The organism is Streptomyces sp. OR43, from assembly GCF_008042275.1.
Classification (GTDB): domain Bacteria; phylum Actinomycetota; class Actinomycetes; order Streptomycetales; family Streptomycetaceae; genus Streptomyces.
Genome location: NZ_RDBK01000043.1, coordinates 2,495,432 through 2,553,102 on the forward strand (window position 1 = coordinate 2,495,432; position 57,671 = coordinate 2,553,102).

Consider the following 57,671-nt stretch of genomic DNA (forward strand, 5'->3'; position numbering starts at 1 on the left):
GCCCAGCAGCGGGATGTCCTCGGTGACGCACTCCGCGACCCGCTGGTCGAGGCCGTGCACCGCCTCGTCCACGGCGTCCTTCGCCATCACCCGGTACGTCGTGTACTTGCCTCCCGCGACGACGACGAGGCCCGGCAGCGGGTGCCCGCGGCGGGATGTGGTTCGCTGGGCGGAGCAGAGGCGGAGCAGAGGCGGAGCAGGGCAGGGGTGGGCGGTCGTGGCGGGGCAGCGCCGCGCGTACGGGCCGCGGCCGGAGATCCCTTCCGTCGGCCACTTACGACGGTCCCCGGACCCGGCACCAGGACCGGTCCCGGGGTGAGGGACAATGAACGCTCTGCCAGGGCGGGTTGATCGCAGAGGGGACGCATGTCGGAGGCGGAGCAGGCACGGGAGCCCCAACGGGACAAGGACGGACGTCTTCTCGCGGGGCGGTACCGGCTCGGAGAGGTGCTCGGCCGGGGTGGAATGGGTACGGTCTGGCGCGCCGTCGACGAGACGCTGGGCCGCACGGTCGCGGTCAAGGAACTGCGGTTCCCGTCGGCCATCGACGACGACGAGAAGCGCCGGCTCATCACGCGCACCCTGCGCGAGGCGAAGGCGATCGCCCGGATCCGCAACAACGGCGCGGTCACCGTCTACGACGTGGTCGACGAGGACGACCGGCCGTGGATCGTCATGGAACTCATCGAGGGCAAGTCGCTGGCCGAGGCGGTCCGCGAGGACGGCGTCCTGACGCCGAGGCGCGCGGCCGAGGTCGGCCTCGCCATCCTCGACGTGTTGCGCTCGGCGCACCGCGAGGGCATTCTGCACCGTGACGTGAAGCCGTCCAACGTGCTGATCGCCGAGGACGGCCGGGTCGTGCTGACCGACTTCGGTATCGCCCAGGTCGAGGGCGACCCGTCGGTCACCTCCACGGGCATGCTCGTCGGCGCCCCCTCGTACATCTCGCCGGAGCGGGCCCGCGGCCACAAGCCCGGCCCGCCCGCCGACCTCTGGTCGCTCGGCGGACTGCTGTACGCGAGCGTCGAGGGCTGCCCGCCGTACGACAAGGGGTCCGCGATCGCGACCTTGACCGCCGTGATGACCGAGCCGCTCGACCCGCCGAAGAACGCGGGCCCGCTGGAGGAGGTCATCTACGGGCTGCTCGCCCGGGACCCGGAGCAGCGGCTCGACGACGCCGGCGCGCGCGCCCTGCTCAACGACGTGATCGACGCCCCGGAGCAGCCGGACGTTCCGGTTCCGCCGCCGGCCGACGCCACCCAGGTGATGGCGCTCCCCAAGAACGTGGCCGACGCCCCGCACAGGCCGGCGCAGAAGCCCGGCGAACCGGCTGAGGGTGCCAGGGACCGGCTGCGCGGCGCGCTGCGCTCCGCGCGGAACGCGAAGGCGGCGCCCGCCGCGGGCGCCGGTGCCGTGGCCGCCGTTCCGGCCCGTCCGGCCAAGGCCCCCACGACAGCCACGGCCTCGCCTTCGGGAGCTGTACCGCCGCCGCGTCCGGCCACCTCGCCGGTCAGCCCGCCCCGCGCGTCCCTGACGGACGTGGTGCCGCGCCGCACGCTGGCGATCATCGCGGCCGTCATCGTGCTCGCCGTGCTCGGCACGGTCCTCGCGCTCACGCTCGGCGGGGGCGACGAGGACCCCGGCAACGCGGGCAAGGCCAAGGACGGCACGTCCGCCTCGGCCGGATCCTCCGCGGGCAGCGGATCCAGCGGCTCCGGTTCCTCCGCCGACACCGAGCAGGGCGGCGGCAAGGAGCAGGGCAAGGACGAGCAGGGTACGGACGGCGGCCAGGGCGGGAGCGACGACTCTGGCAAGGGATCGGACGACTCGCAGGGCGACCAGCAGGACGACGCCGTGCCCACCGGCTACAAGGCGGTGGAGAACAAGAAGTTCCACTTCTCCATGGTGATGCCCGAGGACTTCCGTTTCGACAAGACGGCGGGTGCCAACTCCGGCGCCATATACAACGTCAGCGGCGGCTTTCCCCGTATCCAGGTCGACTACACCGACTCGCCCGGCGGCGACGCCGCCGCGGCCTGGCGGGCGGCCAGGGCCGCCGTCGCGGCCACCAGCAACGGCTACCACCACCTCGGTATAAACGAGGTCCAGTACAAGGGCTACCCGACCGTCGCCGACTGGCAGTTCGAGCGTACGCAGCAGGGCCAGCGGGTCCGGGTGATCAACCGGGGCTTCAAGGTCGACGGCGGCCACGGGTACGCGATCATGATCAGCTGCAAGGCCGACGAGTGGGACGGCGCGGAGTGCCGGACGCTGCGCAAGACGGCGTTCGACACCTTCGCGCCGCGCGACTGACGGAAGCCGTCCGGCCGGGTTGGGCCGACCCTGCCGCGCGGCGGCCTCCTGCCACGTATTGTGAGAGCTCGAAGACCGTACGCAGCCGAAACCACAAGTCAATTGCACAGCAAGTGACCGCAATTGACGGTTTCGTGCGGTCTACGTGACCGGGGGGCAGCGCGCTCTGGGGAGGCGTCGTGGACGACTATGCGGGTCGGGTGCTTGCCGACCGCTACCGCCTTCCGCTGCCTCCGTCCGACGCGTACGAACTGGTCGAGACCCGGGCGTTCGACACCTACAGCGGCCAGGAGGTACTGGTCCGTCAGGTGCCGCTGCCGGAGGTCGTGGACGCCGAGGTGCTCGACGCGGACGGGCAGCCCACGGCGGCGCGACGGGCCGGCGGGCGCACCGTGCGGCGGTCCACCGACCCCGCGGTCCGGCGCGCCATCGAGGCCGCCCAGGCGGCGGCCCAGGTGCCCGACCACCCGCGCCTGGACCAGGTCTTCGACGTGTTCGCCGAGGCGGGTTCGCTCTGGATCGTGAGCGAACTGGTCGCGGCCAGGCCGCTGGCGGCGCTGCTCGCGGAGCGCCCGCTCAATCCGTACCGGGCCGCCGAGATCGGCTCCGACGTCCTGACCGCGCTGCGCGTCCTGCACGCGCACGGCTGGACCCACCGCAACATCACCGTGCGCACGGTGCTCATCTGCGACGACGGCCGCGTCGTGCTGACCGGCCTGGCGGCCGGGGCGGCCGAGGAGGCGCTCTGCGGCTACGTCCCGGTCCCGCGCGCCGACGACGACGGCGACGGCGAGGACGGCTACGGCGGTCCCGCGGTCGAGTCGGGCCCCACGGGCCCGTACGCACCGCCCGCGGTCGAGCCGGGGCACGTCGATCCGTACGCACCGCCCGCGGTCGAGCCGGCGGACATCGGTCGGTACGCCCTGCCGGGGTCCGGGCCGGGCAGCCACGACCCGTACCGCCCGCCCGCCGTCGAGCCCGAGCACGCCGATCCGTACAACCACCCCGACGTGCCCGCCTCCCGTGGCCCGGAGGCCATCGAAGCGGGGGCCGGGGGCGGTCCCGCGCAGCCCTACGGAGCGGGCGAGCTGGAGTCCGCGCGCCGGCCGTCGCCGCCCGTTCCGCCCGCCACCGTGCCCGTTCCCGCCGCCGAGGCCGGCAGCGCGCAGGCGCGGGCCGCGCGGGCGGGGGCCATCGCCGCGTACCGCGCGGGCGCCCGCGCCGCCGCCCGCATCGGTGAGGAGGAGCGCCGGGCCGGCCGGGAGGACGCCCAGGACACCGGCACCCTTCCGGTCCAGCGGCCCGGGGCGCTCTCCGGGGCCGTCTCCCGGGTGGTGGCCGGCAGCTGCGGGCGGACGGCCGGGGTGGCCCCCTGACGCCGGGAGTCGGCGCGCAGGGCGTCCTCGCTAGAGCCTCCGGCGGGCACCGGGCGGCCGCGGCCGGGACCGTCGTCCCAGGAACCGCGGCGCGGGCGCCCGCGCCGCCGCCCGCATCGGTGAGGAGGAGCGCCGGGCCGGCCGGGAGGACGCCCAGGACACCGGCACCCTTCCGGTCCAGCGGCCCGCCCACCCGCTGCAGCCCCTCGGCCGGCCCGCCGCCCCGGACGCGTACGACGAGGACCTGTACGACGACGAGGATCCGTACGACGACGAGGGCGACGACGGCCCGCCGCCGCGGCGGCTCCATCTGACGGGTTCCTGGGACGACGGTCCCGGCCGCGGCCGCCCGGTGCCCGCCGGAGGCTCTAGCGAGGACGCCCTGCGCGCCGACTCCCGGCGTCAGGGGGCCACCCCGGCCGTCCGCCCGCAGCTGCCGGCCACCACCCGGGAGACGGCCCCGGAGAGCGCCCCGGGCCGCTGGGACGAGATCGTCGCCGGCAGCCGTGACACCTCCGCGTACCGCGGCCCCGCGACCACCCTCGCCGCCGAGCGCGCCCGGCAGGCCCGGATCGCCGTCGTCGGCGCGGTCACCGAGCGCTGGGCGCCCGAGCAGGCCGGACCGGTCCACGAGAACTGGCAGCTGGCACCGCCCATCGGCCCCTCCACCGACCTCTGGGCGCTGGGCGCGCTGCTCTACCGCGCCGTGCAGGGCCATGCCCCGTACCCGGAGGAGAACGCCGCCGAACTCGTCCAGATGGTCTGCGGCGAACCGCCCGCCTTCGCCGAGGAGTGCGGCCCGCTGCGGCCCGTCGTCGAGTCGCTGCTGCGCCAGGACCCCACCGAGCGCCCGGACTTCGAGGAGCTGCGCGGCTGGCTGCGCTCGCTCGTGCGGTCGGCGCCCGAGCCGGAGGCCGGTCTCGACGTCGTGACGCTGCCCTCCCCGGACGCCACCCGGCTGCCCGTCGTGCGCCGCCGCGGCGAACTCGTCCGCAAGCGCCGCGGCCGCCGGGGCGGGTCGGCGCACGGCCGGCACCGCCACACCGGGGAACGGCCGGAACCCGCGGAGCGGGCCCCGCTCCAGTCGCGCGAGCCCAGGGCCCCCAGGCCGCCCCGTGAGCCCAAGGGTCCCAAGGCGCTCCGCACCCCGCCCCGCCCGCAGCAGGGCGGCGCGCGCGCACCCCGCAGGCTCGGGCGGCTGCTGCTCGTCCTGATCCTGCTGCTCCTGGCCGCGGCGGTCGCGTACGCGGTGATGTTCATGCCCAAGTCCGGTTCGGATTCCGGAGCGGGCGCCGCTCCTTCCCGTACGGAGTCCGGAGCACCCGAGCCGGGCGGCCAGGACTCCGGCGACCCGTCCGCCCCGGCCTCCTCCGGCGCGCAGCAGCCGCAGACCAGCCGCTCCGCCGTGGCGCTCGCCCCCGGCTACACGCTGCGCAAGGACCCCGAGGGCTTCGAGGTCGGGGCGCCCAAGGGCTGGCAGCGCAGCCCCGCCAACGCGGACCGTCAGATCCGTTACGGGAGCGACGGATTCAGCCTCCTCGTCGTCCCGGGACGCGACACCGTGAAGTCGAACGGCGCGGACCCGCTCGACTACCAGCGGAACAGGGAGCCGGAGTTGCAGCAGTTCCGCGACTCCAGCTGGGCGTCGGCGAGCGGGCTGCGCCGGATCGACGTCGGACAGCAGGCCATGGCGGAGGGGCAGTTCACCTGGCAGGAGTCCGGCGGCCGCGAGGTGTACGTCCGCAACCTGGTGATCGTCGTCAAGGGCAAGTACCACATCCTCCAGGTCATGGGCCCGGAGAGCGAGCGCGACAAGGTGAGCGACATCTACCAACAGGCCAGTGCCTCCTACCGCGTGACACAGTGAACGCAAGCGGTTCGACGGGGCACGGGCCCGGGGGCGACATGCGTCACAGTGCGATCTCGTGAGCGGTGCGAGGTTCCGTGGCCGTACTTCCCCTCCGTAACCTGGCATCCGAAGGAACGGGGCGGGGACACGTGGAACGATCGCAGGGCACGGAAACGGGACTGCTGCTGGCCGGGAGGTACCGGCTCGGAGAGGTCCTCGGACGCGGCGGCATGGGCAAGGTCTGGCGCGCCCACGACGAGGTGCTGCACCGCACCGTCGCCGTCAAGGAGCTGACCGCCGGGCTGTACGTCGCCGAGGCGGACCGGGTCGTGCTGCACGCGCGGACCCAGAAGGAGGCCCGCGCCGCGGCCCGCATCACGCATCCCGGCGTGGTCACCGTCCACGACGTGATCGAGTACGACCACCGGCCGTGGATCGTCATGCAGTACGTCGACGGCCCGTCACTTGCCGACCAGGCCAAGGAATCCGGCGAGATCGAACCCCGCGAGGCGGCCAGGATCGGGCTCCATGTGCTGGGCGCCCTGCGCGCCGCGCACGACGCCGGGGTGCTGCACCGCGATGTGAAGCCGGGCAACGTGCTGCTCGCCCGCGACGGTCGGGTCCTGCTCACCGACTTCGGGATCGCGGCGATAGAGGGCGACTCGACCATCACCAGGACCGGTGAACTGGTCGGTTCCATCGACTACCTGGCACCCGAGCGGGTCCGCGGCGGCGATCCCGGCCCCGCGTCCGACCTGTGGTCGCTGGGCGCCACGCTGTACACCGCGGTCGAGGGACGCTCGCCGTTCCGCCGCACCTCTCCGATCTCCACGATGCAGGCCGTCGTCACCGAGGAACCGCCGGTGCCCGAACGGGCCGGGGCGCTGGGCCACGTCATCACCGCGCTGCTCCGCAAGGAACCCGAGGACCGGCCCTCGGCCGCCGAGGCCGAGCGGATGCTGCTGGAGGCCATGGAGGGACGCGAGCCCCGGGCGGCCCAGGCCTACGTCCCCACCCAGCGGGTCCCGGAGACGGTCCTCCACGCGATGGGCCCCGACGGGCCGTCGGGCGGCGGGATACCCGGCGGCGGCACCGCCCGGCTGCCCTATCCCGGGCCCGTCCCGGCCCCCGGCACCGCACCCGTGGCCCGGCGCAGCCGCTGGCGCACCACGGTTCTGGTCATCGCGCTGGCGGCCCTGGTGGGCGGCGGCGGGGTCCTCGCCGCGATGATGTACGCGAACCGCAGCGACGCGGAGACCGGGACCGGCGGCACGGCGTCGCACGGCACCCGGTCTCCGGGGCCGGTCACCCACAGCCCCAGTCCCCGCGCCACCCCGACGCCGAAGCCGGACCCGGCGAAGGAGGGCGTCCCGGACGGCTGGCGGCGCGTGGAGGACCCGGCCGGGTTCAGCATCCTCATGCCGGTGGGCTGGGAGCGCCAGGTGAACGGCACCAACATCGACTACACCCCGGACGACGGTGTGCACTACTTCCGCTTCAGCGTGGATCCGGCACCCGACTTCGAGGACTCGTACACGCACATGCAGGACCTGGAGACGCGTCTGCGCGAGCGGCTGCCGGACTACCGGAGCATGGAGATGAACTCCAACGTCTACCGGGACCAGCCCGGCTCCATCTGGGAGTTCACCTGGAACGAGAAGCCCGGCGAGCCCCGCCATGCCATCGACCAGATGTACTACGCGAAGGAGGGCGGCCCGGAGTACGCGCTGTACATGACGGGGCCGGAGGAGGACTGGGACATCACCCGGGACCGGTTCAACACGATGCTGCGCAGCTGGCGCGCGCCGGCCGATTCCAACTGACCTCGAAGGGCTCCTGCGGCGCCTCCCCCCTCGGCGACGCCGGGCAAGATACCCCCTGATCAGCGGTTATTCAGCCAGTGATCACTGGCTTGGTTGACGGGGGGCCGCGGAGGGCTGTTGTGGGGAGTGTGAAAAGCTGTTACCCACGGGTACCCAAAGGCTCCGGCTGGACGTACTCTCGCCCTCATGACGGACTCGCAGGCCTCCACGCCCACCACCGCCGCCGTTGTCGGCACCAACCCGGTGGCCGCCGCGCCCGCGGGCGCGCGCACGGCCGCCGATGTCGTGACGCCCGAGGTGGTCGCCCAGCTGACCCGCGGCGTCGCCGGTTCCGGCCGTACGGCCAACCACACGCCCTTCACCGGCGAGAAGCTGGCCGACCTGCCCGAGTCCACCCCCGAGGACGTGGCGGACGCCTTCGCGCGCGCCCGTGCCGCCCAGCCCGCCTGGGCCGCGCTGTCCGTCCGCGCCAGGGCCGCCGTGCTGCTGCGCTTCCACGACCTCGTGCTGGAGCGCCAGTCGGAGGTCCTCGACCTCATCCAGCTGGAGACCGGCAAGGCCCGGCTGCACGCCCACGAAGAGGTCCTCGCGGTCTCCGTCGCCGCCCGGCACTACGGCCGCAGGGCGAGCGCCTACCTGAAGCCGAAGCGGCACACCGGGGTCGTACCGACCCTCACCAAGGTCACCGAGCTGCGCCAGCCGCGCGGTGTCATCGGCCAGATCGCGCCGTGGAACTACCCGCTGGAACTGTCCGTCGGCGACGCGCTGCCCGCGTTCGTCTCCGGGAACGCCGTGGTGATGAAGCCCGACACGGAGACCGCGCTGACCGCGCTGTGGGCCCGTAACCTCCTCATCGAGGCCGGTCTGCCGGCCGAGGTGTTCCAGGTCGTCCTCGGTGACGGACCCGTCGTCGGGCCCGAGGTCGTCAAGCACGCCGACTACGTCTCGTTCACCGGCTCCACCCGTACCGGCCGCGAGGTCGCCCAGGGTGCCGCGGCCCGGCTCGTCGGTGTCTCGCTGGAGCTCGGCGGCAAGAACGCGATGCTGGTCCTGAAGGACGCCGACGTGGAGAAGGCCGCCGCCGGCGCCGTCCGCGCCTGCTTCTCCTCCGCCGGCCAGCTCTGCATCTCCATCGAACGGCTGTACGTCCACGAGTCCGTCGCCGACGACTTCGTGGCCCGGTTCGCCGCCCGTACGAAGGCGATGCGGCTCGGCACCTCCCTCGCGTACGGCGCCGACATGGGCTCGCTCGTCGGCGAGCGCCAGCTGGAGACCGTGAGCCGGCACGTCGCGGAGGCCGTCGAGAAGGGCGCCACGCTCGTCGCGGGCGGCGTCGCCCGCCCCGACATCGGCCCGCTGTTCTACGAGCCGACCATCCTCGACGGCGTCGAGGCCCCGATGGCCGTCTGCAACGAGGAGACCTTCGGCCCGGTCGTCTCCATCTACCGGTTCAGCGACGAGGACGAGGTCATCGCGCTGGCCAACGCCACCCCGTACGGCCTGAACTCCAGCGTCTGGACCAAGGACGGCAAGCGCGGCCACCGGGTCGCCGCCCGGCTGCGGACCGGCACGGTCAACATCAACGAGGGGTACGCCCCCGCGTACGGCAGCGTGCAGTCCCCGATGGGCGGCATGAAGGACTCCGGTCTCGGCCGCCGCCACGGCTCCGAGGGCATCCTCAAGTACACCGAGGCCCAGACCGTCGCCCAGCAGCGCCTGATCCCGCTCGCCCCGGCCTTCGGGATGGACGACGCGAAGTACGCGGCGTTCATGAGCCGCAGCCTCAAGGCCATGAAGGCGTTCCGCCTGCGCTGACCCCCGCACCACCGCAGCATTCCTGTCCTTTTCGTACCGAGGAGAGCCATGTCCCAGGACAGCCCTGCCCAGAATCAGGCCGGACCGGCCGGCTCGGCCGATGACGACCACGCGTACGACTACGACGTCCTGATCGTCGGTTCGGGCTTCGGCGGCGCGGTCTCGGCGCTGCGGCTGACCGAGAAGGGGTACCGGGTCGGTGTCCTGGAGGCGGGCCGCCGCTTCACCCCCGGCACGCTGCCCAAGAACTCCTGGGACCTGAAGAACTACCTCTGGGCCCCCGCGCTGGGCCTCTTCGGCATCCAGCGCGTGCATCTGCTCGGCAAGGTCATGGTGCTGGCCGGTGCGGGCGTCGGCGGCGGCTCGCTGAACTACGCCAACACCCTGTACGTGCCCCCGGCTCCGTTCTTCGAGGACCGGCAGTGGGCGCACATCACCGACTGGCAGGACGAGCTCGCGCCGTACTACGAGCAGGCCAAGCGGATGCTCGGGGTCAGGCTCAACCCGACGATGACGCCGTCCGACGTCCACCTGAAGGCGACCGCCGAGGTCATGGGCGTCGGCGACACCTTCCATCTCGCCCCGGTCGGCGTCTTCTTCGGCGACGGCAAGGACGCCGACGGCACGGCGAGGGCGAAGCCGGGCGGGACCGTCGCCGACCCGTACTTCGGCGGCGCGGGCCCGGCCCGCAAGGCCTGCACCGAATGCGGCGAATGCATGACCGGCTGCCGGCACGGCGCCAAGAACACCCTCAACGAGAACTATCTCCACCTCGCCGAGAAGGCCGGCGCGGTCATCCACCCGATGACGTCCGTCGTCGCGGTCACGGACGACCCGGCCGGCGGCTACCACGTCTCCACCGTGCCGACCGACCGCCGGAAGAAGGCGAAGCCCACGCTGCTGCGCGCCCGCAACGTGGTCGTGGCGGCGGGCACGTACGGCACACAGACCCTGCTGCACACCATGAAGGACCGGGGGCTGCTGCCCCGGCTCTCGGACCGGCTCGGCGAGCTGACCCGGACCAACTCCGAGGGCCTCGTCGGCGCGCAGACCTCCGACCGCCGCTACCGCAAGCGCCACGGTTCGAAGCCCGACTTCACCAAGGGCGTCGCCATCACGTCCTCGATCCACCCCGACGAGAACACCCACATCGAACCGGTCCGTTACGGCAAGGGATCCAACGCGATGGGCGGGCTGACCATCCTCCAGGTCCCCCACAGCGCCCACCGGGTGCTCGGCTGGATCGGCAACGTGGCCAAGCACCCGACCCTCGCCGTGCGCTCGCTCTCCAACCGGCGCTGGTCGGAGCGGACCATCATCGGGCTCGTCATGCAGTCGCTGGACAACTCCCTCACCGCGTACCGCAAGCCCCGCGGCATCGGAAAGGGCCTGCTCACCGCCCGCCAGGGCCACGGAGCGCCCAACCCGACACAGATCGCCGAGGCGACGCAGAGCGCGACCCTGCTCGCCGAGGAGATCAACGGCTTCCCGGGCTCCAACATCGGCGAGCTCATGGGCACCCCGCTCACCGCGCACTTCCTCGGCGGCTGCCCGATCGGCGCGAGTGCCGAGGAGGGGGTCATCGACCCGTACCACCGGCTGTTCGGCCACCCGGGCATCTCGGTCGTCGACGGTTCCGCGGTCTCCGCCAACCTCGGCGTCAACCCGTCCCTGACGATCACCGCGCAGGCGGAGCGTGCCATGTCCTTCTGGCCCAACAAGGGCGAGCAGGACCTCCGCCCGGCACAGGGCCAGGAGTACGAGCGGCTGGTGGCGGTCGAGCCGCAGGCACCCGCCGTCCCGAAGGAGGCGTTCGGCGCGCTGCGGCTGCCGTTCCTGGGAATGCCGGCGGTGCCGCCGAAGGCCACGAAGGCGGGGCCCGCGAAGGCCGAGTCCGCGAAGGCGGAGTCTGCGAAGGCGGACTAGGGCCGCGGACAGCAGAAGGGGCTGCACCCCCCTCCGAGTGCAGCCCCTCACGCTCTACCGGTGAAGCCGCGTGACGGATGTGACCGGTGGTTCCGCATGCATGACCTGCAAGGCGCCCCGATGGTTGTCCCCGGACTCACATAATCCTTATGTGACGCCGCTCACGTTCCGTTCCGGCGCTCGCGACGCGACGTGCTCAATCCGTGACCTGGACCCGCGCAACTCTTCGCACGGGCCCGGGGTCGAACTCGTATCGCTGCCCACGGCAGCCGCACGGTTCCCACCGACCCCCCCAGAAGGTCCCGCGATGAGAAGCACGACTCCGAGAGCCGCCCTGCGTCGCGTCGCGGGCGCTCTCGTCGCCGCCGGCCTGCTGGCCGCCGGGTCGCTCGCCCTGAGCGTCCCGGCCCGCGCCGCCGCTCCGGTCATGGGCTTCGGCGGCCCGGCCGAGACCGCGCTGCACCCGTACCCCGCGAGCGGCGGCCCGCAGCGGACCTCCGTCGCGCTCACGGTCGACAACCCGTCCCGGGACGAGGAGTACGGCCGCTTCGAGGGCGCGTACACCGTGACGTTCGACCTCAGCGGGATCGCGGGCGTCGCCGACGCCGTGTTCGGCACGCCGGGCAGTGCGGAGGGCGGCACGGCGGACGGCGCGGAGGACGACGGCACGCGCGGTGGCGCGTACTGCGAGATCACCGGCACGACCGGTGTCTGCCACGGTGCGGGTCTCGCGCCCGGGACGAACCCGCTGCCCGAACTCCGCGTCGGCGCCGCGGCGGGCAGCAGGGACGGGGACTCCGGCACGATCCGGGTGACCGGTACGGCGGACGACGCGGCCTTCACCCCGTTCACCACCCGGATCGTGATCGGCGGCCCCGACCTGGTGATGGAGCGGGCCCCGCTGGAACAGGAGCTCCGGCCCGGCCGGACCCAGCCCTTCCCGCTCGCCTTCGCCAACCACGGCACCCGCGCCGCCGACGGTGTCGTGCTGACGCTCATGTACACCCGCGGCATCGAGTTCACCGAGCGGTACGAGAACTGCGTGTACCGCGAGGACGACGCCGGGCAGGGCTTCACCGTACGGACGACCGCGCTCTGCTCGGTCGAGGGCAGTTACGAGGCGGGCGCCGTCTACGAACTGGCCGAGCCCTTGCTGCTCCGGGCCACGCAGCACGCCTACCGGGACACCCTGGTCTACCGGATCGACGAGGCCGGCCCCTCGGTGCGCGACGCCGGGCGGGCAGCCCCGGGCGCCAAGGGCAACGTCCTCGCGCTCCAGGAGGCCCCGGCCGTCCGCTCCAGCGACCTGGATCCCACCGACAACCAGCAGGAGGCCGACTTCAGCACCGCGAACACCGCCGACTTCGTCGCGTACGGGGACACGGCGTCCGGCCTGCCGGGCAGCACGGTCGGGGCCGACATCGGCTTCCGCAACGAGGGGCCGGCCTGGATCGGCGACCTCCGGTCCGGTGAGCCGGTCGCCACGGTCGACTTCACCGTCCCCGAGGGTGCCTCGGTCAGCGCGTGGCCCGGCACCTGCCGGGGCGTGACGGCCGACGGGCAGTACCGCGAGCAGCAGGCCGGCGCACCGCGCTATGTGTGCGACACGTTGACGGCCGTCCGGGAGGACGGCGGCTCCGCGCTGCACTTCGACCTGAAGGTCACCGAGGCCGTCACGGGGGCCTCCGGGACGGTCGAGGTCCGGGGCACGCGGGCGCGGGACCCGCTGCTGCCGTTCGACCCGGACCGGGGCAACAACACCGCCGCCCTCGTGCTGAACGCGGACGAGGCGGGGGAATCCGGCGCCACCGCAGGCGGGTCCGCCTCGGGCTCGTCGGGCAGCGGCGGCCCGACGGACGGCGCCTCGGCACCGGCGGTCTCCGCGTCGGCCGACGCCACGGGCACCAACGCCTCCGGGAGCGGTGCGGAAACCGGCGCCGGAGGTCGGCTCGCCGCCACGGGAACCGGCGCCGCGGCGGCCGCGGGCGCGGCGGCGACCGCGCTGCTGGCGGGCGGTGTGCTGTACCTGGCGGCCGGACGGCGGCGCGGGTACTGAGCGGGGACCCACAAGGCTCCGTGCACCGGAAGAGCCGACCGGGAACGGCCATGGGCCCGCGGACCGCACGAGCCGACCGGCAACCCCGCAAGTCTCCGTGGATCCGAAGAGCAGACCGGGAACGCACAAGGGCCCGTGGACCGGAAGACCGGTTCACGGACCCTTGGACACGGCAGGCTCCGAGCGTCCCCGAAGCCTGCCGTTCTGAGGTGACCGGGCTGCTGTCCCCTGCCGACCGGTCACGCACGCCGGTGCGCGGTCCCACGGCGTACCTGCGGTACGCCACACACCCCGGCGGAGCCACGCGTGGTTTCTTACCGAAGCCGCCCCTGGCTGGCACGGACACCGGGACCAACGAAGCCACGCGCCGACCGGTCACGCGCCGTACGGGTGAGAGTCCGCCCGAACTGGGATACGCCCGTACAGCCCTGTGGGCCCTTGGGGTACTTGGCCTGCGGCGGGTCACACGCGGCCGCGGCACAGCTCCAGCAGCGTCATCGCGAGCGACGTGCCCGGCTTGCCCAGCGCGTCCCGGTACTGGCCGAGGATCTCCATCTCGCGGGAGAGGTTGACCCGGCGGCCCCCGGACGTCATCCGGGCCTCCTGGATGACGGTGGAGACGGCCATCCGTTCCTGGATGAGGCCGATGATCCGGTCGTCGAGGGCGTCGATGCGCGTCCGGGCGTCCGCGATCAGGGACGCGGCCTCGTCGGTGTGCGCGCCGGTCACGTCGGCGGCGGTCCTGGTGCTCGTGGTGGCGGTGCTGCTGCTCATGGCTGGTCTCCCTGAGGGGTGCGTATGGGCTCCCCGGGGCCGACCGGGCCCGGAACGCCAGAACGCCCCGGGCCTGTCGGCCCGGGGCGCCTGGAACGTTGCTTGTCAGTTGCTCAAGCAGCACGACCATGGCAGCCGGCGGGCCGGATGCCATAGGTAAAGACGAAGGTCGTGTGCTGAAGCATGCGCACAGTATGGACCCATCGGCGGGCCCGGCCCAACGCCCGGCCCGGATGGTGAGACGGCCGGGGCTCTCCCCGCGCGACGGCAGGGCTCCGCCCGCGTGAGGCCGGGGCTCTGCCCGCGCGACGAGGTACGCCCCCGGCCGCCGGTAGAATCGGAAGAACCGACCCCCTCTCCACCGCCGGAAGGCCGCCCCGTGCCAGCAGCACCCCCCGCCGCCCCCGACACCACCACCGACGTGGTCCTCGTTGTCGACTTCGGCGCGCAGTACGCCCAGCTCATCGCCCGACGAGTCCGTGAGGCCCGGGTCTACAGCGAGATCGTGCCGTCCACGATGCCGGTGGCCGAGATGCTGGCCAAGAACCCCCGGGCGATCATCCTGTCCGGCGGACCGTCCTCCGTGTATGCCGAGGGCGCGCCCTCGCTCGACCGTGCGCTGTTCGAGGCCGGGGTCCCCGTCTTCGGCATGTGCTACGGCTTCCAGCTGATGGCCACCACGCTCGGCGGCACCGTCGACGACAACGGTGCCCGTGAGTACGGCCGTACCGCGCTCGCCGTCTCCAAGGCCGGCTCGACCCTCTTCGAGGGAACGCCGACCGAGCAGTCGGTGTGGATGTCGCACGGCGACGCCTGCTCCGCCGCGCCCGAGGGCTTCACCGTGACCGCGTCCACGGACGTCGTCCCGGTCGCCGCCTTCGAGAACGACGAGAAGAAGCTCTACGGCGTCCAGTACCACCCGGAGGTCCTGCACTCCACGCACGGGCAGCAGGTCCTGGAGCACTTCCTCTACCGCGGCGCAGGCATCGAGCCGAACTGGACGACGACCAACGTCGTCGAGGAGCAGATCGCGGCGATCCGCGCCCAGGTCGGCGACAAGCGCGCCATCTGCGGCCTCTCCGGCGGCGTGGACTCCGCCGTCGCCGCGGCCCTCGTGCAGAAGGCCATCGGCTCCCAGCTGACCTGCGTGTACGTCGACCACGGTCTGATGCGCAAGGGCGAGACCGAGCAGGTCGAGAAGGACTTCGTCGCCGCGACCGGGGCGAAGCTGAAGGTCGTCGACGCGGAGAAGCGCTTCCTCGACGCCCTGGCCGGCGTGTCCGACCCGGAGCAGAAGCGGAAGATCATCGGCCGCGAGTTCATCCGCGTGTTCGAGCAGGCCCAGCTGGAGATCCTCCAGGAGGACGGGCCCGAGGTCGCCTTCCTCGTCCAGGGCACGCTCTACCCGGACGTCGTCGAGTCCGGCGGCGGCACCGGCACCGCCAACATCAAGTCGCACCACAACGTGGGCGGCCTCCCCGACGACATCGAGTTCGAGCTCGTCGAGCCGCTGCGCCAGCTGTTCAAGGACGAGGTCCGGATGGTCGGCCAGGAACTCGGCCTGCCGGAGGAGATCGTCCAGCGCCAGCCCTTCCCCGGCCCCGGCCTCGGCATCCGGATCGTCGGCGAGGTCACCAAGGAGCGGCTCGACCTGCTCCGCGAGGCCGACGCCATCGCCCGCGAGGAGCTGACCAGGGCCGGTCTCGACCGCGACATCTGGCAGTGCCCGGTGGTCCTGCTCGCGGACGTCCGCAGCGTCGGCGTCCAGGGCGACGGCCGCACCTACGGTCACCCGATCGTGCTGCGCCCGGTCTCCTCCGAGGACGCCATGACGGCGGACTGGTCGCGCCTGCCGTACGAGACCCTCGCCAAGATCTCCACCCGCATCACCAACGAGGTCGCCGACGTGAACCGCGTCGTGCTCGACGTCACGAGCAAGCCCCCGGGCACCATCGAGTGGGAGTAGGACTGCCCGCCACAGGCCGGTACCGATGCCGTCGTCCGTTCCGGGCGACGGCATCGTCGTATCTCTGGTCACCTGCGGCGACCGGCGGTAACTTCCGATCCCGTACGCCTGATCCCGTACGCCCGGGAGCACCCGAGGAGTCGCCATGCCCGAGCCCACACCCGTACCCGTGGACCAGCTCCACTTCGCCATGCCGCCCGTCCACACCTCCGTGGAGGAGGAGCGAGCCCACCGCAAGGAACGCCTGGCGGGGGCGCTGCGCCTGTTCGGTGAGTACGGGTACGAGGACGGCGTCTCCGGACACATCACGGCCAGGGACCCGGAGTTCGGCGACTGCTACTGGGTCAACCCCTTCGGTGCCCCCTTCGACGGGCTGCGGCCCGACGAGCTGATCCTCGTCAACGGTGAGGGCCAGGTCGTCGAGGGGAGCCGGCATGTCAACCAGGCGGCGTTCGCCGTCCACGCGCAGGTGCACCGGGCCCGCCCGGACGTCGTCGCCGTCGCACACACCCACTCCGTGCACGGCCGGGCGCTGGCCGCGCTGGGGGAGCTCGTCGAGCCGATCACCCAGGAGTCCTGCGCCTTCTACGAGGACCACGCGCTCTACGACGCGTACACCGGGGTCGTCGTGGACGAGGACGAGGGCCGCCGGATCGCGGCCGCGCTCGGGCCCCGCAAGGCCATCGTGCTGCGCAACCACGGGCTGCTGACCGTGGGCGACTCGGTGGACGCGGCTGCTTGGTGGTTCCTCGCGCTGGAGCGGTCCTGCCAGGTCCAGCTGGCCGCGCGGGCGGCCGGGAAGCCCGTGCTGATCGAGCACCGGGACGCGGTCACCACCCGCGAACAGCTCGGCAGCGACCTGGTCGCCTGGATCAACTACCAGCCGCTGTGGAGCCGGATCTCTCGAACGTTCTGACGACCGGGCCCGTCCGGTGTGCCCCGATGCGGGAACCTCCCGCCTCGTACGGCACAATTCGCAGCAATCACAGCCGAGTTGGGTTGATCAACGGCTGTACCGGGGCGGGAAGGGGCGGAGTTCTCCGTGGCGTTGGACGAGGCGAGACAGGGCACGCACGGCGGTGGCTGCACGTGCGGCGACTGCCCGCACGGAGCACGCCAGGGGCACCGCCGCGCGGTGGCCGCCTTCCTGGCCAAGCGCGACGAACTCGCGGCGGGTCAGGGGCTGCCCACCGGGGTCGCCCAGTCGGCCTCCGCGACCCGGCAGTGGGTCTCGGACGAGCTGACCCAGTCCGCGCAGGCCGTCGCCGACCGCGGCCGGGAAGCCGGAGACGCCTGGCTGTACCGGGTGTGGCAGCGCACCCTGGTCATCGTCTGGGGCGCCGTCGCCGTACTGGCCGTCGCCGAGGCCGCCACCGCCATCGGGGCCGGCTGGACCCACGCCCGTACCGCCGGCCTGATCGCCGGACTCGTCACCGCCGGACTGCTCACCGCGGCCGCCCACGTCCACCGGGCACGCGGCGGCCTCCTCGCCCCCCTGATCGGCGAGGACAACCGGCTCTCCACCTCCCGCGCGGTCGCCGCGTCCTGGGTGCTCCTCGCCGTCTTCTCCGTCCTCGTCCTCGCCCTCCAGCTGGCGGGCGCCTCCGGCCACGCCGAGCGCGACGCGCTGATCGAGGGCCTGGACCTGGCGCGCGGCGCCGGTGTGGTGACCGTGCTGGCCCTGGTGTGCGCCATCGCGGTGGTCGTGCGGCGGGTGGTGAGCCTGCGGGTGCTGTCCGGGCGGCTGCAGAAGCTGCGGGCGGACCGGCCGCGCGCCGCCGACCTGCTCACCGACGACTCGGGGCGCGGCGCCTTCACCGATGTGAGCTACGTGCTCGTGTCCACCGTCGCCGTGGTGTTCGCCGCGGTCCGCCTCGCCCGCCGGCCCGAGCAGCTGCCCGACCTGCCGTGGGGGCTGGCCCTCCTGGTGGCCGTCTCGGCGGCGGTGTACTTCGCCGGGAAGTACACGGAGGGCGGCCGGCCCGTGGTGCTGTCGGTGGTCCGGGCCCGCGAGGCAGGCGACCTGGACGCGCCCATCCGTACCGGCGACGACATCGAGATCCGCGGCGCGGGATTCGTGCCGCCCGGCGCCGGGGCCCCGGACCGGCTCGCCCGCATGGTCGTGCGGATCGGCCCCGTCCACGTACACGTCCCGATGGTGCCGGTCGCCGGTGGCTTCGCCAACCCCACCGACACCGTGCTGACCGTGCCGGTGCCGGTGGAGGTGGAGCCCGGAGTGGTCGAGGTGCAGGTCGTGACCGCGTCCGGCGCGGAGTCCAACCGGGTCGCGATCGACGTGACGGACTGAGACGACGCGGGAATCCCCGCCGGACACCTGGTGAGCCGGGCGTGCGGGGCGTACGTATGGTCTGGTGACGGATCGAACGGTCCGGCGAGGGTCGAACGGCCCTGTTGACGGACCCGGCGGTTCGGCGGCAGGCCGCGGAAGGCGGGAGAGTCATGCACGGGTACGGCACGAACGGGCGCGGTCTGGGCGAGGCCAGGAGCCTGGGGGACCTGGCACGGGAGAACGCCCTGCTGCCCCTGCGCATCTTCCTCGGGGTCACCTTCATCTACGCCGCGCTCGACAAACTGACCGACAGCGCCTTCTTCCACGCCACCGGACCGGGGTCGATCGGCGAGCAGATGACGGCCGTCCGCGACTCCGCCGCGATCCCGGCGCTCGTGGACCTCGCGCTGAAGAGCCCGTCCGGCTTCGGATACGCCATCGCCTTCGGCGAGCTCGCCGTCGGCATCGGCACGCTGCTGGGCCTGTGGACACGGATCGCGGCACTCGGCGGGGCGCTGATCTCGCTCAGCCTGTGGCTGACCGTCAGCTGGCAGGTCTCGCCGTACTACCTCGGCAACGACCTGATCTACCTCATGGCCTGGCTGCCGCTGCTGCTCGGCGGAGCGGCGACGCTCTCCGTGGACGCCTTCCTCGCGACGCGGCGGCGACGGATCCGGTAGGCCACCCAGGTCACCGTGGCGGCCAGCCACAGACCGCCCGCGAAGACCGCGACGAAGAAGGCCCACGGGGCCTCCCACGTGCCCGCCGCGTCGGCCGCGTAACCGCCCGCCAGCGTCAGCATCACCAGACCCGCGACACCCCGCCCGGGCCGGAACTCACGACTTGGCACGGATGACCTCCACCTGTCCGAGGCCCACTTCCAGATCGAGCTCGACCGTGCCGGACGGCTTGACGCCCGCGGCCGGCGGCAGGGTCCGGTGCTCGTTCTGCGAGGGGCGGATGTCCACATCGTTCTGGCGCCGGTCGCCCGGCAGGGTGATGTCGCCGATTCCGGCCCGCGCGTCCACCTTCACGGTGGCCGTCCCCGGTACGTGTACGACGACCCGGCCCGCGCCGACCTCCACCTCGGTCCGCACCGTGTCCCCCTCGGGCACGGTGACCCCGGTGAGATCCAGCTTCGCCTGCCCGGAACCCAGTTCGTAGCGCGGCTGCACCGCGGCGACCGACGCCGGCCGCCACTCCTCGCGCACCCAGTGCGTGGTGATGTCCTTGGGCAGCGCGGACGCTCCCGCGAGCAGACCGGCCGTCATCATCGCCATCAGGAGCGTGCCGAAACCGGTCCGGCCCACGAAGGCGCTGATCAGCATCCCGGCCCCGAAGACCGCGAGCGCGGCGGCGAGGCCGATCTGCAGGCTCGTACCGAGGGGCTGGCTGTCCCAGCTCAGGCCCGTGCCGACACCACCCGCGATCATCGCGTTGACGAAGACGGCACCACCGATGGACCGCGGCCCCCGGATCTGCCGCGACCGCTGCGGCGGCAGGAAGGGGGCGTAGGCCGTCGCCCGGGACGCACCCTGTGCCCCCTGCGTCCCGCCGTCGATCACGGTGTCCGGCGGCCCCCACAGATAGCCCGCTCCGACCGGCCCCGTGGTCCCGTCCTTGATGATCGGGTCACGCCACCAGGACGGCCCGGACGGCTTCGGCGGCGCCTTCACCTCGGGCGGCGCGTCCGACACGGCCCGGTCGGCCGCCGGATGCGTCCGCTCCTGCGGATCGGCCGTCCTGCGGTGCTGCGTCCAGACGGTGAAGCCGATGACCGCGACCGAGAGCATTGCGGAGAACGCCAGCGTGCCGCTGTTGCCCAGCATGGAAAGGAACAGCCCGCAGCCGATCAGCGCGCACAGCACCGCGATCAGCGACGACCCCTCGACCCGGCCCGACAGCAGCCGGCGCGCCTCGTTCTCCTCCTCGCCCTCCAGCGGGATCAGCAGCCATGCGAAGCCGTAGAAGATCAGCCCGAGACCACCGGTCACCGAGAGCACGCCGAGGACGATCCGGAAGATCACCGGATCGACGTTGCAGTACCGGCCGAGCCCGCCGCACACCCCCGCCACCACCTTCTGCCGCGAGCTGCGGTGCAGCTGCGGTACGGGCCCGGGGGGCGGCACGGCGCCCGGCGGCGCATCCTGGGGAACGGTCATGGCTCCATGGTGACGGGCGCCGGCCCCTTCCGGCACCCGCCCCGACCCTGGCCGGTCCCTGATATTGGCCGGGCCGGACCCTGAGACGCCCCGTCGCCCCCAGCCGGGCCCCAGGGCCGATGTGTGGCAGAGCCGATGTGTCTCAGGGTCGATGTGGGGGCCGACCCTGATGCCATCACCCGCACGGACGTGTGACGATCGGGTCATGCCAGCCGCCACGCCCCGAGCCGCAAGCTCCCTCGCCCCCGACCCGGAGGAGCAGCCCCAGCGCAAGCTGTACCGCAGCGCCGACGGACGGCTGCTCGGCGGCGTCGCACGCGGTCTCGCCGGGCACCTCGGGCTGCCGGTGGCCTGGGTGCGCTTCGTCTTCCTCGGGCTGTTCCTCGCGGACGGCCTCGGCGCGCTCCTGTACGCGGTGTTCTGGATCGTCGTCCCGCTCGGCGTCGGCGGCGTGGACGGCCCGCGCTCCCTCTTCGAGACCGCGCCCGACGGCACCCGCAGACTCCGCAAACCCGACAAGGGCCAGGTCTTCGCCCTCATCGCGCTGTTCGTCGGCGCCCTGATCTTCGTCGGCAACGTCGACATGGGCAGCAAGGCCGACCGCTACATCTGGCCCACTCTGCTGATCGGCGCCGGCTCCGMCCTCGTGTGGCGCCAGGCCGACAACGCCCGCCGCGCCCGCTGGATGGAGGCCGGCAGCCGGCGCCGGGTCCTGCACCTGGCCCGCGGCCTCGCCGGGGTCGCCCTGGTGGGCCTCGGCCTCGCCGGATTCATGGTCGTGCGCGGCTCCGCCGCCCAGCTGGGCAACGTCATCACGGCGGCCATCGCCGTGCTCACCGGCATCGCCCTGCTGGCCGGCCCCTGGCTCGTCCGCATGACCCAGGACCTCTCCGAGGAACGCCTGATGCGCATCAGGGCCCAGGAACGCGCCGAGGTCGCCGCCCACGTCCACGACTCGGTGCTGCACACCCTCACCCTGATCCAGCGCAACGCCGACGACGCGGGCGAGGTCCGCAGACTCGCCCGCGCCCAGGAACGCGAACTGCGCAACTGGCTCTACAACCCCGAAGGCACCGGCAAGGACGAGGACGACGAACCCGAGAACCTGGCCGAGGCCGTCAAACGCGCCGCGGCCGAGGTCGAGGACAAGCACGGCGTCCCGCTGGAGGTCGTCGTCGTCGGCGACTGCCCGCTCGACGAGAAGCTGACCGCACAGATGCAGGCCGCGCGCGAGGCGATGGTCAACGCCGCCAAGTACGGTGGCGAGGGCGGCGCCGTCCAGGTCTACGCGGAGGTCGAGGGCCGCACGGTCTTCGTCTCGGTCCGCGACCGGGGTCCGGGATTCGACCTGGATTCCGTACCGGGGGACAGAATGGGCGTACGAGAATCAATCATCGGCCGGATGCAGCGCAACGGCGGTACCGCACGGCTGCGTTCGGTGCCCGGTGGGGGCACGGAAGTCGAGCTGGAGATGGAGAGGACGAGCGATGAACGGGACCACTGAGGCGACCGGGGGCCACGAGGGCCCGGAGCGCCGGGTACGAGTCGTGCTCGTCGACGACCACCGGATGTTCCGCACCGGAGTACAGGCAGAGATCGGCCGCACCGAGGAGACCGGCGTCGAGGTCGTCGGCGAGGCCGCCGACGTCGACCAGGCGGTCACCGTCATCACGGCGACCCGCCCCGAGGTCGTCCTCCTCGACGTCCACCTCCCGGGCGGCGGCGGCGTCGAGGTGCTGCGCCGCTGCGCGCCCTTCATGGGCGCGGTCGAGAACCCGGTGCGCTTCCTGGCCCTGTCCGTCTCGGACGCCGCCGAGGACGTCATCGGCGTCATCCGCGGCGGCGCCCGCGGCTACGTCACCAAGACCATCACCGGCGCCGACCTGGTCGACTCCGTCTTCCGGGTCCAGGACGGCGACGCGGTCTTCTCGCCCCGGCTGGCCGGCTTCGTCCTCGACGCCTTCGCCTCGACGGACGCCCCGCCGGTCGACGAGGACCTCGACCGGCTGACGCAGCGCGAGCGCGAGGTGCTGCGGCTGATCGCCCGCGGATACGCGTACAAGGAGATCGCCAAGCAGCTGTTCATCTCGGTGAAGACGGTCGAGTCCCACGTCTCGGCGGTGCTGCGCAAGCTCCAGCTCTCCAACCGGCACGAACTGACGCGCTGGGCGACCGCCCGCCGGCTGGTCTGAGACCAGACCGGCCCCGGGGGCGGGCGCGCCTTCGCGTTCGGGCCGGGCCGGGGTCCGGGCATGTTGGCGTCGGACCGCCCCGGGGGTCAGGCGCCTTCGCGTCGGGCCGGGGTCCCGGCACGTTGGCGTCGGACCGGTCCCGGTCAGGCGCCTTCGCGTTCGGGGTCGAGCGAGATGTTCAGCTTCTCGCCGACCCTGCGGTAGCCGATGGACGCGTAGATCCGCTCCACGTCGGCGTCGCCCGGCTCCAGCCACACCACCCGGCAGCCGCGCGCGAACGCGGTCTCCGTGAGGTGGGCGGAGAGGGCGGCCCCGATGCCGCGGCGGCGGAAGTCCTCCGAGACCGCGAGCCCGGCCAGCTCGCTGAGGCCGTCGACCGGCACCGAGCAGCCGCCCGCGCCCGCAGGCGTGCCGCCGATCGTGGCGAGGGCGGCGACCCCGCCGTCCGACGCGGCGGTGCGCAGCCACTCGGCCGTACCGGCCTCGGGCTGACCCGTCCCGCCGTAGCCCAGGTGCTGGACGAGGGCAGCGGCATCGAACTCCGCGTCCGTGGCGGGCTCGGCCATCACCAGCCCGTCGACCGGCTTCGGCGGCAGCAGACCGCCGGGGGCGCAGGCCAGGAGCGGGGCGCGGTTCTCCACGGTGAACCCGGCCGCCAGCAGGGCGGGTTCGACCGCGGGCGCCCAGGTGGGCAGGAACTCCAGGCGCGGCATCCGGTCCAGCTCGCGGAAGGCCGCGATCAGGGCGTCGAGTTCGCCGGGTGCCGGTTCCGCGCCCTGGTCGGGGATCGCGTAATTGGCGTACTTGAGCGACCAGTCCGGGTTGTAGCGGATCACGAACGGTCCCACCCGGACATGGTCCGGGGAGCGGAGCGTGAGCGTACGGGCATGGGTCTGGACGTCGACGTCCATGGGCATGGGTGAGTGTCCTTCGGCCGTTCCGGATCGGAGGGCGGGAGCCTACGCGACCCGGGTCGCTCCGGCGAAGGGCATGTGGTCGATCGGGGCGATGCGGACCGGGGCGCCCGGGCGCGGGGCGTGGATCATCCGGCCGTTGCCGATGTACAGGCCGACGTGCGTGACGCCCGAGTAGAAGAACACCAGGTCCCCAGGGGCGAGTTCGGAGCGCGATACGCGCTGACCGGCGTTGATCTGCGTGTACGTGGTCCGGGGGAGGGAGACGCCCGCGGAGCGGTAGGCGGCCTGGGTCAGGCCGGAGCAGTCGAACGAGGAGGGGCCGGTGGCGCCCCAGACGTACGGCTTGCCCAGGGCCGTGTACGCGAAGGCGACCGCTTCGGCGGCGCGGGCGTTGGGTGCCCGGTCCGCGCCGCGCGGGGCGCTGCGGTCGGCGTGGGCGTCGCCGCGGCCGCCCTCCGAGGCGTCGTAGGCGGCGCGGTCGGCGGGGGAGAGGCGGGCCAGCAGCTGCCGGGCCTCGGCGAGCTTGGTGCGGACCGTCGCCTTGTGCTTCTTCAGGGCGGCCTGGCGGCTCGCGAGTTCGGTCAGTTCGCCGGCGGCCTCGGCGCGGACCTGGGCCACGTCCGCGACCTGACGCTGCACGGTGCGCACCTCGGTGGCCCGCCGCTCGCCGGCCCGCTCCACGTACGAGGCGCGCCGGAGGTACTGGTCGGGGTCCGAGGAGAGCGCCAGCTGCACGGCGGGGTCGATGCCGCCGGAGCGGTACTGCGCGGCGGCGTACGAACCCAGCGCCTCGCGTGCCGTGTTGAGCCGCTCGGTCCTGCGGGCCGCCTCGTCGCGCAGGGCGTCGACGGACTTCGCGGTGGCGGCGGCCTTCTCCTTGGCGCCGTTGTACTGCTCGGTGGCGGCCTCCGCCTCCCGGTACAGCCGGTCGACCTGGGCCTTCACCTGGGCGGGCGTGGGCGCCGGATCGGCGTGCGCGGATCCCGGCAACGCGGCGGCGGTCGCGGCCCCGGCGAAGGCGAGCGTCGCCGCTGTGCGGGCAGCAGAGCCGGTGTACGGGCGCTGCTTGGGTTTCCGGTGCGCTGCCACGAGGGCGGGCGTCCTTCCTTTCGACGGCCCGCCGGGGACTACCGACGGGCCCGCCCGGCCCGGCGGCGGGCTGCCAACAGGGGGAGCGGCCCGCCGCCGGAACCTCGGCGGGGTGACCGGGAACGCCACCCGGGTACGGATCGGCGCTGTGCCGGTCACCTGGCAGGGACGCTAAACCCGGGACACGGGAAAGAGTTGTAATGACGCTTATTGTGTGAATTTGGCGTTGCGTTGTCGCCGGATGATCGGAAAAATTACATCAGAGCCAGGCAATTGGTGCATCTCGCGGTCAAGTGGCTACTCAGGCTCACCTGGCTGCGGAGTGCTGATATGGCCGGGGCTAGGCTGCGGAGCCATGCGCGTACTCATCGATGTCTTCGTCGCCCTGCACATCATCGGCATCGCCTCCCTGCTGGGCGGTTTCCTCACCCAGATGAAGGCGATGGGGGCGGGCACGGCACGGTTCGTCCCGGCCATGCTGCACGGAGCGCTGACCATGCTGGTCACCGGAATCGCGCTGGTCGGCCTCGACCAGGCCGACGACCATCCCGTGAACAACGTCAAGATCGGCATCAAGCTGCTGATCCTGGTCGTGATCCTCGCTCTCGTCTACGTCAAGCGCGACGAGGAGAAGGTCGACAAGGGCCTCTTCGCGGCGGTCGGCGGACTCACGATCGTCAACATCTTCATCGCCACGCTCTGGACCTGAGCCTCCGGCGCGGCCCGGCGGGGGCCTCTTGGCGCGGACCGCGCGGGCCGGCCTCATGGCGCGGAGGGGCCGGGCGGTTGCGTTGGGCCGGCCGGGCGGGCGGTCTTATGGCGCGGATGGGCTGGGCGGTCGCGTTGCGCCGGGCGGTCTTATGGCGCGGACGGCTGAGCGGTTGCGTTGCGCCCGGCGGTCCTATGGCGCGGTGCCCCAGTCGACCTGCCGGCCTTCCCGCCGCAACGCCTCCTCGACGCCGGCCCAGTCCTCGACCCACTCGCCCACGCACTCCCGCGTCATCGCCGGGTCGGCCGCCACGAGGATGTCCACCCCGGCCGCCCCGGCCCGCTCCTCGGGTGTCGCCGCCAGGTCGGCCAGCCGGTCGACGCGGAGGTAGGACCCCGCGTCGGAGCCCGCCGTGATCCGCCCGACCACCCCGTACCGGGCACGCTGCTCGGCCGCCGCCACATCGCCGCGGTCGACGGTGGCCGTCACCGCGATCCGGTGCGGACCGGCCCCGTCGGGCGCCCCGGCGCCGAGGCCGAAGCGGTCCTGCGCCGCGGTCAGCCGCTCGCGCCCCGTCTCCGCGGCCGACGCGCGCAGCCCGTGGACGTGCAGCGTCTGCTCCTGGGGGCTCCACGACATGATCCGCTCGACGTCCCGGTCCTGGATCACGTCCTCCTCGGCGGCCGTCGCGCCGCCCTCGCGGTCCAGCGCCCGGGCCAGTGCCCGAGCCGCCTCGGAGGGTCCGACCGCACCGTCCGGGCCCTGGTCGATGAGCATCGCCACTCCGGAGAACAGGGCCCTGAGCCCGAGCGCCGCCGCCGCGACGACCCCGTCCGGCCGGAGTTCCGGATCGAGCTCGGGGAGCACGCTCAGCCGGCGGTGCATGGCGGCTGCCGCGCTCTCGTCCGGCGGCGCGGTGTCCCACAGCAGCTCCAGGGCGGCCACGCAGCTGTCCTGGTCCTCCGGGCGCCCCTCGTCGGCGAGATACCGCAGGAGCACTCCCGCGGTGCGCTCGGCGCAGGCCGCCGAGAACAGCCTTGCCTGGGCGAAGGTCCCGAGGAAGGCCATGCCCCGGACGCTCTCCAAGATCTTCACGGTCGCTCGCTCCTGCTCGTGCTCGTCCTGTGTACGGGATGCCCGTCCGGTGCCGGACACCTTCCGCACGGTACCCGGCGCCGGCCCGGTCACGGCCACCAGAACGTCTTGTACTTCCGTCCGCCCCGCCCGGTCACATTGCCGCTGACCACACCCTCGGAGCCCTTGATGAGCGGTCCGCAGATGTCCTGGCAGACCTCGCGCGACGCCCCGCCCGCGATGGGCTTGCCGCCCAGCTTGTCGATCTCCAGCAAGGCGTTCTGCTCGGCGTGCGTGGCGCCCTGGACGTTGACGCGGACCGGGACGTCACCGCGTTTGGCGATGGCGCTCAGCTGCGCCGGGGACAGGCCCTGGCCGCTGCTGGAGACCACGTTGCGCTCCACCCACTGCCCCGGCTTGCCGGGTACGGGGAAGCGCGCCCGGACGACGGAGGTGGTGTTCGTCTTCTCGGCCCACTCGACCGCCTTCTCGATCTCCTCCGGGCTCTTGCCCTTCGCCTTCGCCTCGCGCCGCACCTCGTCCAGGAAGACGTCCTGGTAGTCGCGGGCCGCCTGGGCGTTCTCCTCGGCGAGCTTCTTCAGCTCGGCGGGGGTCCGCTTCTTCGGGCCGCAGTCGTTGTTGTGGACCAGGACGTTGCCCCGGCCGACCGCCACGTAATAGGTGTGCGTGGTGTCGACCGTCAGGTCGTGGGTGCGCTGAAGCCGTGTGTAACGGCTGACCGACGTGACGGCGAGAGCGCCGCCGTCGGAGAGCCGCAGCGCGTCGCCCACGGTGATCCGGCCCGCGTCGGCCCAGCGTCCCTCGTTCGCCAGCCAGAACGGGTGTGTGTCCGTGGCGGTCAGGGTGGCCGTGCGGCCGTTCTGCTCCACCGTGAGCCGGGTGAAGTGCTTGTCGCCCTCGGTGGTGATGGTGTCCGTCACCGTGCGGGCCGCGCTCCGGCCGGCCGCCGGGTCGGTGGCCAGGACCCGGTCTCCGGCCCGGATGTCCTCGATGGCGCGGCGGGTGCCGTCGGCGAGGAGGACGGGGGTGCCAGCGAGGAAGCTGTGATTGACCGGGCAGTCCGGCTTCTTCTCCTCGGGTTCGTCCTTCTTCGGTGGGTTCTTCTTCTCCCCGTCGACCTTCTTGCCGGCGTTCTCCAACGCCTTCTCGGCGTCCTTGACCTTCTTCCGGCTCTTGATGAGGCCCTTCAGGCCGTCGTAGAGGTCACCGCCGTGCTTCTTCAAGCTCTTGATGAGCTTGTAGGCCTTCTTCCACTTCCAGGGCGCCCCATACTTGGCCCCCAGCTTCCCGACCGCACCGCCGACCAGGCTCAGGAGGACGTTGATCAGCGTCTCGGTGCAGGCGCCCATGTCACCCTTGGTGACACAGTCCAGCGCGTCGGTGATGCCCAGCTCGTCGGCGAGGATCTTCGCGAGTTCCTTCGCGGCCTCGATTGCCTTGTCCGAGTTGGACTTCTCCTCCGTCCTCGCGTCCTGGAGGTCCTTCAGCGCCTTGTCGTACTCGATCTGGGCGGGAGTCTTCGGGGAACCGTCCCCGTTCCTGTCCGAGGCCGGATCGTCCTGGCCGGTGCCGGACGTGTCCGAACCGCCCTGCGCCTCGGCGCCGCCGTCGCTCCCGCAGTTCCCGCCGCCGCCGATCCGGCAGACCTGGACCCCGATCTTCTCCGTCAGGTCCGCGCCGATCCCCGTGGCGACCAGCGCGCCGATGATCGCCACGACCACCAGCGTCAGACCCAGGTACTCCAGCGCCCCCTGGCCCCGGTCGCGCCGCCTGCGCAGCCCCAGCACACGTGCTTGTGTGCGCGGCACACGGTGCCGCACCCGGCGCCGTAACTCCCCCATGCGTGGCATGAGACGACGCTAACGGGCCCACGGGGGGCGCGTCTTGGGCCCGTGGACCCAAAGCGCGCCCTCGCGTGGCAGTCCCGACGGGCCCGTCAGCCCGGCCGCACGCTCCCGTAGATCGGCATGTAGTAGATCGACTCCTCGCGCACGTTCGCCCCCGGCTTCGGTGCGTGGATCATCATGCCGTCGCCCTTGTAGATGCCGACGTGGCTGATGTCGTCGTAGAAGAACACCAGGTCCCCGGGCTGAAGATCCTCCGTGGCTATCCGGGTGCCGATGTTCACCTGGTCCCAGGTGGTCCGCGGAATGTCGACACCGGCCGCCTTCCAGGCCGCCTGGGTGAGACCCGAGCAGTCGTACGAGGCCGGGCCGGTCGCCCCCCAGACGTACGGCTTGCCGAGCTGCGCCCTGGCGAAGGCCATGACCTTCTCGGCCTTGGACGAGGCGTCGGTGTCCGAACCCGAGCCTGTCCCGGTTCCGGTTCCGGTGTCCGTCCCCGTACCGCCGCCGGCCTCCTTGGCGGCCTCCTCGGCCGCCGCGGCCTTGCGGTCGGCCTCGGCCTTCGCGGCGGCCTGCTTCTTCGCCAGCTCCGCCGCCCTGCGCTTGGCCTCCGCCTCCTTCTTGCGCTCCAGCTCGGCCAGGCGCGCCTTCTCCTCGGCGGTCAGCTTCGACAGCAGGCCGCGGGCCTCGGACAGCTTCGTCTGGACGTTCTGCTTGCTGGTGCGCAGCGTCGCCTGGGACTCGGTGAGCGTCTCCAGGCTCGCCACCGCCTCGGCCCGCTGCTTGGACGCCTTCGCCTGCTGGGTGCGGAAGTCCGACACCGCCTGCGTCTGGCGCTCGGTCATCCGGTCCATGAGGTGGGTCTGGTCGAAGAACGACTGCGGGTCGTCGGCCAGGAAGAAGGTGGCGGTCGGGGCGAGGGTGCCGCCGCGGTACTGGGCGGCGGCGTACGTGCCGAGCGTCCTGCGGGCCTCGTTGAGCTTCTCGGTGCGCTGGGCGACGTCGTCGAGGAGGGTGTCCACCTTGGAGCGCTGCGCGGTGGTCGCTTCCTTCGCCTGGTTGTACTGCTGGGTCGCGGTGCCCGCCTGCCGGTAGAGGTCGTCGACCTTCTTCTGCACGTCCTCGATGCTGGGCTTGGGAGCCGGGGCGGCGAGTGCGCTCTGCGTGGACAGCAGGGTCACCGAGGCCAGGGCGGCCGTCGTGATCCCGACGGCCGGGCCGGTATTGCGCACGCGGGTGCGCGGTTTGCGATGCGACGCCAAGGCCGGCATCTCCTTCCGTGGACCGCCTACCGGGTTAGCTGTCGGGTTCGGGCGGAACGGAAGGCTGCCCTACGGTCCTGGTGGGGGATGCGGACCGATTCACCCCGGTGATGCGTGTGGGTCCCCGGTTCCGGACTCCCGTGACGGGCAGCCCGGATTCGGCGTGGACGCCCGCTCGGCGTGGATCGCCTCTGGGGGTACGGGCCGCCCGAACGAGCACGCTAGCCAACTCATGGTGCCGCTGTGAAGGTTGATGTTCGATATGCCCGATACATTTTCGTGACCTCAGCGGATCGGGGTGCTGCGGGGCAGGTGGAGCCCGGGGTCGCTCCACACAGCGGTGCTCCCTGCTCGCTCTGTGTGTCCGGCCGGGGGTGCGTGGTTGGTCACTCGGGCCCGGACTGTCAGTGCGCACGCCTAGACTCGGGAGGCGATGAGCAGCCTCTTTGACGACAGTTTCCTGGCCGGCCTCCAGCACACGGAGGAAGGGCCCCCGCCGCCCCCCGAGGACTCCGCACCCGAAGCGGTGCCGGAGGGCCTTTTCGCGGGCGTTTTCGACGGGCCCCCGCCGCCCCGCGAGGCGTACTACCGCGACGGGGCCCACCGCCCGGTCATCGACGCGGCCGCGCTGCTGGACGGGCTGAACACCGAGCAGCGCGCAGCCGTGGTGCACGCCGGATCCCCGCTGCTCATCGTCGCCGGAGCCGGTTCGGGCAAGACCCGCGTACTGACGCACCGCATCGCCCATCTGCTGGCCGAGCGCGGTGTGCACCCCGGCCAGATCCTGGCGATCACCTTCACCAACAAGGCCGCCGGTGAGATGAAGGAGCGCGTCGAGCAGCTCGTCGGACCGCGGGCCAACGCCATGTGGGTCATGACCTTCCACAGCGCGTGCGTACGGATCCTGCGCCGCGAGTCGAAGCGGCTCGGCTTCACGTCCTCGTTCTCGATCTACGACGCCGCCGACTCCAAGCGCCTCATGGCCCTGGTCTGCCGCGACCTCGACCTCGACCCGAAGCGCTACCCGCCGAAGTCGTTCACGGCGAAGGTCTCGAACCTGAAGAACGAGCTGATCGACGAGGAGACCTTCGCCGGACAGGCGGCCGACGGCTTCGAGAAGACGCTCGCCCAGGCCTACGCGCTCTACCAGTCCCGGCTGCGCGAGGCGAACGCGCTGGACTTCGACGACATCATCATGACGACGGTGCACCTGCTCCAGGCGTTCCCCGACGTCGCCGAGCACTACCGCCGCCGCTTCCGCCACGTCCTCGTCGACGAGTACCAGGACACCAACCACGCCCAGTACACGCTCGTACGGGAACTGGTCGGCCCGACCGGGCCCGAGGACGCCCCCGGCGAGCTGTGCGTCGTGGGTGACGCGGACCAGTCGATCTACGCCTTCCGCGGCGCGACCATCCGCAACATCCTCCAGTTCGAGGAGGACTACCCGGACGCGACGACGATCATGCTGGAGCAGAACTACCGCTCCACGCAGACGATCCTGTCGGCGGCCAACGCGGTCATCGAGCGCAACGAGAGCCGCCGCCCGAAGAACCTCTGGACGAACGCGGGCGCCGGCACCCGGATCACCGGCTACGTCGCCGACACCGAGCACGACGAGGCTCAGTTCGTCGCCGACGAGATCGACCGGCTGACCGACGCGGGCGACGCCAAGGCCGGCGACGTGGCGATCTTCTACCGGACGAACGCGCAGTCACGTGTCTTCGAGGAGATCTTCATCCGCGTCGGCCTGCCCTACAAGGTGGTCGGCGGCGTGCGCTTCTACGAGCGCAAGGAGGTCAGGGACGTCCTGGCCTACCTCCGGGTCCTCTCCAACCCCGAGGACACCGTCCCGCTGCGCCGCATCCTGAACGTGCCCAAGCGGGGCATCGGCGACCGGGCCGAGGCGATGATCGACGCCCTGTCGATGCGCGAGAAGATCTCGTTCCCGCAGGCACTGCGCCGTGTCGACGAGGCGTACGGCATGGCCGCCCGCTCGTCGAACGCGGTGAAGCGGTTCAACACGCTGATGGAGGAGCTCCGCACGATCGTGGAGTCCGGCGCGGGACCGGCGGTCGTGGTGGAGGCCGTCATGGAGCGGACCGGCTATCTCGCCGAGCTTCAGGCGTCCACCGACCCGCAGGACGAGACCCGGATCGAGAACCTCCAGGAACTCGCCTCCGTCGCCCTCGAGTTCGAGCAGGAGCGGGCCGAGGACGAAGGCGCGGGCACGCTGGCCGAGTTCCTGGAGAAGGTCGCGCTCGTCGCCGACGCCGACCAGATCCCCGACGAGGACGAGGACGGCTCCGGTGTCGTCACCCTGATGACGCTGCACACCGCCAAGGGCCTCGAATTCCCGGTGGTCTTCCTGACCGGCATGGAGGACGGCGTCTTCCCGCACATGCGGGCGCTCGGCCAGGTCAAGGAGCTGGAGGAGGAGCGCCGGCTGGCGTACGTCGGCATCACGCGCGCCCGTGAGCGGCTCTACCTCACGCGTGCGGCGATGCGCAGCGCCTGGGGCCAGCCCGCGTACAACCCGCCGTCGCGGTTCCTGGAGGAGATCCCGGACCAGCACCTGGAGTGGAAGCGCAAGGGCCCCATGGCGGCACCCGCCGGGCCGACGTCGGGCATCACCTCGTCGCTCTCCGCGTCCCGGGCGCGGTCCGGCCCCTCGGGCTTCGCGACCCGGCGGACCTCGGACAAGCCGACGATCACGCTGGTGGCCGGTGACCGGGTCACCCACGACCAGTTCGGTCTGGGCACGGTGACGGCGGTCGAGGGCATCGGGGACCAGGCGAAGGCCACGGTCGACTTCGGGGACGAGCGGCCGAAGAAGCTGCTGCTGCGGTACGCCCCGGTCGAGAAGCTGTAGGGCCCGCTCGGACGCCTCGGCGGGCGGCTGCGGGCCGCCCGCCGGTCAGTTCGGGTTGACGTTGTGGCTGCGGAGCCACGGCAGCGGGTCGATGGCCGCGCCGCCGCCGGGCCGGACCTCGAAGTGCAGGTGCGGGCCGGTCGAGTTGCCGGAGTCGCCGGAGTGCGCGATGACGTCACCGGCCTTGACGTAGCCCGAGCGGATCCGGGTGCTGCTGAGGTGGCAGTACCAGGTCTCGGTGCCGTCGGCCGCGGTGACGATGGCCATGTTCCCGTAGGCGGTGTTGAACTGCGTGCGCACGGTGCCATCGGTCGCCGCCATCACCGGGGTGCCGTAGTCGACGGGGAAGTCGATACCGGTGTGCACGGACATCCAGTTGACGCCGGCCTGGCCGAAGTACGCGCTGAGCTGGTGGTCCTTGACCGGCATGACGAACTTCGGGCGCAGCGCCTCCTTGCGGGCGGCCTCGTCCGCGCGCCTCTTCTTCTCGGCGGCCTGCCGCGCCTTCAGGTCGATGCGCTCCTGGGTGCGGCTGGCACGGTCGGCGAAGTTCTCCGCGTCGGCGCTGAGGTTGGCCAGCTGGGTGTCCAGCTCGTTGTTCGCCGCGACGGGCTTGACCGTGCCGGGGTCGGCGGCGGCCATCGTCGTGGTCTCGTCCTTCTTCTCCTCGCCGCCGCCCATCCCGCCCACGGAGGCCGCGGCGATGCCCGCCACGCTCATCACACAGGCGGACGGAACGGCGACGGTGAGGAGTGCGGAACGCTTCGCGGGGGAGCGCCTGCGGCTCCGGCTTCCGCCACCACTGCGGGTGACGGGGCGGCCTGCGGGGCGGTGACCGGAGGCYGGGGCGGCGTCCGGGGCGGTGTCGGGTGTGGCGGCGGAATCGTGGTCGCGGGTGTGCTCGCGAGCCTGGTCGTCCGGCTCGGAAGCGGTGCCGTCGGTGGCCGCTGCGCCGAGGTCCGTCTCCGCGAGGCTGAACTCGGCGGTCCGGTAAGGCTCGTACGGGTCGTACGGTTCATAGGACGCCTGCGGCTCCCGGGACGCCTGCGCCTCGGAGGAGGCCTGCGGGGCGTAGGGCGTCTCATAGGAGCTCTGATGCTCTTGTGCCTCTTGTGCCTCGTACGTCTCGTCGGTCGCGTACGGATACTGGGCCGTTTGTTCGGCTGAGGCGGGGGATGCCGTGGGGTGCGAGGATTGCGCGGTCTGCTGTGTGTACTCGGGCGTGGCGCCGGTGTTCCAGGCGGTGGCGTCGTAGGCGCCGGTGTCGTACGCCGTCGGGCCCGCGACGGTCCACTGGCCGGTCTGCTGGCCGGTCTGCTGCCAGGTGGTGGTGTCCCACTGGCCGGAAGTGTCCGGGATGCCGTGCTGGGCCGGGACGGTGTGGCCGTAGCCTCCGTCCACCGGGATCCAGGTCGCGCCGGTGTCGTACTGCGGGCCGGGGTCGTACGCGTGTCGCTGGGGCTCCTGATGGGCCTGGGGCTGCGCGGTGTAGGCCGTGTAGTCGGCGGAATGGCCGTACTCGGCCGTCGGGTGCGCGCCCGTGTCCCACGGGGAGGCGTCGTACGTGCCGCTGTGGTCGGCCGTGGTGCTGCCGTACGGGGCGGTGTAGCCGGTCGTGGTGTCGTACGAGCCGTCGTAGTTGCCGGGAAGGGAGCCGAAGAGCGGGTCGCTGTCGAAGCCGCCCGTGGAGTGGCCGTCGTATCCGGCGTACCCGGCGTGGGGGTGCTGGTCGTTCACCAACGTCTCTCTCGCCTCGGCAGCAGGACCAGTGGGTCCGGGGTCCGGTGGGGGACTCCGGGGAAAGCAGTGGCCGCGACTGTACCCGGCGGTATGCGACGCCGACAATCTTCGACGGCCTCCGGCGGCTCAGGAAACGGGCAATCGGCCGTCTTTCGACGGGCTGCTCACACAGCCTTGGCTCTATGTTCGAAACCCGTTCTATTTGTGGCAGGGGTGGAGCGTTGACGGAAGGGCGCGCGGTTGCCGGATTCCGGCAGATTGGGCCGTCCTCAGGCCACGGAGGCGGCGCCCGCGGGTCCCTGGGCCGACACGTGGGCGTCGAGCGCCTGACGGATGCCGGCGGCCACGGCGGGGTGCACGGGCAGGGCGAGGTGGCCGACGCCGGTGACGCGCACGTTGACCACGTCCAGGTCCGGGTGGTCGATGCAGGCGGCCTCGACCGGGACGATCACCTGGTCCAGCTCGCTCCAGAAGCTGACGAACCGGGTGCGGCAGCCCGGCGCGGGGAGCCGCAGCTCCTCGATGGGCGCCGCGCCGCTGCGCATCTGGCGCACGATGGGGTGGGCGCCGGCCAGCGGGGCGACGGCGGTGCCGCCGTGCGGTGTGCCGAGGGTGACCAGGGTGCGGACCCGGCCGTCGCCGCCCAGCCGCTGGACGTAGTAGCGCGCTATCAGGCCGCCCAGGCTGTGGCCGACGATGTCGACCTCGCGGTGGCCGGTGCGGGCGCAGATCTCCTCGATGTGCCGGCCGAGCAGTTCGGCAGCCGTACGGATGTCGCAGGTCAGCGGGGAGTAGTTGAGTGACTCCAGGTGGTGCCAGCCGTGCCGGGCGAGCGAGCGGCGCAGCAGGACGAAGACCGAACGGTTGTCGATGAAGCCGTGCAGGAGCACGACGGGCGGCCGGTCGGGATGCCCGGTGGGCAGCGCGGTGGTCCCCGCGGGAGCGGGGGCGGAAACGGAGGCGGATGCGGAGGCTGGTGCGGGGTGGCCTGTCGTTCCGGTTGTTGTTGTTCCGGTGGTCGTTCCCGTTTCCGTTTCCGTTCCGGTCGCGGGGTGCCGCTCGCCGGTGATGCCGGTGGGATACAGGAGGGCGTGGCCCGCGAGCACGACCAGTTCGAGCGCCGTGGCCCTCAGCAGGGCCGCGGACAGCCGGGTGGACGGCATCCGGACGGAGGGCAGCCAGGTGGTTCCCGTGCACAGCCGGCGCAGCAGCAGGGGAAGAAGGGGCAGGAACGAGGCTTGCGCGGTCCTGGGGGTAGGCGGGGTCCTCATGGTCGACCTCCTGCTCCGGCACCGGGGAGAAGCGGCTCGCTGCCCCGTCTGCCCTCATGGGGGCGCCATCGCGGAGGTCCGGGCCGGCCGGTCGCCGTCCGGGACGCGCCGCCCGCCGTGTCCCCTGGGTCACCATCGGTGACCGGCGGGCGGGCGGGTGGTGAGCCGTACCACCGTGCCGTGCGGCTGACGGCGCGGTGGTACGACGACCTCGTTGCGGCTCCCCCGGCGGCCGGTCCCGCACGGCAGGAGTGCCGTGTGCTGCGGGAGCGGTGCCCGGTGAACGTGTCCCACGTGTGATTTCCCCCTCCCCGCCCACCGCGAAACTGCGGCTTGCGGGATGCTGGGGATAACGTTCGTTCACATTCCCCGGCCTTCAGGCACGGGAGACGCATGTGGAGGCAGTGATGGGTGTGACCGGTCCGATCCGTGTGGTGGTGGCCAAGCCGGGCCTCGACGGCCATGACCGCGGAGCCAAGGTGATCGCGCGGGCGCTGCGCGACGCCGGTATGGAGGTCATCTACACGGGGCTCCACCAGACGCCCGAGCAGATCGTGGACACCGCGATCCAGGAGGACGCGGACGCCATCGGCCTCTCGATCCTCTCCGGCGCGCACAACACGCTCTTCGCGAAGGTGATCGAACTGCTGAAGGAGCGCGACGCGGCCGACATCAAGGTCTTCGGCGGCGGCATCATCCCGGAGGCGGACATCGCTCCGCTGAAGGAGCAGGGCGTCGCGGAGATCTTCACGCCGGGCGCGACGACGGTCGCGATCGTCGAGTGGGTCAACGCGAACGTCCGCCAGCCGGCGGAGGCCTAGTCAGGGCCTGGCCTCTGGTCGTCCGGATCCTGCCGGGCTCGCCAGGGCCCGCGCGCGGCCGAGGCCCGGGACGCGACCCACGGCCACGGTCCGGGGCCAGAGCAACGGCTGCGGTCCGGGGCCAGAGCAACGGCTGCGGTCCGGGACCAGACCCGCGGCTGCGGTGCCGTGCGATGTGGTGCCGTCCGGCTTCGTCCGCATGCATGCTGCGGGCGCCCGGTCGGGACGCGGTGCCCCGGGCCGGGCACCGCGCGTCCGGCCCGCCGGCCGCGTCCGCCGCGCCCTGTCTCAGCGGGCCGGTATCAGCTCCCGGTCCATCGCCGCGCGCAGCCGCAACGTGGAGACCAGCCGCTGGAACGCCTCCGACCAGTAGCCGTTCGCACCCGGTGAGGCGTCCGCGGGTTCGTCGGGCGTCGTGGTCAGCACCTCCAGCCGGTCCGCCTCGGACGGGTTCAGGCAGCGTTCGGCGAGGCCCATCACCCCGCTGAAGCTCCAGGGGTAACTGCCCGCGTCCCGGGCGATGTCGAGGGCGTCCACCACGGAACGCCCCAGCGGCTCCGCCCACGGCGTCGGGCAGACCCCCAGCAGCTGGAACGCCTCCGACAGGCCGTGGGCCGCGATGAACCCGGCCACCCAGTCGGCCCGTTCGGCGGTGGGGAGAACGGCCAGCAGCTTCGAACGCTCGGCGAGCGACGCCGTACCGGGGCCGTTCGACGGTGGTGTGGAGGGGGCGCCGAGCAGCGCCCGCGCCCACTCCGCGTCCCGTTGCCGCACCGCCGCCCGGCACCAGGCCGCGTGCAGTTCCTCGCCCCAGCCGTCGGCCACGGGCAGCGCGACGATCTCCCGCGCACCACGGCCGCCGAACCGCGCCGGCCAGACGGACAGTGGGGACGACTCCACCAACTGGCCCAGCCACCAGGACCGTTCGCCCCGCCCGGACGGCGGGAGCGCCACCACCCCGTCCCGTTGCATCGCCGCGTCGCATTCGTGGGGGGCCTCCACGGCCACGGACGGCCCGGTGCCGGTGAGTCCCGGGCTCACGCAGGACAGGGCCCGCGCCGCCATCCGGTGGGCCAGCGCCGATCCGGGCAGTGCGGACAGCAACTCGGCGGCCGTGGCGCGCACGTTGCGGCTGCGGTCGGCGAGGGCCTGCTCCAGGAACTCCTCATCGGCCCCGGACAGCCCGGTGCGCAGCGAGTCGATGAACATCAGCCGGTCCTCGGCCCGTTCGGTGGACCAGGTGGTGGCCAGCAGCGTGAGGGCGGCAGCCGCCTCATGTGCCCGTACGGCGGACAGCAGGGCGACGCGTTCGGCGAACAGGCCTTCCTCCCACAGGCGGCGTACCGCCTCGAGGTCCGTCACCTCGGGGAGCAGCGCGCTGCCGGACGCGCCGCGCAGCGCGAACTTCCAGTCGGGGTTCAGCCCGGCCAGCCACAGCCCGCGCGGCCCGGCGAACGTCAGGGCCTGGGGCCGCAGGTCCGTACGCGCCCGGGCCGCGTCCAGCAGGGGCGGCAGCGCGGCATCCGGTGCCCGGTAGCCGTGCAGGTTGGCGGTGGCGAGCCACTGCGGGATCAGTTCCGTCAGGTCAGGCGCCGCGCCGCGCCGGCCACCCGAGCCGCCCGGCGCCGCCCGGTCCGCGAGCAGCTGGGCCAGCCGGCTCCGGGCCGCCTCCGGCAGCGCCGGCCGTGGGTCGGCGGGCGCGGGAGCGGGCCTGGGGGCGGCGGGCGCGGGCAGCAGACCCGCCCGGCGGCGCACGGTGTGCAGCGCCGCGGCGTCCAGCAGTGCGGCCGCGGCGGCGTCGGGGCCGGAGGCAGCCCCGGGCGGACGTCGGTCCGTGCCGAGCAGCGCCGAGGTGACCAGCTCCTCCCACGGCAAGGACACCGGCCCCCCGGCGGGTGCGTCGGACAGTGGTGCGTCGGACGGTGGTGCGTCGGACGGTGAACCGGTCGGGGTCACAGGCCCGGTCGTGGGCGCGGTCGTGGGTTTGGGCCCGGTCGTGGGCGTGGGCGGGGTGGTGCGGGGCATCGCTCCTCCTCCAGGGTCAGATGAGCGGCACGGTCTCGGCGGCGGTGACGGAGGCGACGGCGGCGTCCGGCCGGTTGCGCGACGACGGAGCCGCCGATGTGGCACCGCCGCCACCTCCCTCGCGTCCGCCCTCACTGCCGGGGGACCACGCCGCGAGCGGGTCGAAGCCGCGGTGGCCGCACTCTCCGAAGACGGTGACCGGGCCACCGCCGGAGAGCGCGACGAGCTTCCACAGCCCCGGACGGGACAGCGCGGCAGCGGCGACGGGCAGGGCGTCATCGCCCTCCGCGTCCACCAGTTGCCAGCCGTCCGAGGACGGCACGGGTATGACATCGCGCAGCGTCACCGGCCAGGACTCCAGCCACGGGTCGTCGCCCAGCGCCCTGCCGTACGCGGCGATCGCCTCGCTGACCTTGACGCCCGGGGGCGGCGGCCCGGTCGGCGCGGGCGGGCCGAACTGCTCGCCCAGCTCCGCCCGCAGCTGTCCGGACCCCGGAAAGTGCGTGACCCCGGCGTCGAACGTGACGCCCACCGGCAGGGCCAGCGCGGGGGAGCGGCCGGCGGCCCCGAAGGACAGCAGCAGCGCGAAACGGCCCGAGTCCCTGCCGTACAGCCAGATGCGACGCGTGACGATCTTGCCCTCGGGCGTGTCGTACTGCGCGAGGGCCAGCCAGTGGTCACGGACCGGAGGCCCCTCCGCGGCGGCCGTCAGACCCACGCGGGTACGGACCGTCGCCGCCAGCGGCCGCGGCAGCCGGTCGATGCTTAGCCACGCCGTGTCCAGCAGATGGAGCAGCGCGCACTCCTCCAGCAGCCGCACCGGCCACCCGGGGCCGGAGGCCGGGATCGCCCCCAGCTCCCGGACCCGGCCCGCCAGACCTGGCGCCTGTGCGTCGACCATGCGGGCGGCGGTCTCCTCCCACAGCCCGTAGCCCGCCTGCTCGGCCGCGGCCAGCCCGCCGCGCAGCAGGTCGGTCAGGCGTTGCTCCAGCTCCTGGGCACCGCCACCGATCCGCTCCGCCCTGCGCTCGGCGCGGCGCCGGGCGGCCTCCGGATCGGCCGGTCCGCCGCCCGGTGCCTCTTCCTCGGCCCGGACGCGGGCACGACGGCCGGTCAGCCATGTGTCCGCCCACTCCGGCGGTTCGCCGGCGGGGACCGCCGGTCCGCCGGACGCCAGGAGCAGCAGCAGGCCCAGCGCGTGCTTGCACGGGAACTTCCGGCTGGGGCAACTGCACTTGTACGCCGGGCCCGTGGTGTCGATCACCGTCCGGTAGGGCGTGCTCCCGCTGCCCCGGCACAGCCCCCACACCGCGCCCGGACCATCCCTTCCGGTGTCCGACCACGGACCGGCCGAACCCAGCTTGTTCCCCGCCTTGCGCGAGGCGTCGTCAGGAGCCAGGGCCAGGACCTGCTCCACCGTCCAGCGCGCCGCCGGAGCAGCGGCGCCCAAGGGTTCTCCCCCGTCAGTCAGCAGCATGGGAACGACGTTAGGCCGCACCACTGACAAGCGGCCCTGACCTGCGGGAAGTCCGATTGTCAGTGCCATGGTGCACCGTGGGAACCACACCAGGCCGACCGATCTGGAGGGGGATCCATGACCGTGTCCGAAACCACCGCGGCCACCGGCGCCGAAGTCCTGCGCCCGCATGCCGAGGACGCCTTCGCCGATGAGCTGAAGGCGCTCGCCGCCGCCGACGACCGCCCGCGGCCCGAGCGTTGGCGCCTGTCGCCCTGGGCCGTCGCCACGTACCTGCTCGGCGGCGCCCTGCCCGACGGCACGGTGATCACACCCAAGTACGTGGGCCCGCGCCGCCTCGTCGAAGTCGCCGTCACCACGCTCGCCACCGACCGAGCGCTGCTGCTCCTCGGGGTGCCCGGCACCGCCAAGACCTGGGTGTCCGAGCACCTCGCGGCCGCCGTCAGCGGTGACTCGACCCTCCTCGTCCAGGGCACGGCGGGCACACCCGAGGAAGCCGTCCGCTACGGATGGAACTACGCACAGCTGCTCGCGCACGGCCCCAGCCGTGACGCGCTGGTGCCCAGCCCGCTGATGCGGGCCATGTCCGAGGGCATGACCGCCCGCATCGAGGAACTCACCCGCATCCCCGCCGATGTGCAGGACTCACTGATCACGATCCTGTCGGAGAAGACCCTGCCCCTGCCCGAACTGGGCCAGGAGGTCCAGGCGGTCCGTGGATTCAACGTCATCGCCACGGCCAATGACCGTGACCGCGGGGTCAACGAGCTCTCCAGCGCGCTGCGCCGCCGTTTCAACACCGTGGTGCTGCCGCTGCCCGCCACGCCCGAGGCGGAGGTCGACATCGTCTCGCGCCGCGTCGACCAGGTCGGGCGCTCGCTCGACCTGCCGCCCGCGCCCGACGGCCTCGCGGAGATCCGCCGCGTGGTCACGGTATTCCGCGAACTGCGCGACGGGGTCACGACCGATGGCCGGACCAAGCTCAAGTCCCCCTCGGGGACGCTGTCCACGGCCGAGGCCATCTCCGTCGTCACCAACGGACTGGCGCTCGCCGCCCACTTCGGCGACGGCGTGCTGCGGCCCGGGGACGTCGCCGCCGGCATCCTCGGCGCGGTCGTCCGTGATCCGGCGGCCGACCGTGTGGTCTGGCAGGAGTATCTGGAGACCGTGGTCCGCGAGCGGGACGGCTGGAAGGACTTCTACCGCGCCTGCCGTGAGGTCTCCGCATGATCACCGCGCGTCCGTCGGGGCCGCTGCTGCTCGGGGTGCGGCACCACGGCCCGGGGTCCGCCCGCGCCGTCCGTGCCGCCCTGGACGCGGCCCGTCCGCAAACGGTGCTCATCGAGGGCCCGCCCGAGGGCGACGCGCTGCTGCCGCTCGCGGCCGACGAGCAGATGCGGCCGCCCGTCGCCCTGCTCGCCCATGCGGTGGACGACCCGGGCCGGGCGGCGTTCTGGCCGCTCGCCGCGTTCTCGCCCGAGTGGGTCGCGATCCGCTGGGCCCTGGCGCACGGTGTCCCGGTCCGCTTCATCGACCTGCCCGCCGCCCACTCCCTGGCCATGGCGGAGGACGGTGAGCGGGAGCGCCGCCCCGGACAGGACGATCAGCCCGGCCCCGGACAGGACGACGAGCCGAGCCCGGGACAGGAGGCCGAGCCCCGCTCCGGGCAGGAGGCCGCGCCCCGGCCCGTCCCCGTCGATCCGATCCGGGTGCTGGCCGAGACGGCGGGGTACGACGACCCCGAGCGCTGGTGGGAGGACGTCGTGGAGCACCGCGTCCCCGGCCTGCCGGGCGCCGCGGTCACCGACCCGCTGGCCGCCTTCGCCGCGCTCGGCGAGGCGATGACCGCCCTGCGCGAGGTGTACGGGGACGGCGGCCATCCCCGGGACGCGGTCCGGGAGGCGTACATGCGCATCCAGCTCCGCGCCGCGCGCAAGGAGTTCGGCGGAGCCTTCGCCGTGGTCTGCGGTGCCTGGCATGTTCCCGCGCTCGAAGCCAGGACGACGCAGACCGCCGACCGGGCGCTCCTCAAGGGACTCCCCAAGGTCAAGGCGGAGCTGACCTGGGTGCCCTGGACCCACCAGCGGCTGGCCCGGCACAGCGGATACGGGGCGGGCATCGATTCGCCCGGCTGGTACGAGCACCTCTTCGCCTCCCCGGACCGCCCGGTCGAGCGCTGGATGACCAAGGTCGCCGGACTCCTGCGTGACGAGGACCGGTTCGTGTCCTCCGCCCATGTCATCGAGGCGGTCCGGCTCGCCGACACCCTCGCCGCCATGCGGGGCCGGCCGCTCGCGGGACTGGGCGAGACCACCGACGCCGTGCGGGCCGTGATGTGCGAAGGCTCCGACGTACCGCTCGCCCTCGTCCGGGACCGCCTGGTCGTCGGCGTGACACTCGGCGAGGTGCCGGACACCGCCCCCGCCGTGCCTCTGCAACGAGACCTCAGCCGTCAGCAGCGCACCCTCCGCCTGAAACCGGAAGCCGCCGAAAGGGAGTTGGAGCTCGATCTCCGCAAGGACACCGACGCGGCGCGCAGCCGGCTCCTGCACCGGCTGCGCCTCCTCGGCATCGGCTGGGGCGAACCCGCCGCGGGCCGGGGGAGCACCGGCACCTTCCGGGAGAGCTGGCGGCTGCACTGGGAGCCCGAGCTGTACGTACGGGTCGCGGAGGCCGGCGTCTGGGGCACCACCGTGCTCTCCGCCGCCACGGCACGGGCGGAGTCGGACGCCCTGGCGGCCACCGCGCTCGCCGAGGTCACCGCCCTGGCCGAGCGGTGTCTGCTCGCGGGACTGACGGAGGCGCTCCCCGTCGTGATGCGGGTCCTCGCCGACCGGGCCGCGCTCGACGCCGATGTCGGCCACCTCGCGGACGCCCTGCCGGCCCTGGCCCGCACCCTGCGCTACGGAGACGTCCGCGCCACGGACACCGCCGCGCTGGGGGAGGTCGCGGCCGGGCTCGCGGAGCGGATCTGCGTCGGACTGCCGCCCGCCTGCACCGGGCTCGACGCGGACGGGGCCGCCGCCCTGCGCCGTCAGGTGGACGGCGTCCACACGGCGATCGGGCTCCTCGCCGGTGCCGTACCGGCCGACGCGGACGGGCTGCGCGCACGCTGGAGATCGGTGCTGCACCGCCTCACCGCCCGGGACACGGTCGCCGGCGTGATCCGCGGCCGGGCCGCCCGGCTCCTGCTCGACGACGGAGACCTCGCACATGACGAGGCCGCCCGGCTGATGGGTCTCGCCCTCTCGCCCGGTACCCCGCCTGCCGACGCCGCCGCATGGATCGAGGGCTTCGTCGGCGGCGCGGCCGGCGGCGGCATGCTCCTGGTCCACGACGAACGGCTGCTCGCCCTGGTCGACTCCTGGCTCACCGGAGTCCCCGTCGGCACCTTCACCGACGTACTGCCGCTGCTGCGCCGGACTTTCTCGGCGTACGAGCCGGGTGTGCGGCGCACGTTGGGCGAACTCGTCCGGCGCGGACCGGCCGCCGGCACGGACCCGGGCAGCGGAGCGGTTCCGGGCCGCGAGTCCACGGCGCCCGGATTCGGACCCGTCCTCGACGCGGAGCGCGCGGACGCGGTGGTGCCGGTGCTGCGCCTGCTGCTGGGTCTGGACGCCGCAACGAGGGCGGCGGCGACATCCGAACACCACGAGGAACGGCTGGGGGCGACAGGATGACGACGGCAAACGGCGCGGGCGCGTCGGGCGGAGCGGTGGATGGTGCGCCGCGTGGCTCGGCGGACGCTCCGGTGGACGGATCAGTGGAGGTGGCAGCGACGGTGACGGCAACGCCGCAGGCCGTCACCGGCCACGAGGAACGGCTGCGGCGGTGGCGCATGGTGCTGGGCGCGGACAGCGCCGAAAGCACCGGATGCACCCTCACCGGCCGCGACGCCGCGATGGACGGCGCGCTGACCGCGCTCTACGAGGGCGGCGGCAGGTCCGGTGGCCGGGGCGGCAGCGGCCGGTCGGCCGGACTCGGTGCCTCGGCTCCGTCCGTCGCCCGCTGGCTCGGCGACATCCGTACGTACTTCCCCATATCCGTCGTCCAGGTCATGCAGCGTGATGCCATCGACCGTCTCGGCCTGTCCGCGCTGCTGCTGGAGCCGGAGATGCTGGAGGCCGTCGAGGCGGACGTCCATCTCGTCGGCACGCTGCTCTCGCTCAACAAGGCCATGCCCGAGACGACGAAGGAGACGGCAAGGGCCGTCGTGCGCAAGGTCGTCGAGAAGCTGGAGAAGCAGCTCTCGACCCGCACCCGGGCCACGTTGACCGGCGCCCTGGACCGTTCCGCGAAGGTCACCCGTCCCCGGCACCACGACATCGACTGGGACCGCACCATCCGGGCCAACCTCAAGAACTACCTCACCCTCCCCGGCGAGGACGGGGCCGGCACGATCGTCCCCGAACGCCTCATCGGCTACGGGCGGGCCGCGCAGTCCGTGAAGAAGGACGTCATCCTCTGTATCGACCAGTCGGGTTCGATGGCGGCATCCGTCGTGTACGCGTCGGTCTTCGGCGCCGTCCTCGCCTCCATGCGCGCGCTGCGGACCAGACTCGTCGTCTTCGACACGGCGGTCGTCGACCTCACCGACCAGCTCGACGACCCCGTCGACGTGCTCTTCGGCACCCAGCTCGGCGGCGGCACGGACATCAACCGGGCCCTCGCGTACTGCCAGTCCAGGATCACCCGCCCCGCCGACACCGTCGTCGTGCTCATCAGCGACCTCTACGAGGGCGGCATCCGCAACGAGATGCTGAAGCGGGTCGCCGCGATGAAGGCGTCCGGAGTGCAGTTCGTCACCCTGCTCGCCCTCTCCGACGAGGGCGCGCCCGCCTACGACCGTGACCACGCGGCGGCCCTCTCCGCCCTCGGTGCCCCCGCCTTCGCCTGTACGCCGGACCTCTTCCCGGACGTGATGGCGGCCGCGATCGAGAGGCGGCCCCTGCCCATACCGGACAAGGAGACCCATCGGTAACAGGGGACTTGCGTCACCCCGGGCGGCTCGTGCAAGCATCGTCCCGACGTCCGCGGAGGATCGCGTTCCGCGGTCCATCCCGCCCTGAAAGGCTCGCCCCCGTGACCACCGCAGTTGCCGCTCCCGCGGCCGCCCCGCGCTCCCGGCGCGGCGCGGCCGGCCGGCGCGCGCTGCAGGTGGTGCTGTTCCTCGGCGGTCTGCTGGCTCTGGGGCTGCTCTTCGGCGCGCGTGCGCAGGCGGACCAGCAACCGGACCCGGTACCTGAGTTGCGACCGGAGCGCCAAACGGTCCAGGGACTGCTCCCACAGCCGGTCAGGGAACAGCGATCGGCCCGCACGGCGACGGAACCGGCAGCTCAGGCAGCACATGCGGAGGCACCCGAAGGGCATGGGGCGCCGGCAGCGCATGCTGGGGCACCGGCAGGACGTGAGGTGGCACCGGAAGCCGTCGCGCCATCCGCGGCCACACCCCGGGACGTCGCCCGTTCCGTGCTGAGCCCGGTCACCGAGCCCGTACGGGACACCGTCCGACAGGTGACCCGGCCCGTGGGCGCGGTCGTCGAGAGGACGGTGGGCACGGCCGTCTCGGAACTCCGCGGCCACATCACGGCGGTCCTCCCGGCTCCCGCCGAACGGCCGCTGCCCGTGCCGTCGTTGCCGGCCACCCCGGAGCCGCCGCAGACCGGTCCCGCACCGGTGTCCGAGGCGCCCGCCGACGCCGCACCGGACCTTCCGGCCGCACCTTGCCCGGGGGACGTCATCGGTGCCGGTTCCGGAGTCGCACCGGACGGGACAGCAGCGGCGGCCCCTCACCGGGAGGCCGCGGCGGACCACCGCCCGGCACCCCGGGGGCCCTTCGGGCCCGCAGGCGGGCAACAGGGCCACTCCGCGTCCGCCGAGGTCCACCCGCCGCGCGGCGGTGACCAGCACGCGGTTCCGTCGGCGGACGGCACCTCCTTCGGGCTCGTTCGCGGCGCCGGTCTTCCGGCGACCGCCGCACCGGTCCGTGACAGATCCGGCGACATTCTCGAATTCCCCGGCTAGGGCAGGCCTTTCCCCCGCCTCGACCTGCCGCGCGGGGGCGGAACAGGTCTGCCCGCCGTCCGGACGTACTCCGGACCGCCGAACCATTCGAAGGATCTGACACACACATGCACAAGAACATCCGCCGTTCCATAGCCGTCGCTGCCACGGCCACCGGTATGTGGGCGCTCGGCACCGTAGCCGCAAGCGCGGACGAACTGCCCGTCTCCCTCCCGCTGTCCACTCCGGACCACGCGGCCGACGTGACCAACGCGGCCGACGTGAGCGACGTGACGGACGTGAGCGACGTGACGGACGGCATCAGCGGCATCGACGGCGCGGATGCGGTCACCAGGGCCGCAGGCCTCCAGGACACCGCCCGCGCGAAGGCCGCCGACGTGGCGTCCGACGCCCGCGCGAAGGCATCCGCCACCACGTCCGCCGCACAGAACACCGTCAAATCCGCCGCACAGAACACCGTCACGTCCGCCGCACAGAACACCGTCACGTCCGCCGCACAGAACACCGTCACGTCCGCCGCACAGAACACCGTCACGTCCGCCGCACGGAACACCGCGGCCGGCCATGCGGCCGACACCCTCGGCACGCCCGACTCCGAAGCGCCCGCGCCCGTCGACTACCTCTTCGGCCCGATCGAGCAGCTCCCCGGCTACGGCCAGAACACCGGTCAGAACACCGGTGAGCACCTCGGCCGCAGCATCGTCCAGGGCTACGTGCGGACCGCGGCGCCCCAGGTGCTCGACACGGCTGGGAGCACCGCCCAGGGCGCCCTCACCCAGGCCGCACCGGTCGTCGGACAGACCTCCGACGCCGTGCTGCCGCCCCTGGTCGCCGATGCCGTCTCGTCGGTGCTCCCGGTCGTCGGACAGGCACTCGGAGACGTGTCCACGCTCGCCCAGGGCGTCACCGGTGAGGTCACGCCGTTCGCCGACGGAGTCGTGACGCAGGACGCCGTGCCGTTCGCGCAGGGGGTGACGACCGAGGTCCAGCCCCTGGCGTACGGAGTGACCGGCGCGGTCCAGCCGTTCGCCGAGGGCGTCGTCTCCGAGGTCCGGCCGCTGGCTCAGGGCCTGACCGGCGACGCCGTCGCGCCGTTCGTCCACGGGGTCACCGGACAGGTGATGCCGCTGGCCCAGGGCGTCGGCTCCCGGGTCCGTCCGCTCGCGGGCGGTCTCGTGTCCGCGGTCGGTGACGACGCCCGTCCGGCCGTGGAGCACGCCGCGTACGGCTCCCAAGGGCTGACGTCCATCACGCCCGCCTACGTCTCCGACACCGTGTCGTCGGACTCGGCGACCGTCTCGTCGCTGAACCCGGCGCCGTCCGTCACCACTCCGGCGTACCCGCTCCAGGGGATCTGAGGGTGGGGGGCGGTCTCCCGTACGTTCCGACCTTGCCGGTCCGGAACGGCGGGGGACCGCCCCGTCCGCAGTGCGCCGCCGCTCGCCGGCCGTGCTGCTTTGTCCACTGCGACCCGGCCACCAGCGTGATCTGTGACCGTAATCACCGCCCAGGTGTGATCTGCGATTTAGGGTCCTGCGGGGCTCGGGGATAACCTGCGAGACGGACATGCCGCGTATTCGGTCACCGTGTGCGCCTTCCTTGTGACAGAGCAGTCACGTTGCCCCTCGCGGCACGCCCACGCAGAAAACCAACCGCGAGACCATTTGATAAGGGACGGACGCGCGTGGACCTGTTCGAGTACCAGGCGAGGGACCTCTTCGCCAAGCACGGTGTACCGGTGCTGGCCGGTGAAGTGATCGAGACGCCTGAGGCAGCCCGCGAGGCGACCGAGCGGCTGGGCGGCAAGTCTGTCGTCAAGGCGCAGGTGAAGGTCGGTGGCCGCGGCAAGGCCGGTGGCGTGAAGCTGGCAGCCGACCCCGACGAGGCGGTCGCCCGGGCGACCGACATCCTCGGCATGGACATCAAGGGCCACACGGTCCACAAGGTGATGATCGCCGAGCTGTCCCCGGAGATCGAGGCGGAGTACTACGTCTCGTACCTCCTCGACCGCACCAACCGCACCTTCCTGGCCATGGCCTCGGTGCAGGGTGGCATGGACATCGAGGAGGTCGCGGAGAAGACCCCCGAGGCCCTCGCGAAGGTCCCGGTCAACGCCGTCGACGGAGTGGACATCGTCAAGGCCCGCGAGATCGTGGCCCAGGCGAAGTTCCCGGCCGACGTGGCCGAGGGTGTCGCCGAGGCCCTGGTGACCCTGTGGGACACCTTCGTCGCCGAGGACGCCCTCCTCGTCGAGGTCAACCCGCTGGTCAAGACCAAGGACGGCCGGATCCTGGCCCTGGACGGGAAGGTGTCTCTCGACGAGAACGCCGACTTCCGTCAGCCGGGTCACGAGGCGCTCGAGGACAAGGCCGCAGCCAACCCGCTCGAGGCTGCCGCCAAGGCCAAGAACCTCAACTACGTCAAGCTCGACGGCGAGGTCGGCATCATCGGTAACGGTGCCGGTCTGGTCATGTCGACCCTGGACGTCGTCGCGTACGCCGGTGAGAACCACGGCAACGTGAAGCCCGCCAACTTCCTCGACATCGGTGGCGGCGCCTCCGCAGAGGTCATGGCGAACGGCCTGGAGATCATCCTCGGCGACCCGGACGTCAAGTCCGTGTTCGTCAACGTCTTCGGTGGCATCACCGCCTGCGACGAGGTCGCCAACGGCATCGTCCAGGCGCTGGAGCTGCTCAAGACCAAGGGCGAAGCGGTCACCAAGCCGCTCGTCGTGCGCCTTGACGGCAACAACGCGGAGCTGGGTCGCAAGATCCTTTCCGACGCCAACCACCCGCTCGTTCAGCGCGTGGACACCATGGACGGCGCGGCCGACAAGGCCGCCGAGCTCGCCGCGGCTGCGAAGTAAGGAAGAGGGACTCAGACCACCATGGCTATCTTCCTCACCAAGGACAGCAAGGTCATCGTCCAGGGGATGACCGGCTCGACGGGCATGAAGCACACCAAGCTCATGCTCGCCGACGGCACCAACATCGTCGGCGGCGTGAACCCGCGCAAGGCCGGCACGACCGTCGACTTCGACGGCACCGAGGTACCGGTCTTCGGCTCCGTCGCCGAGGCGATGGAGAAGACCGGCGCGAACGTGTCCGTCCTCTTCGTGCCGCCGGCCTTCTCGAAGGCCGCCGTCATCGAGGCGATCGACGCCGAGATCCCGCTCGCCGTCGTGATCACCGAGGGCATCGCCGTCCACGACTCGGCCGCCTTCTGGGCGTACGCCGGCGCGAAGGGCAACAAGACCCGGATCATCGGCCCGAACTGCCCGGGTCTCATCACCCCCGGCCAGTCCAACGCCGGCATCATCCCGGGCGACATCACCAAGCCCGGCCGCATCGGTCTCGTGTCGAAGTCCGGCACGCTGACCTACCAGATGATGTACGAGCTCCGTGACATCGGCTTCTCGTCCGCCGTCGGCATCGGTGGCGACCCGGTCATCGGTACGACGCACATCGACGCCCTCGCGGCGTTCGAGGCCGACCCCGACACCGACCTGATCGTCATGATCGGCGAGATCGGCGGCGACGCCGAGGAGCGTGCGGCGGACTTCATCGCGAAGAACGTCACCAAGCCGGTCGTCGGTTACGTCGCGGGCTTCACCGCCCCCGAGGGCAAGACCATGGGCCACGCCGGCGCCATCGTCTCCGGCTCCTCCGGCACCGCCGCGGCGAAGAAGGAGGCCCTCGAGGCCGCCGGCGTCAAGGTCGGCAAGACGCCGACCGAGACCGCCAAGCTGGCACGCGAGATCCTCGGCGCCTGACGCCTCAACGCGTCGGAGCACCACCGCAGGAACGCGTCACCGCACAAGAACGCGGGCCCGTACCCCCTGATCGGGGTACGGGCCCGCGTCTTTGCGTACGGGGTGAGCCGGATCAGCCGGTCCGGGTCAGCCGTTCCGGCGTGCCGGATCAGCCGGCCCGGGGGACCAGCCGGCCCGGACCACGCACCAGTTCACCGCCGAGCTTCTTCTGGAGCTTCTTGTCCTGCGGCGTGAGCTTCTGCGGACCACCGAGCGGAGGCACTCCCTCCACCCTTTGCGGAGGCGACTCGGGCGTCTCGTACTGCCTCGGGGCCGTCGCCAGGGTGATCAGCGTCAGACCGATCAGCAGCACGGTGAACGCGATGGCCGCCCGGGTCCAGAGCTGCGCCTTGCGCTCGCTGCCCGTCCGGATCAGATCCGGAACCGGGAGCGAGGAGGCCGGCTGGGTGAGAGCCAGTGCGCCGAGGTGTTCGCGCAGCAGCGCGGACTGCTCGGCAGGGGTCGGCGGCTCCGCGAGCTCGGGCAGCTGCTCGGCGACGGCGGCCCGGGCGTTCACCAGCCGCCCCGCTGCCGCCGGAGTGCTGGCCTCCGTCTCCGCCGCGGTCTCCGGCAGCCCCAGACCGACACCGTCGTGCAGCAGCAGGGTGCGGCGGTACGACGGCGGCAGGGCGAGCAGCGCGTCGAGCAGCGCGCGCGGGCCCGGCGCCTCGGGCGGCGGGTCCGGGTGGCGGTGCTCGCGGCGCAGCCGGTGCCACGGCGACATCGCGTGCTCGTAGGCGGCCGCCCGCACCCAGCCCACCGGATCGCGGTCCACGGCGACCTCCGGCCAGCGCTGCCAGGCCAGCTCGAAGGCCTTGCCGACGGCTTCCCGGGAGAGGGCACGACGCCCTGTCAGCAGATAGGTCTGCCGGTAGAGCGCGGCGGCGGTGTGCCGGTACAGCGCGTCGAAGGCCTCGGCGGGGGAGAGCCCGGCGCCTTCGGCCACTCCGGATCCCTGCGCTTCGGCGGCCTCGGCCGCTTCGGATCCGTCAGTTCCGTTCGCGTCAGCTCCGTCCGCCGCATCGGCCTCGACGGTGTCGGTCGCGCGAGCGGCCTCGGCGGGCGCTGCGGGCACGGGCGCGGGTGCCTGTGCCTGGGCCGGCGACGCCGGTGCGGCGGTGGTGCCGGGCTCGGTCGGGTCCATGGCGTCGCTCCCGGTGGCTTCGACGGGGGTCGGCGGAAGGGGCCCGGTCAAGGGCGTCACGGAAGGCTCTGCGGCCCTCGCGGTGCCGGGCGCGGCGGCGGCCCCGGGCCCCGCCTGCGCGGTTTCCGCCGGCCTGGCCCGGCTCGCGGCGGCGGCTCTCGGCGGGTTGTTCGGGGTGGCCGGCTTGACGGGGGAGGGGCGTGAGGTGGACCGCGTGCCGCCGGTCCCGATCAGTCGCGCGTACACCTCGCGCTTGCGTCCGCGCGGGCTGGTACGGCCCGTCTCCCAGGCCCGGACCGTGGCCGGGGTGACCCCCACCGCCGCCGCGACCTGCGCTTCACTCAGCGACTTCGCCTCCCGCAGCCTGCGTCGCTCCTTGGGCGACGGGAGCGGAGGGGAGGCGGATGTGCCGGTCGTGCTCTGGGTCATGAGGGCTCCCCGACCAGCCTGCACTGGGTGAAAAAGTACATAAACGTATATTGAGCGACACAACGGCCATTCGCCCGTTACACGGATTAAGCGCGTGTCGTTGGGAGCATGACGGCGTGACCCAAATGACCGAACGCGGCCCGTCGTTGTCGGCAGAGCACGGACGGTCCGCCGTGCAGGCCCGGGCGCTGATGCGCGGGGCGCTCGCGGCGGGGCTGAGCCTGGGCTCCGTCGCCGTGCTCGTCGTGGTCCTGTGGATCAGTTCCCCGGACCCCGACAGCAGCCCGGGCGAGGCCTTCCACGCCGCGGCCGGGCTCTGGCTGCTCGCGCACGGCGCCGAACTGATCAGGACCGACACCCTGACCGGCGCCCCGGCCCCCGTCGGCGTCGTTCCGCTGCTGCTCACCGTCCTGCCGGTCTGGCTGGTGCACCGGGCGGCCAGGGACGTGCTGGACCCCGAGGAAGGGCACGGCGCGCCCTCCGCCCAAGGCGCCTTCGCCCTGGTGACGGCGGGATACCTGCTGGTGGGGACAGCTGTGGCGCTCTACGCCCGGGGGTCCTCGCTCTCCGCGCGACCGCTGTCCCTGCTGTTCCCGGCGGCCCTCGTGGTGGCCGCCGCGGCCGCGGCCGGGGTGTGGACGGCCTCGGGGCGCCCGCTCGGACCGCCGCCCGCCTGGGCGCCGGTGCGGCTGCACGAGGCGATGGCCCGCTCCCGGTTCGCGCGGCGCGCGGAGGCGGTGGGCCGGTCCGCCGCGGCCGGGGTCGCGGTCCTGCTGGGCGGCGGCGCGCTGGTGGCCGCGGCGGCGCTGGTGTTCCACGCGGAACCGGTCCAGGAGTCCTTCCTGCGGCTCTCCGGCGACTGGGCCGGGCGCTGCGCGGTGCTGCTGCTCGCGCTGGCGCTGGTGCCGAACGCGGCGGTGTGGGGTGCGGCGTACGGACTCGGTCCCGGTCTCGCGCTCGGTACGGCGTCCACGGCCACCCCGCTCGCCTTCACGGGAACCCCGTCGCTGCCTGACTTCCCGCTGCTGGCCGCGCTGCCGGCGCAGGGGCCGGGGACGTCCTTGACGTGGGCGGCCGCGGCGGTCCCGGTCGCGGCGGCGGTGACGGTGGCCTGGTTCACCGTACGGAGGGCGGCGCCCGCCCACGGTGACCGCGAGGAGGCGTGGAGCTTGCGGGAGACGGCCCTCACCACCGCACTGGCGGCGGCCGGATGCGGTATCGGCGCGGCCCTGCTGGCAGCGGCGGCCGGCGGGCCGCTCGGGACCCACGCACTGGCACGGTTCGGTCCCGTGTGGTGGCTCACCGGAGCGGCGGCCCTCGTGTGGACGGGGGCGCTCGCCGTCCCGGTGGCGCTCCTGCTGAGGGCCTGGCGACTGCGGGGCCGTACGCCGGCGGAGGCGGATGCGGCGGACGAGGCACCGCACGCTACGGGCACGGCGCGGAACGGGGATGACGTGGAGGGCGAGCGGCGGAAGGCGCGGCGCACGTGGTGGCCGGAGCGCGGCGGCCGGCCGGAGGAACCGGGGGCGGACGCGGCTCCCGTCCCCGTGCCCCGCCCGGCCGGTCATCACCCGGCCGAGGCGGACGACGAGTTCGAGGCGTACGACTTCCTGCCGACCGACCCCTGGCACGCGAAGGCATCGACCGCACCGGCAACATCGACCGCACCGGCAACATCGACCGCACCGGCAACACCGTCCGCATCAGCCGCGCCGCCCGCCGGCTCCGACTCCGTACCGGGCACGGACCCCGTACCGGGCACGGACCCCGCACCGGCCGCGCCGCTCGGCACGGCCGGTCCGCAGGACGCCGGCTAGTTCTTGACCCCGAAGAGGGGTTCCAGCGGCTTCGGAAGCAGATCGTTGCAGGTCAGCTGGCCCGACTTGGTGAGAGCGTCGTTCACGCAGGTGTAGTAGTCGCGGTAGACCAGCTGCACTGTGAACGACGTCGCGACGATCAACAGGGCGATCAGCCCCGTCACCAGACCACTGACCGCCGCCGTCGTCTGCTGGCGGCTGCCGCGCTGGAGGTAGTTCGTGCCCTGCGGAGCCGCCGCGGCCGTGGACCCGGTGACGGGCCTCGGCGCGGACGGGGCGTCGTGGCCCTGCGCCGCGGCGGTCGTGCCGGGAGCCCCGGCGGGACCGCCCGCCTCGCCCGGAGCCGTCGGCTTGGCCCGGAGCGCGCTGATCGACCAGTAGGTCGCGAGCGCGCCGAGCAGCAGCGCGATCTCCGGGAAGTCGAAGAGCGCGAAGAAGAAGGCCCACATGCCGGAGAGCAGCGAGTAACGCGCCCGGCGCTGCACCGGGTCGGTCGGGTCCCAGCGCAGGCCGCCGCGGGGGCTCTCGGGGCCGCCCTGGCCGTTCGTTCCGCCGGGTCCGGTGGGCCGGCCGCCGAAGTTGCCGTTCTGGCGCCCCGGCTGGTGGCTGCTCCACTGGCTGCCCCAGACGGGCCGGTTGTCGGAGGACCCGCCCTCCGGCGCGTCCCCGGACGCGCCGTCGTCCTCGCCGTGCGTACCGCCGTTGGCCTGGTGGCGCGGCTGCCACGGCTGGTCGGGGCGGTCCTCGGGCGGCGGGGCGAACGGGTTGTCGTCCTGCGGGCCGGAGGACCCGGCCGGCGAGGAGGAGGACGAAGGAGAGGAGGACGAGGGCGGAGAGGAGGACGAGGGAGAAGAAGAGGACGAGGAGGAGCCCGGCGTGCCGGACTGGCGCTCCCGCATCAGCAGTGAGGACCGCTCGGGCAGCGGATGGCGGAAGGCGGTGCGGCGGCGTCGGTCCGGCATATGGTGAACGTCTTCCCCATCTCGTCATGTCCGCCCGTTGGACGGTTCGCTGTCCCCTGACGCTACCCTCCGGCGAGGAGGGGCCGAAAGCTGGGCGTACAGGCACGGTGGCCGAGAGCTGTCATCCGGGCCGCCCGCCCCTGCCGGGCCCGCGGCCACCGGCCCTCCACCCCCGTCAGACAAGGCCCTCCCGAGGTGCCGGTATCGTTGCTGACGGTCGGCTCGTTCGTAGAGTTCCCCGTATCGGGAAGCGTGATTCTTTCGTACGACCGTACAAACAGCATGGCCGTCGTGCCGCCGGTCCCGCAATGCGGCGGGTGGTGCGGCCGTTTCGAACCGCTCCGCACGCGAGAAAGGGCCCAGCCGTGGCCTCCCCGCTCTCCTCCGCCGGACCCGCCCGCCTGGTCGTCCTGGTCTCCGGCTCCGGTACGAACCTCCAAGCCCTGCTCGACGCGATCGGCGACGACCCCGAGGGGTACGGCGCCCGGATCGTCGCGGTCGGTGCGGACCGTGACCACATCGCCGGGCTGGAGCGGGCCGAGCGGGCCGGGCTGCCCACCTTCGTGTGCCGGGTCAAGGACTACGGATCGCGCGAGGAATGGGACGCGGCGCTCGCCGCCGCCACCGCGGAGCACCGCCCGGACCTCGTCGTCTCCGCCGGGTTCATGAAGATCGTGGGCAAGGAGTTCCTCGCCGGGTTCGGCGGCCGGTTCATCAACACCCACCCCGCCCTGCTCCCCAGCTTTCCCGGGGCCCACGGTGTGCGCGACGCGCTCGCGTACGGCGTGAAGGTCGCCGGGTGCACCGTCCACTTCGTCGACGACGGTGTCGACACCGGTCCGATCATCGCGCAGGGCGTGGTCGAGGTGACCGAAGAGGACACCCCGGAGGGCGAAGCGGCCCTCCACGAACGCATCAAGGAAGTCGAGCGCAAGCTGCTCGTCGAGGCCGTGGGGCGGCTCGCCCGTGACGGCTATCGCATTGAGGGACGAAAGGTTCATCTCGGTCATGTCGGTGAATAAGCCCATCCGCCGCGCCCTGGTCAGTGTCTACGACAAGACGGGGCTCGAAGACCTCGCCCGCGGTCTGCACGAGGCGGGTGTCGAGCTGGTCTCCACCGGCTCCACCGCCGGGAAGATCGCCGCCGCCGGAGTGCCGGTCACCAAGGTCGAGGAGCTCACCGGCTTCCCCGAGTGCCTCGACGGCCGCGTCAAGACGCTGCACCCGCGCGTCCACGCCGGCATCCTGGCCGACCTGCGCCTGGACGCCCACCGCGAGCAGCTCGCCGAGCTCGGTGTGGAGCCGTTCGACCTGGTGGTCGTCAACCTCTACCCGTTCAAGGCGACCGTCGCCTCCGGTGCCTCCGACGACGAGTGCGTGGAGCAGATCGACATCGGCGGCCCGTCGATGGTCCGCGCCGCCGCCAAGAACCACCCGTCGGTCGCCGTCGTCACCAGCCCCGAGCGGTACGCCGACGTCCTCACCGCGGTCAAGGCGGGCGGCTTCGACCTGACCGCCCGCAAGCGGCTCGCCGCCGAGGCCTTCCAGCACACCGCCGCGTACGACGTGGCCGTCGCCGCCTGGTTCGCCGCCGACTACGCCGCCGCGGACGACTCGGGCTTCCCCGACTTCTTCGGTACGACGTACGAGCGCGAGAACGTCCTGCGCTACGGCGAGAACCCGCACCAGCCCGCCGCGCTCTACACCTCCGGCGCCGGCGGTCTCGCCGAGGCGGAGCAGCTGCACGGCAAGGAGATGTCGTACAACAACTACACGGACACCGACGCCGCGCGCCGGGCCGCGTACGACCACGCCGAGCCGTGCGTCGCGATCATCAAGCACGCCAACCCGTGCGGCATCGCGATCGCCGACGACATCGCCGAGGCGCACCGCAACGCCCACGCCTGTGACCCGTTGTCGGCGTACGGCGGCGTCATCGCCGTCAACCGCCCGGTGACGGTCGCCATGGCCGAGCAGGTCGCCGAGATCTTCACCGAGGTCATCGTCGCCCCGGCGTACGAGGACGGCGCGGTCGAGGTCCTCACCCGCAAGAAGAACATCCGCGTGCTGCGCTGCCCCGAGGCCCCGTCCGCGGAGGTCGAGGTCAAGCCGATCGACGGCGGCGCGCTGCTCCAGGTCACCGACCGCCTCCAGGCCGAGGGCGACGACCCGGCCAACTGGACGCTGGCCGCGGGCGACGCGCTCTCCGCCGACGAGCTCCGGGAGCTCTCCTTCGCGTGGAAGGCGTGCCGCGCGGTCAAGTCCAACGCGATCCTGCTCGCCAAGGACGGCGCCTCGGTCGGCGTCGGCATGGGCCAGGTCAACCGCGTCGACTCCGCGAAGCTCGCCGTCGAGCGGGCGGGCGAGGAGCGGGCGCGGGGCGCGTACGCGGCCTCCGACGCCTTCTTCCCCTTCCCCGACGGGCTGGAGATCCTGACCGCGGCCGGCGTCAAGGCCGTGGCCCAGCCGGGCGGTTCGGTCCGCGACGAGCTGGTGGTCGAGGCCGCGAAGAAGGCGGGCGTGACGATGTACTTCACGGGTACGCGGCACTTCTTCCACTGACCTCATGACGAAGGGCCGTAACCCGACGCGATGCGCGTCGGGTTACGGCCCTTCGTGTGTGTCCGCGTCTGGATCAGACGGACTTGACGACCACGCTGGAGCAGATCTTGTCCGCGAACGTCTGCTTCTTCGCGTCCCAGATCGGCCACAGCCAGCCGAGGTAGCAGGCCAGGCTGTCCAGGAAGTGGGCGATGTAGCGGACGAACGCCATGCCGAAGCCGAGCGGCTGACCGTCAGCCTCGCGCAGCACGCGGATGTTGACCGCCTTCTTGCCGATCCACTGACCGGTCGTGCCCTCCTTGTACAGCTTGAAGAGGCCGAGCCCGATACCGATGATGACGCCGACGAAGACGAGGGCGCTGCCCGCGCCGCCGCCCACGCCTGCGCCGATGCCGACGAGGATGCCGTACGGAACGGAGATCACGATGCCGTCGATCAGCATGGCCGCGACCCGGCTCCACCAGCCGGCGAAGGCGGGCATGCCGCCGTAGCCGGGCTGCGGGTAGCCGCCGCCCTGGCCGTAGGGCTGGACCGGCGGGGCCTGCGGGTAGCCGTAACCCGGCTGACCCTGCGGCGGGACGCCCTGGGGGGCCTGCTGCGGGTAGCCGTAACCGGGCTGGCCCTGCGGCGGCTGGCCGGGCTGCTGCCCGTAGGGGTTGTTCGGGTTCGGGTCGCCGAAGCTCATCTGGGGCGTTCCTCCAACGGGATGTACGGGGACGAATGCGGCCGCGCGGAGGAAGAAAACATCAGCGGTCCGCCCCCCGGATACTTCTGCGGCACTGCGGCCTTCATCGTTATAAGCGGGAAGTAAGTTTGTCCAGTCGCTGCCCGAGAAGTTGTCCAAGTGCAACCTTGTGTCCACGTGCGGTATCTGCAATTGGTCCCCGGGCGGGGTCATCCGCGAGTATGGGGACATGACTGCCCAGATTCTCGATGGCAAGGCCACCGCAGCCGCGATCAAGTCCGATCTCACCGTCCGCGTGGCGGCCCTCAAGGCCCGGGGTATCACCCCCGGCCTGGGAACCCTGCTCGTCGGGGACGACCCGGGCAGCAGGTGGTACGTGAACGGCAAGCACAAGGACTGCGCCCAGGTCGGTATCGGCTCCATCCAGCGCGAACTCCCCGACACCGCCACGCAGGAGGAGATCGAGGACGTCGTCCGCGAGCTCAACGCCGATCCCGCGTGCACCGGTTACATCGTGCAGCTGCCCCTGCCCAAGGGCATCGACACCAACCGCGTCCTGGAACTCATGGACCC

39 protein-coding genes, 1 pseudogene and 1 riboswitch (1 of these 41 cut by a window edge) are annotated in these 57,671 nt (G+C 72.7%); of the genes and pseudogenes, 26 read left to right on the plus strand and 14 right to left on the minus strand.

Features of this window, described 5'->3' with window-relative positions; genetic code table 11:
* The first annotated feature begins 366 nt into the window (after nt 1-366).
* The 6 genes and pseudogenes from EAO72_RS30265 to EAO72_RS30290 all read left to right on the plus strand — a co-directional run bounded on the left by EAO72_RS30265 (nt 367) and on the right by EAO72_RS30290 (nt 13,158).
* A complete protein-coding gene (locus tag EAO72_RS30265) occupies nt 367-2,313 on the plus strand; it encodes a serine/threonine-protein kinase (protein ID WP_148020278.1) in 1,947 nt (648 codons plus the stop codon).
* 179 nt (nt 2,314-2,492) lie between these two features.
* Nucleotides 2,493-5,556: pseudogene (locus EAO72_RS44175) on the plus strand (protein kinase).
* A gap of 131 nt (nt 5,557-5,687) precedes the next feature.
* On the plus strand, nt 5,688-7,361 hold the full coding sequence (locus EAO72_RS30275; RefSeq protein WP_261991672.1) for a serine/threonine-protein kinase: 1,674 nt from the start codon (nt 5,688-5,690) through the stop codon (nt 7,359-7,361).
* 186 nt (nt 7,362-7,547) lie between these two features.
* Nucleotides 7,548-9,176, plus strand: coding sequence for a succinic semialdehyde dehydrogenase (locus EAO72_RS30280; protein ID WP_148020279.1), 1,629 nt, complete (start codon nt 7,548-7,550; stop codon nt 9,174-9,176).
* A 48-nt stretch (nt 9,177-9,224) separates the two neighbouring features.
* A complete protein-coding gene (locus tag EAO72_RS30285) occupies nt 9,225-11,102 on the plus strand; it encodes a GMC family oxidoreductase (RefSeq protein ID WP_148020280.1) in 1,878 nt (625 codons plus the stop codon).
* 307 nt (nt 11,103-11,409) lie between these two features.
* Nucleotides 11,410-13,158, plus strand: coding sequence for a peptidase (locus EAO72_RS30290; RefSeq protein WP_148020281.1), 1,749 nt, complete (start codon nt 11,410-11,412; stop codon nt 13,156-13,158).
* Between the two features lie 462 nt (nt 13,159-13,620).
* Here the strand turns inward: EAO72_RS30290 and EAO72_RS30295 are convergent, their stop codons facing one another.
* Complete coding sequence (locus tag EAO72_RS30295; protein ID WP_148020282.1) at nt 13,621-13,932, minus strand: chorismate mutase; 312 nt, start codon at nt 13,930-13,932, stop codon at nt 13,621-13,623.
* A 379-nt stretch (nt 13,933-14,311) separates the two neighbouring features.
* On the opposite strand from EAO72_RS30295, the gene guaA reads away from it, so the two are divergent.
* The 4 genes from guaA to EAO72_RS30315 all read left to right on the plus strand — a co-directional run bounded on the left by guaA (nt 14,312) and on the right by EAO72_RS30315 (nt 18,868).
* Nucleotides 14,312-15,898: a glutamine-hydrolyzing GMP synthase gene (guaA, locus tag EAO72_RS30300; protein WP_148020283.1), complete on the plus strand. Its 1,587-nt coding sequence runs from the start codon at nt 14,312-14,314 to the stop codon at nt 15,896-15,898.
* Between the two features lie 145 nt (nt 15,899-16,043).
* On the plus strand, nt 16,044-16,814 hold the full coding sequence (locus EAO72_RS30305) for a class II aldolase/adducin family protein (protein WP_148020284.1): 771 nt from the start codon (nt 16,044-16,046) through the stop codon (nt 16,812-16,814).
* Between the two features lie 126 nt (nt 16,815-16,940).
* Nucleotides 16,941-18,206, plus strand: coding sequence for a hypothetical protein (locus tag EAO72_RS30310; RefSeq protein WP_187285279.1), 1,266 nt, complete (start codon nt 16,941-16,943; stop codon nt 18,204-18,206).
* A gap of 152 nt (nt 18,207-18,358) precedes the next feature.
* A complete protein-coding gene (locus tag EAO72_RS30315; RefSeq protein ID WP_148020285.1) occupies nt 18,359-18,868 on the plus strand; it encodes a DoxX family protein in 510 nt (169 codons plus the stop codon).
* 156 nt (nt 18,869-19,024) lie between these two features.
* Here the strand turns inward: EAO72_RS30315 and EAO72_RS30325 are convergent, their stop codons facing one another.
* Nucleotides 19,025-20,350 (minus strand): PspC domain-containing protein, encoded by a 1,326-nt coding sequence (locus tag EAO72_RS30325; protein ID WP_148020287.1) that lies wholly within the window; start codon nt 20,348-20,350, stop codon nt 19,025-19,027.
* A 205-nt stretch (nt 20,351-20,555) separates the two neighbouring features.
* On the opposite strand from EAO72_RS30325, the gene EAO72_RS30330 reads away from it, so the two are divergent.
* Nucleotides 20,556-21,854, plus strand: a complete 1,299-nt coding sequence (locus EAO72_RS30330; protein WP_148020288.1) for an ATP-binding protein — start codon at nt 20,556-20,558, stop codon at nt 21,852-21,854.
* Nucleotides 21,838-22,542, plus strand: coding sequence for a LuxR C-terminal-related transcriptional regulator (locus EAO72_RS30335; RefSeq protein WP_136327611.1), 705 nt, complete (start codon nt 21,838-21,840; stop codon nt 22,540-22,542). The genes EAO72_RS30330 and EAO72_RS30335 overlap by 17 nt, the downstream gene beginning before the upstream one ends.
* Before the next feature lie 143 nt (nt 22,543-22,685).
* Here EAO72_RS30335 and EAO72_RS30340 read toward each other — a convergent pair whose 3' ends face one another.
* Together EAO72_RS30340 and EAO72_RS30345 are read right to left on the minus strand one after the other, a co-directional pair.
* Nucleotides 22,686-23,459, minus strand: a complete 774-nt coding sequence (locus tag EAO72_RS30340) for a GNAT family N-acetyltransferase (RefSeq protein ID WP_148020289.1) — start codon at nt 23,457-23,459, stop codon at nt 22,686-22,688.
* A gap of 42 nt (nt 23,460-23,501) precedes the next feature.
* Nucleotides 23,502-24,548, minus strand: a complete 1,047-nt coding sequence (locus tag EAO72_RS30345) for a C40 family peptidase (RefSeq protein ID WP_148020290.1) — start codon at nt 24,546-24,548, stop codon at nt 23,502-23,504.
* 355 nt (nt 24,549-24,903) lie between these two features.
* On the opposite strand from EAO72_RS30345, the gene EAO72_RS30350 reads away from it, so the two are divergent.
* Nucleotides 24,904-25,257 carry a hypothetical protein gene (locus EAO72_RS30350; RefSeq protein WP_148020291.1) on the plus strand — a complete coding sequence of 118 codons (354 nt, stop codon included), beginning with the start codon at nt 24,904-24,906 and terminating at the stop codon, nt 25,255-25,257.
* Nucleotides 25,258-25,449: 192 nt separating this feature from the next.
* On the opposite strand, the gene EAO72_RS30355 is transcribed toward EAO72_RS30350, so the two are convergent.
* The 3 genes from EAO72_RS30355 to EAO72_RS30365 all read right to left on the minus strand — a co-directional run bounded on the left by EAO72_RS30355 (nt 25,450) and on the right by EAO72_RS30365 (nt 29,467).
* The gene (locus EAO72_RS30355; protein WP_148020292.1) at nt 25,450-26,412 is read right to left on the minus strand and encodes a hypothetical protein; all 963 of its coding nucleotides are present in this window, start codon (nt 26,410-26,412) and stop codon (nt 25,450-25,452) included.
* A gap of 29 nt (nt 26,413-26,441) precedes the next feature.
* Complete coding sequence (locus EAO72_RS30360) at nt 26,442-28,202, minus strand: polymorphic toxin-type HINT domain-containing protein (RefSeq protein WP_148020293.1); 1,761 nt, start codon at nt 28,200-28,202, stop codon at nt 26,442-26,444.
* Nucleotides 28,203-28,288: 86 nt separating this feature from the next.
* Nucleotides 28,289-29,467 (minus strand): C40 family peptidase, encoded by a 1,179-nt coding sequence (locus EAO72_RS30365; RefSeq protein WP_187285280.1) that lies wholly within the window; start codon nt 29,465-29,467, stop codon nt 28,289-28,291.
* A riboswitch (cyclic di-AMP (ydaO/yuaA leader) is annotated at nt 29,466-29,632 on the minus strand. Its footprint overlaps the gene before it by 2 nt.
* A gap of 259 nt (nt 29,633-29,891) precedes the next feature.
* On the opposite strand from EAO72_RS30365, the gene pcrA reads away from it, so the two are divergent.
* Nucleotides 29,892-32,330: a DNA helicase PcrA gene (gene pcrA / locus EAO72_RS30370; RefSeq protein WP_148020295.1), complete on the plus strand. Its 2,439-nt coding sequence runs from the start codon at nt 29,892-29,894 to the stop codon at nt 32,328-32,330.
* Between the two features lie 45 nt (nt 32,331-32,375).
* Here the strand turns inward: pcrA and EAO72_RS30375 are convergent, their stop codons facing one another.
* Nucleotides 32,376-34,067: a M23 family metallopeptidase gene (locus EAO72_RS30375; protein WP_148020296.1), complete on the minus strand. Its 1,692-nt coding sequence runs from the start codon at nt 34,065-34,067 to the stop codon at nt 32,376-32,378.
* A 272-nt stretch (nt 34,068-34,339) separates the two neighbouring features.
* The gene (locus EAO72_RS30380) at nt 34,340-35,341 is read right to left on the minus strand and encodes an esterase/lipase family protein (protein WP_148020297.1); all 1,002 of its coding nucleotides are present in this window, start codon (nt 35,339-35,341) and stop codon (nt 34,340-34,342) included.
* A 407-nt stretch (nt 35,342-35,748) separates the two neighbouring features.
* Between EAO72_RS30380 and EAO72_RS30385 the strand changes: the two genes are divergently transcribed.
* Complete coding sequence (locus EAO72_RS30385) at nt 35,749-36,162, plus strand: cobalamin B12-binding domain-containing protein (RefSeq protein WP_148020298.1); 414 nt, start codon at nt 35,749-35,751, stop codon at nt 36,160-36,162.
* A 288-nt stretch (nt 36,163-36,450) separates the two neighbouring features.
* Here the strand turns inward: EAO72_RS30385 and EAO72_RS30390 are convergent, their stop codons facing one another.
* Both EAO72_RS30390 and EAO72_RS30395 read right to left on the minus strand, forming a co-directional pair.
* The gene (locus EAO72_RS30390) at nt 36,451-38,187 is read right to left on the minus strand and encodes a DUF5691 domain-containing protein (RefSeq protein ID WP_148020299.1); all 1,737 of its coding nucleotides are present in this window, start codon (nt 38,185-38,187) and stop codon (nt 36,451-36,453) included.
* Between the two features lie 16 nt (nt 38,188-38,203).
* Nucleotides 38,204-39,664: an SWIM zinc finger family protein gene (locus EAO72_RS30395; protein WP_187285281.1), complete on the minus strand. Its 1,461-nt coding sequence runs from the start codon at nt 39,662-39,664 to the stop codon at nt 38,204-38,206.
* A 117-nt stretch (nt 39,665-39,781) separates the two neighbouring features.
* Here EAO72_RS30395 and EAO72_RS30400 point away from each other — a divergent pair, with 117 nt between their 5' ends.
* From EAO72_RS30400 to sucD, 7 genes are all read left to right on the plus strand, one after another.
* On the plus strand, nt 39,782-40,894 hold the full coding sequence (locus EAO72_RS30400) for an ATP-binding protein (RefSeq protein WP_148020300.1): 1,113 nt from the start codon (nt 39,782-39,784) through the stop codon (nt 40,892-40,894).
* Nucleotides 40,891-43,344, plus strand: coding sequence for a DUF5682 family protein (locus tag EAO72_RS30405; protein ID WP_148020301.1), 2,454 nt, complete (start codon nt 40,891-40,893; stop codon nt 43,342-43,344). The genes EAO72_RS30400 and EAO72_RS30405 overlap by 4 nt, the downstream gene beginning before the upstream one ends.
* Nucleotides 43,345-43,502: 158 nt before the next feature.
* The gene (locus tag EAO72_RS30410; RefSeq protein WP_261991824.1) at nt 43,503-44,645 is read left to right on the plus strand and encodes a vWA domain-containing protein; all 1,143 of its coding nucleotides are present in this window, start codon (nt 43,503-43,505) and stop codon (nt 44,643-44,645) included.
* 431 nt (nt 44,646-45,076) lie between these two features.
* Nucleotides 45,077-45,688 carry a hypothetical protein gene (locus EAO72_RS42255; protein ID WP_187285282.1) on the plus strand — a complete coding sequence of 204 codons (612 nt, stop codon included), beginning with the start codon at nt 45,077-45,079 and terminating at the stop codon, nt 45,686-45,688.
* A 107-nt stretch (nt 45,689-45,795) separates the two neighbouring features.
* A complete protein-coding gene (locus EAO72_RS30420) occupies nt 45,796-47,046 on the plus strand; it encodes a hypothetical protein (RefSeq protein WP_187285283.1) in 1,251 nt (416 codons plus the stop codon).
* A gap of 326 nt (nt 47,047-47,372) precedes the next feature.
* Nucleotides 47,373-48,554 carry an ADP-forming succinate--CoA ligase subunit beta gene (sucC, locus tag EAO72_RS30425; protein ID WP_148020303.1) on the plus strand — a complete coding sequence of 394 codons (1,182 nt, stop codon included), beginning with the start codon at nt 47,373-47,375 and terminating at the stop codon, nt 48,552-48,554.
* A gap of 21 nt (nt 48,555-48,575) precedes the next feature.
* Nucleotides 48,576-49,460, plus strand: a complete 885-nt coding sequence (gene sucD / locus EAO72_RS30430; protein WP_148020304.1) for a succinate--CoA ligase subunit alpha — start codon at nt 48,576-48,578, stop codon at nt 49,458-49,460.
* A 148-nt stretch (nt 49,461-49,608) separates the two neighbouring features.
* Here the strand turns inward: sucD and EAO72_RS30435 are convergent, their stop codons facing one another.
* Nucleotides 49,609-51,072: a helix-turn-helix domain-containing protein gene (locus EAO72_RS30435; RefSeq protein WP_148020305.1), complete on the minus strand. Its 1,464-nt coding sequence runs from the start codon at nt 51,070-51,072 to the stop codon at nt 49,609-49,611.
* A 125-nt stretch (nt 51,073-51,197) separates the two neighbouring features.
* Here EAO72_RS30435 and EAO72_RS30440 point away from each other — a divergent pair, with 125 nt between their 5' ends.
* A complete protein-coding gene (locus tag EAO72_RS30440) occupies nt 51,198-52,889 on the plus strand; it encodes a cell division protein PerM (protein ID WP_222724157.1) in 1,692 nt (563 codons plus the stop codon).
* Here the strand turns inward: EAO72_RS30440 and EAO72_RS30445 are convergent.
* Nucleotides 52,886-53,851, minus strand: coding sequence for a hypothetical protein (locus tag EAO72_RS30445; protein ID WP_148020306.1), 966 nt, complete (start codon nt 53,849-53,851; stop codon nt 52,886-52,888). The genes EAO72_RS30440 and EAO72_RS30445 overlap by 4 nt on opposite strands.
* Nucleotides 53,852-54,216: 365 nt before the next feature.
* Between EAO72_RS30445 and purN the strand changes: the two genes are divergently transcribed.
* Both purN and purH read left to right on the plus strand, forming a co-directional pair.
* Nucleotides 54,217-54,873 carry a phosphoribosylglycinamide formyltransferase gene (purN, locus tag EAO72_RS30450; protein WP_187285284.1) on the plus strand — a complete coding sequence of 219 codons (657 nt, stop codon included), beginning with the start codon at nt 54,217-54,219 and terminating at the stop codon, nt 54,871-54,873.
* Nucleotides 54,860-56,413 carry a bifunctional phosphoribosylaminoimidazolecarboxamide formyltransferase/IMP cyclohydrolase gene (gene purH / locus EAO72_RS30455; RefSeq protein ID WP_148020308.1) on the plus strand — a complete coding sequence of 518 codons (1,554 nt, stop codon included), beginning with the start codon at nt 54,860-54,862 and terminating at the stop codon, nt 56,411-56,413. The genes purN and purH overlap by 14 nt, the downstream gene beginning before the upstream one ends.
* Nucleotides 56,414-56,486: 73 nt before the next feature.
* Here purH and EAO72_RS30460 read toward each other — a convergent pair whose 3' ends face one another.
* On the minus strand, nt 56,487-57,098 hold the full coding sequence (locus EAO72_RS30460; RefSeq protein WP_148020309.1) for an RDD family protein: 612 nt from the start codon (nt 57,096-57,098) through the stop codon (nt 56,487-56,489).
* Between the two features lie 229 nt (nt 57,099-57,327).
* On the opposite strand from EAO72_RS30460, the gene EAO72_RS30465 reads away from it, so the two are divergent.
* Nucleotides 57,328-57,671, plus strand: partial view of a bifunctional methylenetetrahydrofolate dehydrogenase/methenyltetrahydrofolate cyclohydrolase gene (locus EAO72_RS30465; RefSeq protein ID WP_148020310.1) — the beginning only. Its footprint extends 526 nt past the window's final position; the window shows 344 of its 870 coding nt (coding positions 1-344); it begins with the start codon at nt 57,328-57,330; its stop codon lies off the right edge, out of view.

Excerpts from the sequence above, each read along its gene's own strand:
- EAO72_RS30265 (WP_148020278.1), top strand. The coding sequence starts at position 367 with ATGTCGGAGGCGGAGCAGGCACGGGAGCCCCAACGGGACAAGGACGGA.
- EAO72_RS30280 (WP_148020279.1), top strand. The coding sequence starts at position 7,548 with ATGACGGACTCGCAGGCCTCCACGCCCACCACCGCCGCCGTTGTCGGC.
- EAO72_RS30285 (WP_148020280.1), top strand. The coding sequence starts at position 9,225 with ATGTCCCAGGACAGCCCTGCCCAGAATCAGGCCGGACCGGCCGGCTCG.
- EAO72_RS30290 (WP_148020281.1), top strand. The coding sequence starts at position 11,410 with ATGAGAAGCACGACTCCGAGAGCCGCCCTGCGTCGCGTCGCGGGCGCT.
- EAO72_RS30295 (WP_148020282.1), bottom strand. The coding sequence starts at position 13,932 with ATGAGCAGCAGCACCGCCACCACGAGCACCAGGACCGCCGCCGACGTG.
- EAO72_RS30305 (WP_148020284.1), top strand. The coding sequence starts at position 16,044 with ATGCCCGAGCCCACACCCGTACCCGTGGACCAGCTCCACTTCGCCATG.
- EAO72_RS30315 (WP_148020285.1), top strand. The coding sequence starts at position 18,359 with ATGCACGGGTACGGCACGAACGGGCGCGGTCTGGGCGAGGCCAGGAGC.
- EAO72_RS30325 (WP_148020287.1), bottom strand. The coding sequence starts at position 20,350 with ATGACCGTTCCCCAGGATGCGCCGCCGGGCGCCGTGCCGCCCCCCGGG.
- EAO72_RS30335 (WP_136327611.1), top strand. The coding sequence starts at position 21,838 with ATGAACGGGACCACTGAGGCGACCGGGGGCCACGAGGGCCCGGAGCGC.
- EAO72_RS30340 (WP_148020289.1), bottom strand. The coding sequence starts at position 23,459 with ATGCCCATGGACGTCGACGTCCAGACCCATGCCCGTACGCTCACGCTC.
- EAO72_RS30350 (WP_148020291.1), top strand. The coding sequence starts at position 24,904 with ATGCGCGTACTCATCGATGTCTTCGTCGCCCTGCACATCATCGGCATC.
- EAO72_RS30360 (WP_148020293.1), bottom strand. The coding sequence starts at position 28,202 with ATGCCACGCATGGGGGAGTTACGGCGCCGGGTGCGGCACCGTGTGCCG.
- EAO72_RS30365 (WP_187285280.1), bottom strand. The coding sequence starts at position 29,467 with ATGCCGGCCTTGGCGTCGCATCGCAAACCGCGCACCCGCGTGCGCAAT.
- pcrA (WP_148020295.1), top strand. The coding sequence starts at position 29,892 with ATGAGCAGCCTCTTTGACGACAGTTTCCTGGCCGGCCTCCAGCACACG.
- EAO72_RS30380 (WP_148020297.1), bottom strand. The coding sequence starts at position 35,341 with ATGAGGACCCCGCCTACCCCCAGGACCGCGCAAGCCTCGTTCCTGCCC.
- EAO72_RS30385 (WP_148020298.1), top strand. The coding sequence starts at position 35,749 with ATGGGTGTGACCGGTCCGATCCGTGTGGTGGTGGCCAAGCCGGGCCTC.
- EAO72_RS30390 (WP_148020299.1), bottom strand. The coding sequence starts at position 38,187 with ATGCCCCGCACCACCCCGCCCACGCCCACGACCGGGCCCAAACCCACG.
- EAO72_RS30395 (WP_187285281.1), bottom strand. The coding sequence starts at position 39,664 with ATGCTGCTGACTGACGGGGGAGAACCCTTGGGCGCCGCTGCTCCGGCG.
- EAO72_RS30400 (WP_148020300.1), top strand. The coding sequence starts at position 39,782 with ATGACCGTGTCCGAAACCACCGCGGCCACCGGCGCCGAAGTCCTGCGC.
- EAO72_RS30405 (WP_148020301.1), top strand. The coding sequence starts at position 40,891 with ATGATCACCGCGCGTCCGTCGGGGCCGCTGCTGCTCGGGGTGCGGCAC.
- EAO72_RS30410 (WP_261991824.1), top strand. The coding sequence starts at position 43,503 with ATGGTGCTGGGCGCGGACAGCGCCGAAAGCACCGGATGCACCCTCACC.
- EAO72_RS30420 (WP_187285283.1), top strand. The coding sequence starts at position 45,796 with ATGCACAAGAACATCCGCCGTTCCATAGCCGTCGCTGCCACGGCCACC.
- sucD (WP_148020304.1), top strand. The coding sequence starts at position 48,576 with ATGGCTATCTTCCTCACCAAGGACAGCAAGGTCATCGTCCAGGGGATG.
- EAO72_RS30435 (WP_148020305.1), bottom strand. The coding sequence starts at position 51,072 with ATGACCCAGAGCACGACCGGCACATCCGCCTCCCCTCCGCTCCCGTCG.
- EAO72_RS30440 (WP_222724157.1), top strand. The coding sequence starts at position 51,198 with ATGACCGAACGCGGCCCGTCGTTGTCGGCAGAGCACGGACGGTCCGCC.
- EAO72_RS30445 (WP_148020306.1), bottom strand. The coding sequence starts at position 53,851 with ATGCCGGACCGACGCCGCCGCACCGCCTTCCGCCATCCGCTGCCCGAG.
- purH (WP_148020308.1), top strand. The coding sequence starts at position 54,860 with ATGTCGGTGAATAAGCCCATCCGCCGCGCCCTGGTCAGTGTCTACGAC.
- EAO72_RS30460 (WP_148020309.1), bottom strand. The coding sequence starts at position 57,098 with ATGAGCTTCGGCGACCCGAACCCGAACAACCCCTACGGGCAGCAGCCC.